33 protein-coding genes and 1 riboswitch are annotated in these 46266 nt (G+C 41.1%); of the genes, 12 read left to right on the forward strand and 21 right to left on the reverse strand.

From position 1 onward, the window contains the following. Window positions 1–342: 342 nt before the first annotated feature. The 4 genes from ACFFIP_RS15970 to ACFFIP_RS15985 all read right to left on the reverse strand — a co-directional run bounded on the left by ACFFIP_RS15970 (window position 343) and on the right by ACFFIP_RS15985 (window position 3202). Complete coding sequence (locus ACFFIP_RS15970; protein WP_382388707.1) at window positions 343–930, reverse strand: glutathione peroxidase; 588 nt, start codon at window positions 928–930, stop codon at window positions 343–345. A 72-nt stretch (window positions 931–1002) separates the two neighbouring features. Then, a complete protein-coding gene (locus tag ACFFIP_RS15975) occupies window positions 1003–1896 on the reverse strand; it encodes a dioxygenase family protein (RefSeq protein ID WP_382388708.1) in 894 nt (297 codons plus the stop codon). A 6-nt stretch (window positions 1897–1902) separates the two neighbouring features. Beyond that, a complete protein-coding gene (locus ACFFIP_RS15980; protein WP_382388709.1) occupies window positions 1903–2313 on the reverse strand; it encodes a DoxX family protein in 411 nt (136 codons plus the stop codon). A gap of 7 nt (window positions 2314–2320) precedes the next feature. Further along, window positions 2321–3202 (reverse strand): SDR family oxidoreductase, encoded by an 882-nt coding sequence (locus ACFFIP_RS15985; RefSeq protein ID WP_382388710.1) that lies wholly within the window; start codon window positions 3200–3202, stop codon window positions 2321–2323. Window positions 3203–3321: 119 nt separating this feature from the next. Here ACFFIP_RS15985 and ACFFIP_RS15990 point away from each other — a divergent pair, with 119 nt between their 5' ends. Beyond that, window positions 3322–3684 (forward strand): winged helix-turn-helix transcriptional regulator, encoded by a 363-nt coding sequence (locus tag ACFFIP_RS15990; protein WP_382388711.1) that lies wholly within the window; start codon window positions 3322–3324, stop codon window positions 3682–3684. Window positions 3685–3806: 122 nt separating this feature from the next. On the opposite strand, the gene ACFFIP_RS15995 is transcribed toward ACFFIP_RS15990, so the two are convergent. The 8 genes from ACFFIP_RS15995 to ACFFIP_RS16030 all read right to left on the reverse strand — a co-directional run bounded on the left by ACFFIP_RS15995 (window position 3807) and on the right by ACFFIP_RS16030 (window position 15970). After that, a complete protein-coding gene (locus ACFFIP_RS15995; RefSeq protein ID WP_382388712.1) occupies window positions 3807–5153 on the reverse strand; it encodes a TolC family protein in 1347 nt (448 codons plus the stop codon). A 10-nt stretch (window positions 5154–5163) separates the two neighbouring features. Beyond that, window positions 5164–8235, reverse strand: coding sequence for an efflux RND transporter permease subunit (locus ACFFIP_RS16000; protein WP_382388713.1), 3072 nt, complete (start codon window positions 8233–8235; stop codon window positions 5164–5166). A gap of 2 nt (window positions 8236–8237) precedes the next feature. Further along, on the reverse strand, window positions 8238–9266 hold the full coding sequence (locus ACFFIP_RS16005; RefSeq protein WP_382388714.1) for an efflux RND transporter periplasmic adaptor subunit: 1029 nt from the start codon (window positions 9264–9266) through the stop codon (window positions 8238–8240). 131 nt (window positions 9267–9397) lie between these two features. Then, entirely contained in the window at window positions 9398–10018 is a 621-nt protein-coding gene (locus tag ACFFIP_RS16010; protein WP_382388715.1) for a V-type ATP synthase subunit I domain-containing protein, read from the reverse strand. Window positions 10019–10111: 93 nt separating this feature from the next. Beyond that, window positions 10112–10705 (reverse strand): TetR/AcrR family transcriptional regulator, encoded by a 594-nt coding sequence (locus tag ACFFIP_RS16015; protein ID WP_382388716.1) that lies wholly within the window; start codon window positions 10703–10705, stop codon window positions 10112–10114. Window positions 10706–11043: 338 nt separating this feature from the next. Continuing rightward, window positions 11044–12639 (reverse strand): IS1182 family transposase, encoded by a 1596-nt coding sequence (locus ACFFIP_RS16020; protein WP_382388717.1) that lies wholly within the window; start codon window positions 12637–12639, stop codon window positions 11044–11046. A 221-nt stretch (window positions 12640–12860) separates the two neighbouring features. Next, window positions 12861–14303 carry a ligand-binding sensor domain-containing protein gene (locus tag ACFFIP_RS16025; protein ID WP_382388718.1) on the reverse strand — a complete coding sequence of 481 codons (1443 nt, stop codon included), beginning with the start codon at window positions 14301–14303 and terminating at the stop codon, window positions 12861–12863. A 368-nt stretch (window positions 14304–14671) separates the two neighbouring features. Next, a complete protein-coding gene (locus ACFFIP_RS16030) occupies window positions 14672–15970 on the reverse strand; it encodes a voltage-gated chloride channel family protein (protein WP_382388719.1) in 1299 nt (432 codons plus the stop codon). 43 nt (window positions 15971–16013) lie between these two features. Further along, window positions 16014–16080: riboswitch (Fluoride riboswitch) on the reverse strand. 107 nt (window positions 16081–16187) lie between these two features. On the opposite strand from ACFFIP_RS16030, the gene ACFFIP_RS16035 reads away from it, so the two are divergent. Continuing rightward, on the forward strand, window positions 16188–17090 hold the full coding sequence (locus tag ACFFIP_RS16035) for a TIGR01777 family oxidoreductase (protein WP_382388720.1): 903 nt from the start codon (window positions 16188–16190) through the stop codon (window positions 17088–17090). 568 nt (window positions 17091–17658) lie between these two features. Here the strand turns inward: ACFFIP_RS16035 and ACFFIP_RS16040 are convergent. The 6 genes from ACFFIP_RS16040 to ACFFIP_RS16065 form a co-directional block, all read right to left on the reverse strand. After that, on the reverse strand, window positions 17659–17832 hold the full coding sequence (locus ACFFIP_RS16040) for a PLDc N-terminal domain-containing protein (protein WP_382388721.1): 174 nt from the start codon (window positions 17830–17832) through the stop codon (window positions 17659–17661). Window positions 17833–17835: 3 nt separating this feature from the next. Beyond that, complete coding sequence (locus tag ACFFIP_RS16045) at window positions 17836–18084, reverse strand: PLD nuclease N-terminal domain-containing protein (RefSeq protein WP_382388722.1); 249 nt, start codon at window positions 18082–18084, stop codon at window positions 17836–17838. Window positions 18085–18482: 398 nt separating this feature from the next. After that, window positions 18483–19097, reverse strand: a complete 615-nt coding sequence (locus tag ACFFIP_RS16050; protein WP_382388723.1) for a hypothetical protein — start codon at window positions 19095–19097, stop codon at window positions 18483–18485. Window positions 19098–19267: 170 nt separating this feature from the next. Continuing rightward, window positions 19268–20320 carry a 2-oxoacid:ferredoxin oxidoreductase subunit beta gene (locus tag ACFFIP_RS16055; protein ID WP_382388724.1) on the reverse strand — a complete coding sequence of 351 codons (1053 nt, stop codon included), beginning with the start codon at window positions 20318–20320 and terminating at the stop codon, window positions 19268–19270. Next, window positions 20295–22133, reverse strand: coding sequence for a 2-oxoacid:acceptor oxidoreductase subunit alpha (locus ACFFIP_RS16060; RefSeq protein WP_382388725.1), 1839 nt, complete (start codon window positions 22131–22133; stop codon window positions 20295–20297). The genes ACFFIP_RS16055 and ACFFIP_RS16060 overlap by 26 nt, the downstream gene beginning before the upstream one ends. Further along, on the reverse strand, window positions 22130–23935 hold the full coding sequence (locus ACFFIP_RS16065) for an FAD-dependent oxidoreductase (RefSeq protein ID WP_382388726.1): 1806 nt from the start codon (window positions 23933–23935) through the stop codon (window positions 22130–22132). The genes ACFFIP_RS16060 and ACFFIP_RS16065 overlap by 4 nt, the downstream gene beginning before the upstream one ends. A gap of 151 nt (window positions 23936–24086) precedes the next feature. Here ACFFIP_RS16065 and ACFFIP_RS16070 point away from each other — a divergent pair, with 151 nt between their 5' ends. Both ACFFIP_RS16070 and ggt read left to right on the forward strand, forming a co-directional pair. After that, the gene (locus ACFFIP_RS16070) at window positions 24087–24854 is read left to right on the forward strand and encodes an SDR family NAD(P)-dependent oxidoreductase (protein WP_382388728.1); all 768 of its coding nucleotides are present in this window, start codon (window positions 24087–24089) and stop codon (window positions 24852–24854) included. 78 nt (window positions 24855–24932) lie between these two features. Then, window positions 24933–26636 carry a gamma-glutamyltransferase gene (ggt, locus tag ACFFIP_RS16075; RefSeq protein ID WP_382388729.1) on the forward strand — a complete coding sequence of 568 codons (1704 nt, stop codon included), beginning with the start codon at window positions 24933–24935 and terminating at the stop codon, window positions 26634–26636. Between the two features lie 873 nt (window positions 26637–27509). Here the strand turns inward: ggt and ACFFIP_RS16080 are convergent. Beyond that, complete coding sequence (locus ACFFIP_RS16080; RefSeq protein ID WP_382388730.1) at window positions 27510–28592, reverse strand: serine hydrolase domain-containing protein; 1083 nt, start codon at window positions 28590–28592, stop codon at window positions 27510–27512. A gap of 216 nt (window positions 28593–28808) precedes the next feature. On the opposite strand from ACFFIP_RS16080, the gene ACFFIP_RS16085 reads away from it, so the two are divergent. The 7 genes from ACFFIP_RS16085 to ACFFIP_RS16115 all read left to right on the forward strand — a co-directional run bounded on the left by ACFFIP_RS16085 (window position 28809) and on the right by ACFFIP_RS16115 (window position 42031). After that, window positions 28809–30335 carry an amidase gene (locus ACFFIP_RS16085; protein ID WP_382388731.1) on the forward strand — a complete coding sequence of 509 codons (1527 nt, stop codon included), beginning with the start codon at window positions 28809–28811 and terminating at the stop codon, window positions 30333–30335. A gap of 187 nt (window positions 30336–30522) precedes the next feature. Beyond that, a complete protein-coding gene (locus ACFFIP_RS16090; RefSeq protein WP_382388732.1) occupies window positions 30523–31893 on the forward strand; it encodes a sensor histidine kinase in 1371 nt (456 codons plus the stop codon). Window positions 31894–31909: 16 nt separating this feature from the next. Beyond that, window positions 31910–35125 carry an ATP-binding protein gene (locus ACFFIP_RS16095; RefSeq protein WP_382388733.1) on the forward strand — a complete coding sequence of 1072 codons (3216 nt, stop codon included), beginning with the start codon at window positions 31910–31912 and terminating at the stop codon, window positions 35123–35125. Between the two features lie 43 nt (window positions 35126–35168). Then, window positions 35169–37964: an ATP-binding protein gene (locus tag ACFFIP_RS16100; RefSeq protein WP_382388734.1), complete on the forward strand. Its 2796-nt coding sequence runs from the start codon at window positions 35169–35171 to the stop codon at window positions 37962–37964. 390 nt (window positions 37965–38354) lie between these two features. Further along, window positions 38355–38738, forward strand: a complete 384-nt coding sequence (locus ACFFIP_RS16105; protein ID WP_382388735.1) for a response regulator — start codon at window positions 38355–38357, stop codon at window positions 38736–38738. Between the two features lie 107 nt (window positions 38739–38845). Beyond that, the gene (locus ACFFIP_RS16110; RefSeq protein WP_382388736.1) at window positions 38846–41341 is read left to right on the forward strand and encodes an ATP-binding protein; all 2496 of its coding nucleotides are present in this window, start codon (window positions 38846–38848) and stop codon (window positions 41339–41341) included. A gap of 183 nt (window positions 41342–41524) precedes the next feature. Continuing rightward, on the forward strand, window positions 41525–42031 hold the full coding sequence (locus ACFFIP_RS16115; RefSeq protein WP_382388737.1) for a hypothetical protein: 507 nt from the start codon (window positions 41525–41527) through the stop codon (window positions 42029–42031). A gap of 79 nt (window positions 42032–42110) precedes the next feature. Here the strand turns inward: ACFFIP_RS16115 and ACFFIP_RS16120 are convergent, their stop codons facing one another. Together ACFFIP_RS16120 and ACFFIP_RS16125 are read right to left on the reverse strand one after the other, a co-directional pair. Beyond that, window positions 42111–42845 (reverse strand): LytR/AlgR family response regulator transcription factor, encoded by a 735-nt coding sequence (locus ACFFIP_RS16120; RefSeq protein WP_382388738.1) that lies wholly within the window; start codon window positions 42843–42845, stop codon window positions 42111–42113. Beyond that, window positions 42842–44785 (reverse strand): tetratricopeptide repeat-containing sensor histidine kinase, encoded by a 1944-nt coding sequence (locus ACFFIP_RS16125; protein ID WP_382388739.1) that lies wholly within the window; start codon window positions 44783–44785, stop codon window positions 42842–42844. Before ACFFIP_RS16125 ends, ACFFIP_RS16120 begins: the two co-directional genes overlap by 4 nt. A gap of 375 nt (window positions 44786–45160) precedes the next feature. On the opposite strand from ACFFIP_RS16125, the gene ACFFIP_RS16130 reads away from it, so the two are divergent. Continuing rightward, complete coding sequence (locus ACFFIP_RS16130) at window positions 45161–45955, forward strand: sterol desaturase family protein (RefSeq protein WP_382388740.1); 795 nt, start codon at window positions 45161–45163, stop codon at window positions 45953–45955. Window positions 45956–46266: the final 311 nt, after the last annotated feature.

The raw sequence follows: 46266 nt of genomic DNA on the forward strand, positions 1-46266 counted from the left end.
TAAAAACTAACGATTCAAATATAAAGTTGACTCAAATTCAAGTTCAAGACCCTGTGAAGTCCCTATACGCTCCAAAAATGCGGCTTTTTCCAAAAACTGAAAGTTTTTTCACAGCCTGACGGTTTGGCGCTTGGCGCAGTGGCGGTTTTCGGAGCACAAAACTGTCAATACACCACAAAAGTTGATGCGAAGTAGAATGTTCAATTAACCACTGCACCAGCCATTGAGCCAAACGCCTGTTAGCGGCTGTGGTTCATTGTTGTCTATCCTAACTTTGGACTGTCGGGTAGTTTTTGTAGGGTTTTAGATTTGCTTGACCAGCATAGTCGAAGTTTTTTGTATTTATTTTACCGAATGCAGCAACTGGTCGTCTAAAGGCGATATTGATGGGCCGAAATAGTGAGAAAGTTTACCTTTTTCGTCAATTAAATATTTGCTGAAGTTCCAATCAGGGGCGTGTTCGTTCCAGCCGTTTGCTTTACTGTCTGTAAGCCATTTGAAAACCGGATGCTGCGCCTCATTTTTTAACACAACACTTTTTTTTGCAAGTGGAAATGTCACACCGTAATTTACCTGACAGAATTGTGAAATATCTTTGTCATCGCCTTTTTCTTGTTCCGCAAAGTCATTTGCCGGAAATGCCAGTATCGCCAATTTATCGCCAAATTTTTCGTGTAACGATTGTAACTCGGCATACTGTCCCGTATAACCGCAGTTTGAAGCCGTATTCACCAATAAAACTTTTTTTCCTTTAAACACTGAGAAATCTGTCTCTTGACCGTTGTTCAGGGTGGCTTTTAGTTCATAGAATGATTTTTTCGGTTCTGAGTTTTTTTTATTTTCCAATATCGTTCCGTTCTTACTAATCTTCCCAAGTTTGCGTACAACTGGATAAAAAAATCGAAGAATTTTTTGTTGTAGTGTTTCCATTTTATTAATTTTTACTTTTTTGATTACTGTTTTATTTTCAAGCATTAAAACAACTCTGCCTTTGAAAAAGTTTTAGGTGATGATGAAACTTCTTTCACTAAAAGCAGGAAGGGTTGGCACTGCTTCATAGAAATATTTTATTACATCACCACTGTCCATAAGCCCCAAACTATAAAGCACCGGCACAAAATGGTCAGGTGTAGGTGCGGCTAACTTGCCCAATTTGTGGCTGTTGGAATAGTTAATGATATCGGCAAAGTTCCGGGCGTCAATTTGTTTTTTAATCCAAGTATCATATTCCATCTCCCATCCATAGGGGTTATCGTCATTGGTTTGCATTTTTCTCATTGCCAATGGCAAATTATGAATAAGTGCCCCACTACCAATTATTAATACACCCTTGTTGCGTAATGATTTTAGTTGTTTGCCCAATTCATAATGATATTCCGGCTTTGCGTAATAGTCAATGCTTAATTGAAAAACAGGAATGTTCGCTTCAGGAAATAAGTGCATCAGCATAGGCCATGCTCCGTGGTCTAAACCCCAATCGGTTGTTTCAGAAATTGCAGGAACTATTTTTTTTACTTCGTGGGCAACATCAGGCGAGCCTTTGGCTTTATAATATACATCGTAGTATTCTTTGGGAAAACCGTAATAATCGTAAATCTGTTTTTGTTCGGGCGATATGTTTACGAAAGTTCCTTTTGTGCACCAATGAGCCGATACAACTAATGCAGCTTTTACGTCATAATTTTTTTGCAAGTCTTTTCCTAACTCAAACAGTTTTTGCCAAAATGCTTTTTTGTCTCTTGAAACAGGAATGTCCATCGGATTGCCATGTGATGTAAACAGCACCGGCATTTTCTTGCTTTGTGAAGGAAGTGTATCTGTAAAAATTTTAAAACTACCTAAAGTTCCCATAGCAGTAAGTGTTAATAACGACTTAATAAATTCGTTGCGCTCCATTACATTTTATGCCTTAGGTTGAATGGGCACTTTCTTGTATCTGCCCCATGCAATAAATAGTGCAATTGTTCCTAAAACCAAATTAATGGGTAATAAACCATATTCGCCTTTTGATACATGATATGCAAAAGCAAATACCATAACCGTAAAAAGCCCCATTGCTGCCAAAGGCGTAAGTATGGGTTTGATGCGCAGTATAGCAGGCAGTAAAAGTCCTATTCCACCTAACAACTCCGATACGCCTATAAACTTCACCATTCCTGCCGAAAAATCATTTACCCACGACATTGATTTAGCAAGTTCTTCAACTGGTTGGGTAGATTTCATAGCGCCTGCCATTAAAAACATAAGTGCTAATACCACTTGTGCAACCCACAATGAGATGTGGAGCGCTTTATTCTTATTTGTTGCTGTCATAGTTTACTTATTTTTTGTTGAAAAAAGAGTTTATGAATTGTTCAACAGATGTTGGCTTTCTCCCAAGAAGTTTTGTCAAATCAGTAGTTGGCACGTTCATGGTGTTTTCGGCAAAAGCTACCGCAAAAGCCGAGAACATACGGGCATACATTTCAGGGGCGCCATACTTTATTAAGGTTTGGATATATACATCGGGTTCAGGAGAAACATAATTTATTTGAACTCCCGTTTTATTAGAAATATAGCCGGCAATTTCATCAAAAGAAACCGTCTGTTCAACGCCAATATTGTAGATTTTATTTTCATGTCCGGATGTAGTTAACACGTTTGCCAATGCCTCAGCAATTTCGTTTCGCAACACAAAATTTATTTTACCGTTACCTGCCGGAACAAAAATAGTTTTAGTTTCCAGAACATTATTCCCCACGAAGTCCAGCAACATGTCAAGGTAAAATCCGTTTTCAAAAAGCGTGTAATTAATGCCCGACTCTTTCAGGTATTTTTCAGTTTCCACATGGTCTTTGGCAATAAACCAAAGAGGAGAGGTGGGGTCATCATGGGTGCGAATAAATCCTGTATAAATAATGTGCTTTACACCGTTTTCATTGGCTGCATTAATTGCATTGATGTGATGGATTGCCCGGCTTTTGGACATCTCGCTGGAAGAAATGAGCAACATAGTTTCTACACCTTTTGTGGCTTGAATCAGGGAGTTATAATCGTCATAGTCGCCCAGCCTTACTTCCACGCCCTTTGATTTAAGGAGTGCTGCTTTTTCTTCGTTACGGGCTAATGCGATAATGTTGTCTTTCTTATTCTTAGCCAAAAGGAAATCAATTGTTGCTGCGCCTAAGTGGCCCGTAGCTCCGGTAATCAATACTTTTTTCATGATAATTTTTTTGATTTATTTTTAATTATACGAAGATACTTATATTTGCTATACTTTAATAAGTACTATACAAAAGAATAGCGATATACTTTTGTATAGTATCAGTAAATACAATGGACATGAACAGATTATCAAAATTGGAGCAGGTTAAGAATTGTTCAGGAGAGTTTGTATTAGCCGTAAACGACACGATGAATGTGTTGAATGGTAAATGGAAACTTCCGATAATCGGTTCGCTGCTCTATGGCAAAAAGCGTTTTAAGGAATTGGAAAGGGAAATCCCAAAGATTACACCCCGTATGCTTTCCAAAGAATTGAAAGACCTAGAAGTTAACGCCATTATAACCCGCAAGGTTTATGATACAATTCCTGTAACGGTAGAGTATGAGCTGACCAAATCCGGGAATTCACTGAAAACTGTTTTGGAAGTAATGGTTGAGTGGGGCTTGCAGCATCGCAAAAGGGTTATCGGGAAAAAATAAAAAAAATAAGGGAAGGAAAAATTTTTAACATGTCGGAAAGGGGCAAGCTCTTTTGTGAACTTTGGTCTGCGTGTCGGCTCTGTGCGGTTTGCAAATGTGCTTGTCCCAGTGTGTGGACATTTCTATTTCCTTCCTGTTACCTGCAAATAAGTAGTAACGGCTAATTTGTATTGAGTTTGGGCATCTACCAGTTTATCGGCTGTCTCTTGAACTAATGCTTGTGATTCTAGCAAATCTGATAATGTTACCACACCGCTGTTATAGCCTGTTTGACTTACTTTCAAATTTTCTTCGGCTTGCATGGCTGTTTCTTTCATAATCTCTATTTGTTTCCACGTTTCATTTACATCTATCCAAGCCTTTTCCATTTGTAGTTTCAATAAGCCATTGGTTTCTTCAAAACTGTTTTCTGCAATTTCTTGTTTTATCTTTTGTTCCTTAATAGCATAATTACCTCCCCACCAATCGGATATTGGAATTGAAAGCGAAACATAAGCCAATCCATTTGTGTTGTTTTTTACTCCGTTTTCCAACATGTTCATATGATATCCAGCCAACCCAATTGCAATTGTGGGCAAATATTCACCCGTTTTCATTTTTGTTTGAAGCTGTGTGGCTACGATAGATTTCTCCAACAGTTGATGTTCTGTTCTACTACTTAATGCCACTTGGTAATCGGTGTAGTATTGATTAGGATTTTGGCTTATGTTGATTTGCTCCTGCAAAACTAGCGTGCTATCATATGGTATTCCTATGGTTTGGCAGAATTGCATAGTAGCTAACTTTTTTCCATTCAGTAATTTGTTTTTATTTGCTTGTAATTCACTTTGTTTGATTTGCACTTTCAGCACATCGTTTTTAATAATCAACCCTGATTTGAAAGCATCGTCAACTTGTTTGCGAATATCTTGAAGTAAGGCTTCGTATTTATCAAGTGTTTTTTGTTTTTCCTGCAAGGAAATCAGTTGCCAATATTGCTGCTCTGTTTTAAGTAAGATTTCATTTTCGGTTAACTGATATTGCATTTCTTTCACATCAACATTAAGGGCTGCTAATTTATTACCATTATTTATTTTTCCGCCTGCATAAATAGGTTGTGCAATGTTCACAATGCCTATTGCAGAACGTTGAAACATACTTAATTCAATGCCAGGAAAATAAGCAAACTGGGTAGCGTTTGGTAAATTAGCTGGGTTGCCGTCATACACAGGAAGGTTTCCGCCTGGCATATTAAATTCAATCAAAGGGTCAATAGCATTAAACCCAACCACGTTGGCACTTACTTTTGGGAAGTAATTGGTATAAGCATTTTTCTTTACCTGCTTTGCCGCTTCTATTTCTAATGAACTATTTTGTAACGCCTTGTTGTTATTCAAGGCGAGCGTTTTACTTTGCTCCAACGACAGTGTTGTTTGGCTGTAGGCTGTTGCCGATGTAATTAAAGCAACTGCGATTATTATTCTTTTCATATTTTCTTGATTAAGCGTAATTTCTTTTTAGTAATTGATTATACATAATAGGAACTACATATAGTGTAAGTATCATAGATACCAATAGTCCAAAACAAATTACAGAACCTAGTGGCCCCCATAGGGAAGATCCACTCAATATCATAGGCACAACACCTACTGCTGCTGCCGCAGAAGTTAGGAAAATAGGACGCATTCTGCGTTTACCTGCTGCAATAGAAGCATTAAGCAGAGTCATTCCATTTTTAGTTCTCAGTTCTTCTGCATAGTCAATTAGGATAATACCATTACGGACGACTATACCCATAAGGCTCATGATGCCCAAGAAAGTTGTCAAACCAAATGGGTAACCCGTAATTAGTAAACCAATTGCTGCACCGATTATGCTTAAAGGCATTGTCATCATTACCAGCATTACAAGCCGTGTTTTTTTGAATTGAAAAAGAAGGATTAAAAAAATAAGCACCACGCCAGCAAATAACGCTTTGGCTAACGGTATGTAGTTTTCAACTTCGCTTTCTTCTTCTCCGCCATAGGTTAAAGCGACCTGCTCGGGTGTAGGTAATTTTTTGATTTCTGTCTTTAAGTCCGATAGCACTTTGTAGGGCAATGCATCCCGCTTTACATCAGCACGAACGGTAATGGTCTTAGTTCCATTTCTGCGAATGATTTGTCCTTCGCTCCAGTCGTTACTAATTTTCGATACTACCTGCCTTACCGGAACTGTTGCCGTTGTTAACAGGGAGGTAACATTTTGATTGGCAATATCATCAAAGCTGTTTTTTTGTTGCGGTTCGTTCATCAGCTTTATGGCAACCGGGTAATCGCTTTCCCATACTGTACCAATTGGTATTCCTGACATAGCCGCAGCAAATGACGTTGCCACTACGCCTTTTGTAAGTCCTAAGCGATTGGCCGTTTCGTCATTTACCTGAATGCTTATGCCCTGTCGGGGATTCAGATAATCGGTTCTTGCCCAGATAATATTTTCGTTTTTATTCATCAATGCCTTCACCTGTTCTGCCAGTACTTTGATAGTATCTATATCATCTCCGCCAATACGCACTTCAATGGGGGCTGTGGTGCCGAGCATATCTAGCTGCTTCATTCGCACATAGGCATTGGGGAAGTGGTCTCTATACTTGTCCTCATATTCTCCCAAAAGTGCAACAGCGTCATCTTGGGTTTGAGTATTGACAACTAACTGAGCATAATTTCTTGATGGGAAATTGGGTGCATAGGTGGTGTGAAAACGAGGAGAGCTTGTACCAATAAATGCTGCCACATTGGTCACTCGCTTGTCTTTCATGAGCATTTGTTCCAAACTGTCAGAGACAAAAGCAGTTTGTTCAAGTGTGCTGCCTTCAGGCAAATAAATTTCTACTGCAAACTGGTTTCTTTCCACTTTCGGAAACAGTTGCCGTGGCAAAAGTGCAAAAATTACCACACCTAGAACTATAGATAATGCGCCTATCAATATGGTAATTTTTGGGTAACGAAAGGCTTTTTCTAAAGATGAGTCATAGATTTTCTGCACCCAATCCAGCAAGGATTTCCGCTTTTGCTTTTTGTTATCTTTCTTAATTCCATGCTTGATAAAAACATAACTGAGGTAGGGGACAAGGAATATGGCAACCAATAATGAGGTAATCAATGCAACGGCAATAGTTACCGGTAAAGAGCCTACAAAATCAAAGACCATTCCTTCTAGAAAAAATACCAAAGGAATGTAAGTGGCGATAATAGCCATAGTTGCTGTAAATACCGGAACAAAAAGTTCCTGAGCACTTTTCCAAGCGGCATTCCATGGGTCCTCTTTGTGGTCTAATTTTTCGATGTGTCCGTCTAGCACAACAATAGCATTGTCAACCACCATTCCCAATACCACAATCAACGCTGCCAGCGATACAGTATGTAGTTCCACGCCCAATCCATACAATATACCTATTGTGATAAAAATCGAAATCGGAATAGTAGCCCCAGCCACTGCCGCCACCCGAAAGGGCAATAAGAGCATGGTAACGATGATTACCGCTATAATGGCAATAAAAAATTCTTTTAAGAAATGTGTAATGGAATATCCAACGGTTTGGGGCATATCTGCAATTTTTGCAATCTGCACATCCGGAGAGATTTTCCCTTTTAGTATTTCCAGAGTTTCATCCACCTCTTTGCCAAAGGCAACAATGTTGTTTCCGGGTTGCATTTCCAAAGAAATAAGCAAACTGTTTGCCCCATTGTTTTTGATATAGGAGTCGGGCTTTGGATATTCTCTCACCACCCTCGCTATATCTTTAACCCGAATAATGTTGCCAAGCGGATCGGTATAAACAATCTGGTTTTTAATGTCTTCTTCTGTGTTGTAAGTGGTGGGCACGTGTATAGGAGCTATGAGTTCCCCGTTGTCCAATTCACCAGCGTAATAAACGGCACCTTCCAATTGCGCTGCTGCCAGCACACTCAATGGCTTTACCCCATAGTAAGCCAGCTTGTCATTGTCGGGATAAATGGTAATCTGTTCCTGAACTAATCCATAACGATTTACTTTGGAAACCGTCTTTATTTTTCGCAATTCAGTCTCAATTATTTTTAGTTCACGGTCTAGCTCTTTGTAGGTTTTATTATCCGACCGAACAGTAAGAAGTATAGCTGAAGTATTTCCAAAATCATTGTTTGCAATTAGTGCTAAAACCTGAGGTGGTAATTGTAGTTTAAGTTCATTTAATCCGAATTTTATTTTATCCCAAAAAGCGTCAGGATCTTTTACATTATTGTTTACCTCCACAAAAACAATTAACATTCCTTCCTTAGAGATGGTATAGGTTTTTTCACGATTAACTTCCTGAAAGCCATATAAAAAACTTTCAACTTTGGTTGTCAATTGTTCCTCAACCTGTTCGGAGGTAGCTCCCGGATATACACCAATAATTAAGCCCTGACGAATGACAAACTCAGGAAATTCATTTCTTGGCATTACCCATAAAGCAATTGCACCGATTATTACAAAAATGATTGTTATAATGATGGCTATTTGCTTATGCAGCATAGCCAACTCTATTATATTAAAATTCTTCCCTTTCATAATTATTTTGTAATGGTAACAGGTGTTCCGTTGTTTAATTTTTGTTGCCCTGATACAATTATGTTTGAATTTTGAGGTAAATTGCCACGTATCAAAACTTTATTGTCTATCAAGGCAATAGTATGCACTGATATTTTTTCGGCTTGTCCGTTTTTTTCAATGTATATAAACTGTTCCCCATAAGCATCTTTTTGCAAAGCTTTATTGGAAACCAACAATCCTGAACGGTTATCTTTTAGCTTAGCTTCGACTGAGCAAATCATTCCTGGCTTTATATCTCCTGCTGTGTTTTGAACCTCTATTTTCACGGGATAGGTATGTGATAAGACATTAGCTGATACCCCAATTTCTTTCACAATTCCTGTCACGGTTTGATTAAGAGCTGTGATGCTTACGGTTGCTGTATCACCTTTTTTAAAAAGGCTTATTTCATTTTCCGGAACAGGTATTTTAATATAAACTGATTGAATGTTCAGTAATTCAATGGCTGTTATTGTTGGTACAACATTCTCTCCCGGCTGCACATACTTTTTGCCAATTACCCCGTTAGCAGGTGAATAGAGGTTTGCATCATTTTTTTGTTTTTGTGCAATGGCAACTGCTGCTTTTGCCTGTGTTACACCAGTCTCTACTTCTACCCATTTAATATCTGGCAGCGTGCCGTTTTCTTTCATCGGCTTTAGCCTGTTGTAGGCATCTTCCGCCTGTTGTTGTTTTGCCAAAGCTCCCTGATAAGCATTTTGAGCCGTGGAGGCATCTACCTTTGCCAACAATTGTCCTTTGCGTACTTCTTGACCCTCTTCTATAAAAATGTCAGTTACAGTTCCCATTGTAGCAAAGCTTAAAGCCGTTGTCTTTTGTGCTTCTACTACACCGGAATAGCTTGTAGTTAAAAGTCCAGAGTATGTTAATCCCTGCTCTATTTGAACATTTATTTTTCCGTTGTTTTCAGTAACCGATGTATTATTGTTGTGGGTACAACTTGCCAAAACAAACATTCCCGCTACAGCTAAATGATTTATTCTATTCATTTTCTCGTTTTTTTACAATTCGACTAAATGTGTATTGTGGTCGGTTTTTAGAGTTAAAAAAAATGCTTCAGTAAAAGCATCAAAATCTTTCTTCACGATACGTTTTTTGACTTATATAGAGGTATTATAATTTAATTAAGAGATCTAAAAGCTTTTTTCAGGTGGTCATATACCGCACCAATCTCATCTTTAAAACCTTCCAATTTCAAGTCCGTTTCTTCTTTCTTTTCGTTGAGCCGTTCAATTATAGAGTCAATTTTTTTTCGTACATCACCTAATCCTTCATTTAAATTTTCGTTAATTTCTGATTTTTTATTTTTTAGATTTATTTCAATTACCTCAAATTGCAATCTTACTTTTTCTGAATAAATAGAGAACAAAACTGACAACTTTTGAGCTGCGGGATTCTTGTTTATTTGGTTTTCTACTTTTTCTACTGCAATTAGAATTTCCTGCTTGCTGGTTTCAAAAAGCTCCTCAGTGTTTTCCTTCAACTTAATGTCAAGATCATTTAATTTAAGAATGGTAGTTTTTGCCCATTCGCTATTTTCATCATACTCAGTAGAAATCCATATTTTCAAATCATGTATTTTTTGTTTTAATTCCGCTTTAGCTTCATTGATCTTATCTTTTGCTTCTGCTTTGCCAAGTGACCATTGTACTGCTAATGAATCCAATTCTTGTTGATCTTTCAGGAGCTGTTCCGCAATCTTTACTAAGATAGGTTTTTGTTTTTTTGATGAATTTTCCATTGTTATTTTTTTATTATAAAGTTACTAATTGACTATATTCGTTTTTCGTTCGATTTTTAATCAAAAAAAATTTAAATTTGGCTAGCTTTTCTACTACTTGCCGATACCTTTAATAAGCATTTCGACTAGCATATCTGATTTATCCAGCAAGCTTCTATTTTTATTGTATGCAATTATATCCATTTCTACACCCCTAATACAACTAACCAAAAGTTCACTCAAAGTATCAAGCTCCTGAAGGACAAAACTCTTAAATAACGAGGCTTCTACGCCCTTTTCCAAAATAGAACTAATTAGTTTTTTTTCTTCGTTGTCATACCTGTTACGAAGATTAGCAAATTCTTTGTTAATTCTGCCCTGCATATCATTTTCGATGGCAAATCTATACAAATTAGCTTTATCTTTTAATGTCTTTATTTTTGTAACAATATACGTTTTCAGCATATCGATTTCGTTCGATTGTTTATAAACAGCAGTTTTTACAGTTTGAAAAAACTCATCCATTTCTAAGTTAATCACTCGGTCAAATATTTCTTCTTTATCCTTAAAGTAATAGTATAATGTGCTTTTACCTTTGCCTGCTGCTTTGGCAATATCTTCCATAGTGGTTTTTTTTAAACCGTATTGCTGCATTAGCTTTTTGGCTCCGTTTATTATTTCCTGCTCAATAATTTCTTCCTTACTCATTTGCAATACTATTGGACTAAAATCGTATTATGGTCAGCAAAAGTAGATAGAGTTTTTTGATTGCGCAAATTTTTTGTGCTTTTTTTTGTTGTCGCCTGTATTTGTGTGGTTGGAATTGGCTCTTTTGCAAACTTTGGTTGGTGGGTGGGCTTGTTGTGGTTTGCAAATGTGCCAATAACGTTGGCTAAAAATTTTTCCCGTCCGGTGGGCTTTTTTTTATTTTTTTTTTCGTGTCGGTCTGTGTCGTTTGATCGGGTGTCTGGCTGTCGGTTGGGGTCGTCCTACCATTGCCGCTAACGGCAGTTTGTCCAAAAACCTCCGTTATCTTTTTGTATAGTCTAAATATAAGCCCATTTCCTTAAATCTGGGTGGAGCTTTAGAAATTGGGAGTTATGGAATCTGTAAATTTCAGATCGCTGTATAAGCTTCTTTCGGACTCTTAAATCGTCCATTATGGCCAAAAAACAAAGCCAAAGCATCTTCAGATACTTTTTCAATGCTTCCTGATCGACAAGGTTGAATATTCTTCGAAGATTGTAAGCCACAAACATGAACCCTACATCAGAGGAAGCCCTGTCACTCCCTTTTTTGGTGATGATGTAGTGGAAGTTCCACTGTCTTTTGATGGTTCCGTAGTTGTGTTCGATAATGACCTGCCTCCGTTTGTAGAGGTGTTCCTTCTGCTCCACGTTCCGTCTGTTGGCATCAATGAAGTCCTGATGCTCCGTCCTCTCGATGACCCTGCCCCTTCCACGGGTGTTTTTGGTGCAGCTGGCTAGGGCGGGACAGTCCTTACAGGCCTTTGTCTTGAAGTGCTGCACCCTAACACTGCTTGCTGATTTCCGGGAAGGACCGCCTCTTTCCTTATTGTACCATGATCCGTTGGTCGAAAGGGTGTTTCCCTGTGGGCAGGTATAGGTGCAGTTTTTCGGATCATACCTGAATTCCGAAACATTGTATGCCGGATCCGGCGCCATGCTGGAACCGCTGACAGCGGGGATGGCAACTATGGCTTCGGTTCCAAGTTCCATAACTGTCCTGATTTCGCTGCCTGTATGGTATCCCTTGTCGAACAGGACTGTGAAACTGTTGGTCCCAAGTATGCTTTTGGCCCTTCTGACCATATTCCCCATGGCTTTGGAATCGTTGTTGTTGGTCACCTTGAAGTCGATCGGGATGTTGTGTTTTGCATCTGTAGTGGACTGTATATTGTATGCCACTTCGGTAATATTGTTGCGGATCACCATCTGTCTGCTGTCAGGATCAGACGTGGAAATCTGCTCCTGGCCGCTGCTGTCGAGCTGTTCCAGGAGTGATTCGTATTTTGACCTGCGCACGGACTGCTTTTCTACCTCCCCTGCGATGCTTTCCTTTTTTAAGCTGTCCCCGTCCTCTTGGGCAAGTTCAGACTGGTACCTGGCAAGCTTTTCTTCGATGTAGGCCAGGTGCCTTTCGATCTTTTTGGCGTTAAAGTTGTTTTTCTTGCTGTTCTGGGCCCGGAGCTTGGTACTGTCTCCGGCTATGAGAGTTCCACCGATCAGCTCAAAATGTCTGGCCATCTTTACGGTGGCCCTGAATACCTTCTTTATAGCAATAGGGTTGTCCCTGCGGAAATTGGAGATCGTGTTGTGGTCGGGAACAAGTCCCTTCATGAGCCAGATGAGCTCAAGGTTGCGTTTACATTCCCTTTCCAATGCCCTGGAACTTCTGATCCGGTTGAGATATCCGTAGATAAAAAGCCTTAGCAGGTCCCCGGGATGATAAGCAGGCTTGCCATTGTCGACAAACTCCATCTCAAACCCAAAAGACTTTAGGTCAATGGAGTTTACAAACAGATCGATCAAGCGGGTTTCATTGTCAAACTCAATTGTATCATCCAGACAGGTAGGGAAAAGAGCAAGCTGTGTGCGGTCGGTGCCTTGTATGAATTTCATGATAGAATTTACAAAAATTACCCTATATATCCCATAGAAAAAGTAAGAAATTCCATCTCAACACAATGCAGGGTTTTTAGACAGTCTGACGGTTAGCAGCTACACGCAGGCAGGGATTTTCAGCACTGAACTTCCTACGAAGAACTGAACTTCAAATTTAGCAATTTCCTGTCCTACGAAGCACGAAACCCCTGCTTGTGTGTAGGTGCTGTTATGGCACGTTATTTTTCGTTCAATTTAATTATTCCTGCAAAAGTTGCTGCCCAAATTATTCCGTCTTTGTCTTTTGTCAACTGCATCACGTGTATACTTGGAACACTTGAATTTTCAGGTGTATAAACTTCCCAAGCATCATTTTTTATGTCATACTTTACAAGTCCAACACTATTAAGGGCAACCCATAAAATCTGTTTTTCTTCGTCTAAAAGAAAGTCATTTATGTCGTTTTTTGAAAACAGTTCTGAGTCTTTAGGTCGTAATGAAGTCCATTTGTTGTCATTACTTAATAGAAACATTCCTGCCTTGGATTTATCTGAACTATAAAGTGAAAACCACAAATTTCCTTGATTGTCTTCTTGCATTTTAGTTATAAACCCACTTTTCAATGGGGTATCACTATTCTCAAATTTGGTGGTATTGGTCTTGTCAATTTTAATGTTACCGTCAAATGTTCCAATCCAAATTTGTTCTTTACTGTCAACAAAAACACCAAGGGCTTTATTTGAAGGAATTTCGGAGTTTGTTGTATCTATTACTGACCATTTTTCGCCATCAAACTTACTGATACCATCCCAAGAGGAGAACCATACATTATTGGAATTGTCCACAAATATTTTTCTTGCCCAATTTATTGGAGAATTTAGTGAGTCATAAACTGTCCAAGTTGCTCCATCATATTTATATACATCCCAACCTGCAATAAACCATTTATTATTTTTCCTATCACTGGCAGCATATCTTATTGAAGTAGTTCTGTCCTTATTGTATTTTTCTGATTTTAAAGGAGTGTTTTTACAAGTAAATACTTCCATTGTTTCGTTTTCATACTTCACAATACCGTTATCTGTCCCAAACCATAGAATATTATCATTGTCTGTAACTGCTGCTCTTGACATATCCCAAGGTAAGTCCGAGTTCTGTTGATTAAGCACTGTCCAACTATAGGTCAGTTTTGAAGATTTTGAACCTTTAACGTCAGGCGTTCCAACTGACTTCATATTTGTGTTTTTGTTAAAGTCAAACACAACACGTTCAATTGAAAGTCTATTATTTTCAAATATTAGTTTTAGTGAAACAGAAGCCTTCTCTATATTCTCTTTACTTATTGCTGGGTTCCATTTACTTGTTTTATCAATAGCTGATTTTAAGTTCAGCTTTTCAGTTTTAATATTCGATTCATTTTTAGCGCTTAGTAAACAGGGTGTTCCTAAAGTGTCCACAATTACTTGAATTAAAATACTTCCTGAAATTTTCTTAAGGGATTTAGAATCTAAATTTTTTAAAATTTCATCTGCAAAGGAATTGGGCGGTTGAGCTTTGGTTTCTCCACAGTCTAAGCAGAATCTGCTTAATTGACAGCCTTCAAACTTCTCGAGGTATAAATGTTGTCCAAAAGCTGTTGAAAGCGAAAAAGTAAAAATTAGAATTGTCAATGTTCTTTTCATTCGTGTCGTTTTTTATAATGTGCCATAACTTGTATATACCCCTGATATTTTCCAGGCTTAGCCAACCAAAAATGTTTGGCCAAGCCTGATTTTTCTTTACCCTTTATCAGGTTTTATTTTTTTTAATCTTCTCAAAACTAACCATTCCACTCCAACTATAAAATCCCCTATACAGGGTAACTTCATTATCCGATGGTAATAAAGAATTTTGCTATATCCTGAAGCAGAAATTTTGCTTCCGATTCAAAATCCTCAATCTTTATTTGGAAATCAATGGATTCAAAGATTTGGATGTGTCGGGATTTCCAAGTCTTCTAAGCTAAAACTAATTTTCTAAAAACCCAATTGCTTATCTGTACACCGCTGCCTTAAAGCTCCCCTAACCGTTTACCTTTCTTATGCTGCTGTCTGTGGCTTTTGGGACTGCCAATGACCTGGGCATTGTAGATGCCGGCATGACCGCTGAACATATAGGCCAGCACACAGGCCAATCCGATAAAAATCCCCGGCTCTGCCCCAAAAAGCTCTATCCCCATCAGTGTACAAGCCAAAGGGGTATTCGTCGCCCCAGCAAATACACCCACAAAACCTGCTCCTGCCAATAAGGCCATCGGCAATGGAATAAGCCCCGAAAGGGCATTGCCCAATGTCGCTCCGGTATAAAACAAAGGAGTAACCTCACCTCCCTTAAATCCCGCACCTAAGGTCAGAGAAGTCATAAAAATCTTGGCAAGCGAATCATACCAAGGTAACTGCTCTGAAAATGCCTCCACGATTGTCGGCACTCCCAAACCTATGTACTTGGTCGTCCCCATCATCCAAACCAATAAGGCAACTAGAATGCCTCCTACTACCGGACGTAAAGGCGGGTATTTGACCTGCGAACTGAATAATTTAACCCACAAATGAGTGGATTTGGCAAATAAACGCCCTACCAAACCAAAAGCAATACCCGCAGGCATCATCCAAAGCAGGTTTTGGATATTGATCTCCGGCACGAGGGAAATGGCATAATGGGTATGATGAACATTCCAGAATTCTGCACAGGCATAATCTGCTACATAAGCCCCCAAGAAAGCCGGTAAAATGGCCTCATAGCGTATCCTGCCGATCACCAACCACTCCAAAGCAAATACCGCCCCTGCCAATGGGGTACCAAAAACAGAAGCGAAACCCGCCGCTACGCCTACGGTAATCAGGATTTTCCTGTCTTCCTCATTCAGCTTCAGCCATTTGGTAAACTGATCTGCGAACGCCCCTCCCATCTGAACAGCAGTGCCCTCTCTACCTGCAGATCCCCCAAAAAGATGGGTAGCCAAGGTTCCAAAAAGCACCAAGGGTGCCATCCGTAAAGGAATGGTTTTTTGTGGGTTATAGAATTCTTCCAGCAACTGATTATTCCCCTTAACCACTGATTCACCAAGATAATGGTAAGTCAAACCGATGATCAGACCTCCCAAAGGAAGAAGAGCAATGATCCAAAGATGAGCTTCACGGTAATCTGTCACCCAGTTGAGTGAAATCAAGAAAAAAGCAGAGGCAGAACCGGCCAGAAATGCCACAATACCTGCAATCACCAACCATTTCAGGGTAAATGCCAGACTGGGCACAAACTCCTCCTGAACAAATATTTTGGCTTTGAACAAAGCTTTGATCCTCTCCAACATAGGGAAATTGTTAACATGATAGGGCCACAGCCCAAAATAAACTGTTGAAGTAGGAGTCATCAGCACCAAAAAAGGGCGGTTAAAGGTGGAACCCCATCACCTATCCGAACAAAAATAGCTTTTATCGGGAAATTCTGGAGAAGTTTCACTATATTTTTATACTTCAACAAAACAATCAGGTAATAAATATCCTTGTATAAGTAGAGCAAAAACTGTCATGAAAAATATTTTGATCACCGGAGGCTCCGGATTGGTAGGAAAAAAAATCACAGATTTACTGGAAAGAAAAGGTTATACCGTAGCCTGGCTAAGCCGAAGTCCCAGCAAATACAAGCAAAAATCCTTTGCATGGGATGTAGATGCCATGAGCATAGATCCTGAGGCCATCTCTTGGGCAGAGGGCATCATCCATCTTGCAGGCGAGGGGGTAGCCGACAAAAGGTGGACAGCATCCCGTAAAAAAGCCATTTTGGAAAGCCGGACCAATTCGACAGCTCTGCTGCTTCAGGCCATTGAGCAATCAGATAAAAAACCTGAAGTATTTGTCTCTGCTTCTGCGGTGGGCTACTATGGCTTCAATACCGGAGATGCATGGATGGATGAAAACTCCGCATCAGGAAATGATTTTTTGGCACAGGTGGTCAGGGCATGGGAAGACAAGGTAAAGCAGATCGAAAAAACGGGTGTGCGAACTGTAATGCTCCGAATCGGGATCGTTTTGGACAGCAAGGGCGGTGCTTTGGTAGAAATGCTCAAACCTCCTGTTGCAGCTCCTTTGGGCAGCGGCAAGCAGTGGATGAGTTGGATTGCTGTGCAGGACCTGGCCAGGATGTTCCTTTTCGCTCTGGAAAATAACCACATCAAGGGGATTTACAATGCCGTAGGACCTAAACCGGCCACTAATGAGGAACTCACCCAAAAAGCCGCCCAAAAGGTGGGCAAATTGTTTGTGGGTATGGGAGTCCCTGGTTTTGCATTAAAACTCGTACTGGGAGAAATGGCCCAAATGGTACTAGGAGGCAATAAAGTCTCTGCTAAAAAAATTCAGGAAGCCGGTTTTGAATTCAGGTACCCGAATCTGGAAGAAGCTTTGGAGAAGGTGTATAATGCAGGTGGGTGAGAGTGATGAGTGTAGAATGTTGTCATTGTTGTCTTGGATGTCAAGTTCCGCTACAGCGGACAGGTGTTGTTGTTGGAGGGTTGAGAATTTAAAATGAAAAATGATGAATGAAGGGAGTTGTCAAAGGTTGAGGATGACAGTTTGGGTCAGGAAAGAGAGTTTATGAGTCTTTTGAATAGGCCTGAAGGGCTGTTAAGAGCAAAAGTAAAAAGGGAAAAGATTGGTGTCCTTCCCTAAATAGCGTTGACCGGTTGGTTCAACACCCAACAACCCCACTTCCTACATCTTCCGTACCTACGGCACTTTGGAATTCTCGGTCAATCCCTTACCCTGCATTAAACTACCGGGCTACAATTTCGGTCATACCTACGGCATTACAAACTCAGTACTAAATTGTCTCACGTTGTGTGCGTTGCGTAAAAATCTTTGCGTAGGTTGCGAGTAATTTTATTTTTTCCCACGCAATGACCGCTACAGTATTCCCATAATGAATTTCTTAATACCCTTCACTTCCAAATGGTTAAAAATCCGACATCCCAACATCTCGACATCGGACACCCGACATCTCCTAGACCCTACTCTTCCTTCCAAACAAAAACCAAAGGATTGTACCCAAAAGTGGTAAAAACAGCACCACTAAGAGCCAAACGATTTTATCATTCTTAGCCCCAAAGTTACTGATAATCACATCATAAATGGTATAGGCATAAATGGCCAAACCAACAATTCCTAATCCGAACATAGCTTATCTGTTAAAGTATTGACGTTTAAAGTATTTTTGGGGATTTTCTTTTTGCTTTCTCGAAAGCAAAAAATAAACAAATGGTCCAATTGGGCTGGCAAAAAGAAGCACAACTGTCCATATCAACTTCATATTGGGGTCTTTAAATTTCGCATTCAGGAGATCCATAAATGCCCAAACCCATAGGACAATATACCCCATTCCCATAATCACAAAAACAAATCCGGGGGAGTTAATAACGAATAAATTCATAGCCTTAAAATGATCTATAATATCCAAGTTATGGATTTTATGGAAAAACTTTAACTAATTATTCCTAAAAATCTCAGAAGTTTTTCCTTTTCGACGATGAGTTTAAAATACGGATGCAAAAGTCCTGCGTTCGAAAACCCCAAAAATCCAACCTTAATAAATGCTTTTAACTTAATGGCTCCCAATTCTCCGGAACTCCCCATTCGCAAACCGCCCGCCGAAATCGCACTTTCGACCACTCCTTCAATTCGGTCCTTCAGACCTCTCCTTCATCTGGGCTGCACGCTTTTTCCCTGGGCTTCTCCCTGGGCTGTAACAGAGCGGCCCTTCAGGCCTTTTCCGATATCCCCCTTAATGAATCCCTTAATGGTGAAAATCCGACTTACGACATCTCCCTTTCACCCTCCCCTTACCGAAATCAAATTAAAAAACTCCTGAACTTCCCGCTGAATCACCCTTTGATCCAGGGTGTTGTCCTGGAGATGTGTGGATTCCATAATCACTTCTGCCAATTTTAGCACCTGATCAGTTCGATACAAAGTGTATCGTGTAATAACCCTATGGTCTGTCTCTGACCCCAAACCCCTTGTCCGCACAAATCCGGGATTATTCTGCTCCCTATACTCCAATTGGGAACTCAGACTCCCATACCGGAAAGGTTTCCTGCTGACGATGGCCACATCCAAAAAATAGTAAACACCCAAATGCTCATACAGCCTTTTGATGTTCCTTTCCAATGTAAAATCCGCTATATCCCCGGCCCTCAATTCCATTTCATATTCATCCGTATCCCATACCTCCCTAAATCCTCTTTGCTTTACAATTATTGGAATAGCGGCCAAAAATGTATTGTAATCCTTCTGATTCACATCCTGGGGTATATTGACCAGGATTTTCTCATCAAGTTCCAATTGAAAAAAAGGCTCAACCTGTACACTGTTGACCCTCAGAAAAGTACCTCTTGGTGAACAGGAAATCAATAAGACAAACAATAATCCACAACATTTTCTCATAAACACTTCAGATTGCTCATTGTTGAATTCAAAACTAAGATATTCATTTTTTTATAAATAGGATAAAGCTATGACTGTAATTCCAACAAAAAAACCTGCTCTTTATATAGAACAGGTTTTATGTCTTTTCAAAATATCAACTGTAACAAATAGAATCGGTTTATTTAAAATTACCTAAAGCCCTTATTAATTTCTTCGAGATTTTGTTCACCAGGGCATAGATCCTTTTCCGTCAATTTATTCAAAGGCTTGTGGTACGTATTTAATACCCCATGAAGGTCTTTCCAGGTGGAGTTGACATATAAAAGCCCGGTCAGGATCTCATCCTTGGCACGTGCCTGTTGCAGGGCATTCACCGCTGAAATCCTATCTTCCGGATCCCAGTCCAAAGCCAGTTTATTCAATTGCAACTGTGAACCGTCATGAAGAGCTATCTTGGTAGTTTTCCCTTTTTTATAGTTAGCTGTGATTTCAGGCATCTCAGGCACAAAATCCAGTACTGAGGTGGATTCGATATGCTGCCTGACATAGTCATAGGATTTGGTGGACCCCGGATTGTTGTTAAAGGTTACGCAGGGAGAAATGACATTCAGAAAGGCAAAACCTTTATGTTGCATAGCGGCCTTGATCAAGGGCACCAGCTGTTGTTTGTCCCCACTGAAGCTTTGGGCCACAAATGAGGCCCCCAATTCAATCGCCATACTGGCCAGGTCAATGGCCTGAAAAGGATTGATATGGCCAGCCTTGCTTTTTGAGCCCTGATCGGCGGTAGCGGAATCCTGTCCTTTGGTCAGACCATAGCAGCCATTGTTCATGACGATGTAGACCATATTGAGATTTCTACGGATCACATGTACAAACTGCCCCATGCCAATTGAGGCGGAATCACCATCCCCTGAAACCCCGAAGTACACCATATCCTTATTGGCCATGCTCGCTCCTGTGGCTACGGAAGGCATCCTGCCATGTACGGAGTTAAAGCCATGGGAATTACCCAGAAAATAGGTGGGAGTCTTGGAGGAGCATCCTATTCCAGATACCTTGGCTACTTTATGCGGCTCCACGGACATCTCATAGCAGGCCTGTACTATGGCTGCACTGATACTGTCATGCCCACAGCCTGCACATAGTGTGGACAAGGAACCCTCGTATTCTTTGAGGGTATATCCCAGTTTGTTTTTGGGTAATTTGGGATGTCTAAAGAGTGGTTTTAGATAACTCATGGGGCTGGGATTTTTCTAGGGTTAAATGGTGTGTAATTTGATTTTTGATGGCATCTGCAGTGATCGGCATCCCATCGTAATTCAATATAGGTAGTAGTTTGGCAGGGTTGACACCCATTTCCATGATGATCATACTGCGCATCTGGGCGTCTCGGTTTTGTTCTATGACAAAAACCAACCGATGGGATTCGATGAAATCTACTACCTCTTTCCCAAAAGGAAAGGCCTTAATTCTGATCGCATCCACAATCAATCCTTCTTCCTGCAATAAGTCCTTTGCCTCTTCGGCAGAAAATTGGGAGGTCCCAAAGAACAAAATTCCCAATTCGGATGTATTTTCTTGCTGGTAAAGTTGTGGAAGAGGAACCAGTTTTTTGGCGGTATCCCACTTTTTAAGCAGTCTGTCCATATTGCGTTTGTAAGCAGCTCCATCTTCCGTGTAAGCAGCATATTCGTCCTTGGAAGTTCCTCGGGTAAAAAAGGACCCTTTGGTAGGGTGAGTACCTGGATAGGTCCGGTATGGAATCCCGTCCCCATCCACATCCAGGTATCGTCCAAATTTCCCTACATTTTCCAATTCTTCAGCAGAGAGCACTTTACCCCTGTCATACTGCTTTTTGTCATCCCAGTGAAAAGGTTCAGAGACATGATCGTTCATGCCAAGATCCAGATCTGTCATCACCATAATCGGTGTCTGCAGCCTCTCTGCCAGGTCAAAACTCATTGCTGTCAACTCAAAACATTCCTTTGGACTGGAAGGGATCAGTAATACATGCTTCGTATCTCCATGGGAAGCATAAGCAGCCAAAAGCAAATCTGGTTGTTGGGTGCGGGTAGGCATGCCCGTACTGGGACCTGCCCGCTGCACATCAATCAGCACAGCCGGAACTTCGGCAAAGTAGGCCAAACCTAAGAATTCATTCATCAAGGAAACACCCGGTCCGCTGGTTGCTGTAAATGCCCTGGCACCATTCCAATTGGCACCTATGACCATGCCCATGGCGGCCAGTTCATCCTCGGCTTGTATGATGGCAAATTTATGTTCCCCAGTCTCGGGATCGACCCGGTACATTTCACAATAATGTTCGAATGCCTCTGCCACTGAAGTAGAGGGGGTAATCGGATACCAGGCCATGACGGTAGCACCGCCATAGACGGCTCCAAGCCCACAGGCTGTATTGCCATCCACAATTATCTTGTCTCTGATCAAATCCCTTCTCTCCAAATGGAAAGGCAGCGGATAGTCAAAATGTTTTTCCACATAGTCCATCCCTAGATGAAGTGCCTCCATATTTGCATCAATCAACTGGGCCTTTCCTTCAAATTGCTCGGTGATCAACTGCTTGATTTCATCCTCTTCCATTTGGAGCAATTTTGCCAAAGCACCAACATAAATGATGTTTTTGAGCAATTGCCGTTTTCTTGGGTCAGAAAATGCCTGATTCGACATTTCCATCATAGGAATCCCCAAATAGTGGATATCCTCTCTCAAATAGGCATCAGGGAGTTTTTTGGTACTGTCATACATGAAATACCCACCAGATTTTACATTTTTGACATCCTGTGCCATGCTTTGGGGATTGACGCTGACCATCAGGTCAATTCCCTCACGTCTCCCCAAATATCCTTTTTCACTGACCCTCACTTCGTACCAAGTGGGTAAACCCTGAATATTGGAGGGAAAAATATTTTTAGGCGTCACGGGAATACCCATTCTAAAGATGGTCTTGGCAAACAGGTAATTGGCGCTCGCAGATCCGGTCCCATTGACATTGGCAAATCGGACGATGAAATCATTTACGGCTTTCTTCATTTTTCTATAAGGGGAAGGGGTGCTGGCATTTGATAAGCTTTGGTCACGGAGTAAAGGTACTTTTGCATATCCCAGGCTGAAGTGGGACAGCGCTCTGCACACAGGCCGCAATGCAGACAGACATCCTCGTCTTTGACCATTACGCGGCCAGTTTTCAGTTCTTTGGAAACCAATAGGTCCTGATCTAAATTTTCCGCAGGAACAAGCAGATTTTGCCTCAATTCCGGCTCCTCTGCATTTACTGTAAAAGTGATGCAGGAAGTAGGACAGACATCCATACAGGCATCACACTCAATACAACGGTCTGCAGTGAAGACAGTCTGCACATCGCAGTTCAGACACCTTTGGGTTTCCTTGTAGGCAGTAGCCACATCAAAACCCAACTCCACCTCTTTTTTCCTGTCCTTCAGGGTCAGGACTTTTTCTGCCTGAGGCACCGCATAACGATGATCAATCGCTACCCCACTATCATAGCTCCACTCATGGATCCCCATTTTCTGACTGACCAAATTGGTATAGGGCGAAGGCCTTTTTCTCTGATCTTCACCCTGACAATACAGGTGGATTGATACGGCAGCCTGATGACCCTGTGCTACTGCTGTGATGACGTTTTTGGGCCCAAAGGCAGCATCTCCTCCAAAAAACACCTTGGGCAATGTAGATTGAAAAGTCAGTTCATCCACTACCGGCATGCCCCATTGGTCAAACTCCAGCCCCAGATCTCTTTCTATCCAAGGGAAGCTGTTTTCCTGACCAATGGCGATCAGCACTTCATCTGCTGGAATAAAGACATCCGCTTCATCTGTTGGCAATAGCTGTCTTTTGCCCTTTTCATCATATACGGCTTTCACTTTCTGAAATTTCATCCCGATAAGTTTGCCATTGGCCACTTCAAAACTCAAAGGCACATGGTTATCAATGATCTGAATATCCTCATGTAGGGCATCTTCTTTCTCCCAAGGAGAGGCCTTCATCTCATCAAATGGACTTCTGACGACTACCTTGACCTCTTTTCCACCCAACCTTCTGGATGTCCTGCAACAGTCCATCGCTGTATTTCCTCCTCCCAAAACAATCACTTTCTCAGATATGGACTTGGTGTGTTCAAAGGCTACATTGGCCAACCATTCAATACCGATATGGATGAATTTATCCCCTTCTTTTCTTCCCGGTAATTTGGGAAGATCTCTTCCTCTGGGAGCCCCGGTACCAACAAAAACAGCATCATAGCCCTTACTTAAGACTCCTTTCAAACTATCCACGTAAGTCAAAAACTGGGTGTGTATCCCCATGTCCAAAATGAAATTAACCTCCTCATTCAACACTTCTTCTGGCAATCTGAAAGAAGGAATCTGGCTGCGCATCATGCCTCCTCCAGCGATCTGTTCATCGAATAAATGAACTTCATATCCCAATGGTGCCAAATCTCTGGCCACTGTCAGGGAAGCCGGACCTCCTCCTATTAGTGCTACCTTTTTACCATTGGATTTGAATGGACCTTGCGGCATAAATTGTCTGACATCCCCTTTGTTGTCCGCCGCCACTCTTTTTAACCTACATATAGCTACCGGCTCCTCTTCCACCCTTACCCTGCGGCAGGCAGGTTCACAGGGACGGTCACAGGTACGGCCAAGCACGCCAGGGAATACGTTGGATTCCCAATTGACGATATAGGCTTCAGTGAATTTTTCTGCAGCGATCAGACGGATGTATTCTGGTACCGGAGTATGTGCAGGACAGGCATATTGACAATCCACTACCTTGTGGTAGTATTCCGGATCTTGGGTATTGGTAGGCTTCATGGTTATGCTGGGGTTAAAATCACCAATGGTGTCTTAGGTACTTAAATCTAATGATTTTCAGAATTTAATGTTGATTATTTCATGAGAAAAATCTAATTAATTTTGACGACATTTATTTTTTCGAAATGCAGCAAAGGAAAACAGCAAAAAGATGAGAAATAAACTATTCCATAAAACATATATCATTACAGGCGCAAGCAGTGGGATGGGAAGAGCAACTGCTTTGGCTTTTGCAGGTGAAGGTGCCAACCTGGTTTTGAGCGGCAGAGACTACCTAAGAGGACAGGAAATCGAAAATGAAATTCAGGTGGCTGAAGGAAATGCCGTTTTTCTTCCAGGTGATGTGGGGGACATGGACTACAACAGGAAACTGGTGGATTTAGCGGTCAAAACTTATGGCCAATTGGATGGTGTCATCACCAATGCAGGAATTCTTGGACTCGGCTCGATAACAGAGGTCGACCCCGAACTCTGGCATAAAACATTTAGCGTCAACGTGGATGCAGTGTACTACCTTTTGAAGTTCGCCATACCTGAAATGCTCAAAAGATCTTCTGCTTCTGTTGTCATCAACTCCTCCATCGCTGCTTTCAAAACATTTCCCAACCACCCAGCGTACTGTGCCTCCAAAGCTGCCTTAGTAGCCTTGGCCAAGCAGGCTGCGGTAGAATATGGTCCAACCATCCGGATCAATACCATTTGCCCAGGCCCAGTGGACACGCCCTTTATACATGATTCCGCTGTAGCCTTCCCCGATCCCGCCAAAGCTGTAGAGAATGCTGGTCAAAACACCCTGCTCAAAAGACTGGGGCAACCGGAAGATATCGCCAAACTCTCGCTTTTCCTCGCCTCCGATGATGCCTCCTGGATTACAGGAAGTGTCTTCACCATCGATGGGGGCATCATGGCAAAAGGCTGAAAAGCAAAAATGATCAATCTAAAAAACATACCTTTCTTGCAAGACAAGATTTAGAATTTCGACAAAAAAATCCCCAATATGAATATGCTTCTACGATCCTCCTTTTTGGCCTTCCTGATTTTAGGAATACTCCAATATTTCAATGCTCCAGCCAATGCCCAGGTCACTTATGGCAAAAACGGCATGGTAGTCTCCGACAATGTATTGGCTTCACAGGTAGGGATTGACATCATGAAAAAAGGCGGCAATGCGATTGATGCGAGTATTGCTACAGCCTTTGCCCTAGCAGTCACCCATCCTGAGGCCGGTAATATAGGAGGTGGGGGATTTATCGTACTCATGAAGGCAAATGGCGAAGTCACCACCTTTGACTTCAGGGAAAAAGCACCCCTCAATGCCAGTCCAGATATGTTTTTGGATACTGAAGGAAACTTGGTTGAAAATTCAAATCATCAAGGCCTGAAAGCAGTTGGAGTGCCGGGAACGGTGGCGGGTCTGTATTTGGCCCATCAGCGATATGGTAAACTTCCATGGAAGGATTTAGTGCAACCTTCAGTGAACCTGGCTATTGAGGGTTTCCCCATGCCATGGGGGCTGTATCAGGTAGCTTTAAACCTGGCCGAATGGGATGAGTCTTTTGATATCATGACCAATTATTTCAGAAATGAAAATGGTGACATCATCCAACCCGGAGAAATCTGGAGGCAACCTGCTTTAGGCAACACTTTAAGCTTGATTAGGGACCATGGCCATGATGGTTTTTATAAAGGTCCTGTGGCAGATGAAATTGAATCCTATATGAAAGCCAATGGAGGGCTGATTACGAAAAAGGACTTGGAGAAATATACTGCAGTAGAAAGGCAGCCGCTCAAAGGGAGTTACAAAGGTTTCGATATTTACTCCATGCCTCCGCCGAGTTCGGGTGGTGTGGCCCTAATCGAAATGATGAACCTGATGGAACTGGCAGATTTGTCCAGCATTGAGTTCAATTCTACCGCCTATGTTCACCTGGTAGCTGAAGCCATGCGCAGGGCTTTTGCTGACAGGGCTGAGCACTTGGGTGATCCTGATTTCAACCCGGAAATGCCTGTGGACAGGTTGATCTCCAAAGAATTTGCCCAAATGAGATTGGAAAACATGGATATGACCAAGGCCTCGGCTAGTGATTCCAGCAGGTTTGGGCAGCTATATGATGGCAGTAGTACCACCCATTTTTCAGTAGTGGATAAGGATGGCAATGCGGTATCACTTACTTACACACTGGAACATTCCTATGGCGTAGGCATGGGTTCCTCCAAATTAGGTTTTATTTTCAACAATGAAATGGGGGATTTTAATCCCCAACCCGGCATCACTACTTCCAAAGGACAGATCGGCAGTGATCCAAACCAAATCGTTCCGGAAAAAAGGATGCTGTCCAGCATGACCCCTACGATTGTGGGCAAGGATGGCAAACCCTATTTGGTCATCGGTAGCCCGGGGGGAAGAACCATCATCAATACCGTTTTCCAAACAGTCCTGAATGTATTGGAGTACAATATGCGCATAGACAAGGCTATAGAAGCTATGAAAATACATCACCAATGGCTGCCAGATGAAATCCGGTATGAGCGGCACCTGATGTCACCAGATACCAGGCAGGCATTGGAAAAAATGGGACACAAGCTTCGGCCAGTCAACAATCTTGGTGTATTGATGGGGATCACCTATGACCCAATACTCAAAGCCTATGTAGGCGCTTCAGAATCCTCCAGCAAAGAAGGCGCAGCTGTGGGATATTGATGTGGGATGTTGGATGTTTGATGTCGGAAGTAGGGATGTTGGATTTTGAAACATTAAGGAGTTTAGGGCATTAAGATGTTCATTAAGGGAATGTCTTGGAGGTCCTGGCGTAAAACCAAAAAGTTTTAATTCTCGCAAAGTACCCAACGAGAAGAAATTGAACAAAACGGTCGACTCCATTTAAGTAAGTCTAATTACCGGACTTCCTTAATCTCAATCAGCATAGGAATTCGTGTAAATTCTAAAGCTTCGCACATAATTCATTTCCCTAAGAAGCCATGATATACAAAAATCTTCAAACATTCATTTCAACCTAATTGCAGAAAAAACTAATTTGTGTAATTCCATCTAACTTAACCTTAATTGGCATCAAAACATAGAATATAATTTAACCCGACTTAGTAGATATTTAACATTATCTCTTTGTCACTTTTTGTCCCCAAAAGAATCGGGGCAGGCTTTGACACAAAAAGTAACCAAAAAAGTCAAGACGAAGGAATCCTATCAGCCCGCAAGGCCGGAGCCGGCCTGTCTGCCATAACCATCAAGGCAGGCCCGGTCCGTCGTCACTCCCGCCCTGCCTACTTAGTCGATTCAGGTTTCAATGTTATGAGATTCTTTTAATACTCACCACCGCTTATCTAAAGTTAGCTACTTAACGTTACTTTGAAAATGTCTTCGAATTCGCGGATCTAAAAATCCTCCTCCCACAGAACCCATCTCCCAAACTTTTCAAAACTCCAACCTTTTTACTTTTTCCTTTTGCCTTGGCTCTTACTCTTTCCCGAAATCCCACTTTCGACATCCGAATTTCACCCCCCTTATTAATGAATCTCTGAATGCCCTAAACTCCTAAATGGTTCAAAAAAAGAATCACCAATTCGCCATCGCTTCAATAATAGAACGCTCCAATGCCTCCCTTGAAGGGTGTTCATTGTTGTTCAACATGATAAAAGTAATGTCTTTATCCAGTGCCCTGACGATAAGATTCCTATAACCGGGATTACTGCCGGTATGGGAGACAGTTTTACCCAATTGTGGATATTTGTCAACATCCCAGCCAAAGCCATAATAGCTTAATGATCCATCGTTCAACAGTGTTGGAGAAAAAGCCTGATCTAGCGTCATGCCCGATACAATCCTATTGGCTTTTAATGCACTGTCCCAGTTCAGCAAATCATGCACATTGGAACTGATCCTTCCCGGTCCTTTCCTATTGCCTAACCAAACTGTATAGTCAGAGGAATGGAATTTATTGGCATTGATATAAATCCCTTTTTCATCCAGAGAATGTCCGGCAGCAAAGTTCTTGACCATGGCTTTTTCCTCCAAAGTCCTGATATCCGTGTTTGATAAACCCAAAGGTTCAAAAATCCACTCCCTGCTCAACTCAATAAAATCACGTCCTGTCACTTTCTCCACGATACTGGCCAGAAAAACATAGCCAGTATTGCTATATTCATACTTTTCGCCAGGCTGGGCCAACATAGGCGGGTGGAATTTTCTAAGGTATTCCAAGATGTCTTCGTTGCCGGCCACCTTGCTTTTATCCCAATGTTGATCCATCACAGCCTGATAGTCCGGTAAACCGTTGGTATGGCTGAGCAACTGCCGTATGCTTACTCCCTTGTAAGGAATATCCAGGTACTGATCGGCGAGGTCCCCATAATCCAGCAGGCCCTTTTCCTGACACATCATGACCATCATTGCTGTAAACTGCTTCGTAATGGAGGCCATCTCAAAAATATCAGAGATGAGCAAGGGTGTGCCTGACTCAAACTCTCTGTAACCTGCCGCTTTCTCAAAAACCACTTCCCCTCCTTCACTCAGCACCACCACCCCCGAGAAACCTTCTTCCGCGGCTTTGGTAAAAGCCTGTTCTACCTTATCCAATTGGGCGAAGGCAGGAACCTGAAATGTGAAAAGCAGGAGCAAAAAGGACAGTGATTTTTTCATAAGTTCAATAAGTCTAAGAGAGTAAGCCAAACAAGAATTCAAAAATTACTGAATATCAACGGAATTAGAAAACAGCAACACCAGCTTTTCATTTATCAACCTTTATTTGATGATCAATATAAATAGTGAATCCTCAACCTAATCGGGTGTCCAAAAATGTTTAGGGTTTTTTCTATATTTAATATTCCAATTCCCTTGACCTTTCAGATGAAGCCCATGCAAGCATTTAAAAAATTCAACCTCATGCTCTTGACTGCTCTATTTTTTGCCTGTCAAGGCGAAAAGCAGGCAGATATTGAGGTAAGTGAGCTGACTATTTCCAAAATCCATCAGGCCTATCAAAATGGGGACTATACCAGTGAACAACTTGTCAGCGCTTATCTGGAAAGGATTTCCCAGATGGATTCCTCCATCAATGCGATCACGTTCATCAATCCGGAAGCCTTAGAAATTGCCAAAAATTTGGATCAGGAATATCAGGAAACAAAGACTTTACGCCCGCTACATGGTATTCCTTTGATCGTCAAAGACAACATCAATACCAAAGACCTACCCACAACTGCCGGCTCGCTGGCCCTTAAAGATTTCTATCCTAAAGAAGACGCTTTCATCATCAAAAGGCTTATCCAAGCCGGTGCCATAGTCATTGCCAAATCCAATATGGCGGAATGGGCCTTTAGCCCTATGCACAGCCATAGTTCCACTGCAGGCATCACCAGAAACCCCTACAACTTAGACCATGTTCCCGCTGGTTCCAGCGGTGGTACGGGTGCAGCTATGGCTGCTAATTTTGGCACAATAGGATTGGGAACAGATACCGGAAATTCCATTAGAGGCCCTTCTTCCCACAATGCCCTTGTGGGATTCAGGACAACCTTGGGCCTGATCAGCAGAGAGGGTATAGTGCCGCTTTATTTGAGAAATGATGTGGTGGGGCCTATGTGCAGAACAGTAGAAGATGCAGTAAAAGTATTGGAAGTAATGGCTGCTTTTGATCCTCAGGACCCCATCACCGGCCATGCTCAGGGGAAAATCCCGGAAAACTACACCCAATTCCTCGACAAGGAGGGCTTGACAGGAGCAAGAATCGGAGTATTCAGGACACTCAGCGAAAACAATCCTGATCCAGAGATCAAGGCCCTTTTCGAACAGGCCATCTTGGATATGCAAAGTATGGGAGCGACGATCATTGATTCCGTGCTGGTACAGGATTTTGATAGCCTCCGACAGGACCAATGGTGTGCTACTTTCAAGGAAGACCTAGAAACATTTTTAGCTGAATACGGAAACCCTCAAACGCCCAAAACATTGGAAGAGGTGATTGCAATCGGGACAGCCTCGGATTTTGCCAAAATTAGATTGGAAACCTTCCTGACCAATTCAGGAAGGTGGGGAAGCCCTGAAATCGGTTGTGGCGATGCCTATACAGATGAAAAAAGAATTGCGTTTAGAGAAGCTATAGAAAAAGCCATGGATGAGCTGAATCTGGATGCCTTGATCTATCCTTCCTGGAACAATGCTCCTGCCACAATTGCCAATTTTCAGGAAGAGTATAAGGGGGACAACAGTCAGGTCATTGCTCCACACACCGGCCAGCCAGCCTTCACGGTTCCAATAGGCTTTACTTCCGGAAATCTTCCTGCCGGTATTCAATTTTTGGGAAGGATGTATGCAGAGCCCATTTTGATCCGATTGGCCTATGCCTATGAACAGCACACTAAGCACCGAAAACCGCCTTTTTAAGCCATCAGATGTTAAATCCAGGTATTTGAAAATTGAAATTACGTCTAAGTTTAATCAATTGGTGTTTTGACGGTTTTATCTTTTTTCGGTTATGCAATATTTTATATTGCCAATCAATAATATTTTGAAATAAATGCATTTTTTTATTGTATTTTAGACCAGCGTTTTTTAACCAAAGCCCTTTCCTATGTCATTGGAGAACCTCATCGCTTTTATTTTAATCCTCACCATACGCAATAGAGTGATCAAAGGTGAAATCCCTTTGCATTGGAAAAAATGGGTTCATATAGGTCTATTCGTTTCCATTGTCCTATTTTTCATTGATTCAAGCAGTATTTTTGGGAATACTTTCCCCAAAATACTCTCTATTGCACTGATCGGTATCATCGTATATGGCGTTTTCAAGTTGCCTGAACTCAGTGTCGTTAGGACTTGGGTTTATGCCGTTCTACCATTGATCGCCACCTCCATTATCGGTGATGTGGTGTCATTTATCAGTCCTGATTTTTTCAATAAGAGGGAAAGCTATTTTGAATTGGCCAATTTTCTGGCCATCGTGTGGGCAATCTCCATGTGGTACAATGCCCGTAAACAAAGAAAGGCCTTAGAAGCAGAACGGAAAAAAGCAGAAGAAAGAGAGAAAGAATTCAGGATCACAGAAGCTTTGAAAGCCCAACTTGAAATACAAGTTGCAGAAAGAACCGCTGAACTAAGGAAGCAAAAAGAAGAATTAGAGAAGGCACTCCAAGAACTTAAGGCAACCCAATCCCAATTGATCCATGCGGAAAAGATGGCCTCACTCGGCGAACTCACAGCAGGTATCGCCCATGAGATTCAGAATCCCTTGAATTTTGTAAATAATTTTTCAGAGGTGAGTGTGGAGCTGGTGGAGGAGATACGAGAATTAAGACTCAAGACCCAAGACTCAAGACCCAAGACCGAGGAGGATGAGATATTGGAGGATATAAGGCAGAACTTAGAAAAGATTCAGCATCACGGAAAGCGGGCAGATGGTATTGTCAAGGGCATGTTGGCACATAGCCGATCCGATGCCGGAATAAAGGAGCTGACTGATATCAATGCCCTGGCTGATGAGTACCTCAGAATGTCCTTTCATGGTCTTAGGGCAAAGGATAAAAGCTTCAATGCAGACTTTAAAACCGACTTTGATCTCACTCTCCCCAAAGTCAATGTGGTGCCACAGGAGATCAGTAGGGTACTGCTGAATCTGATCAACAATGCATTTCAGGCTTGTGCGGATAGGAACAAAGACCTGGCAGGTTTTGAAAACCTGCCAGGTCTAACGCCAACAGTCACTGTCTCCACCAAAAACCTTGGGGATAAAATCGAGATTTCCGTCAAAGACAACGGTCCAGGTATCCCAGATGCCATCAAGGATAAAATATTCCAGCCCTTTTTTACCACCAAACCTACAGGACAGGGAACTGGCTTGGGATTAAGTCTGAGCTATGATATCGTGAAGGCGCATGGGGGGGAGATTAGTGTGGAATCCCAAGAAGGACTAGGAACCACATTTAATATAAGTTTACCGATTTGACTTTTAAACAATGACTATGCGTACCACCAAAACCTTATTTTCCCTCTTTTTCATTTTCCTGTGGATCTTCTTGCCTAGATTCATCTTGGCCCAGTCCATCTACGAACAGGTTGGAAGGCTTCCTATCACTACTTATACCACTGAGGAGTATGGTGGATATCCATCTGTTTTGGCTTCCATACAGAGTGAGGATGGGCTCATGTATTTTGGAGCAATAGGTGGAATGTATGAATATGACGGGGTTTCTTGGCGTTCTATTTTTAATATCAGGGATTATGTAACCGTAAGAAGTCTGACAAAGGACAGCAAGGGAAGAATTTTTTATGGGGGCGATGATTTTGGCTATCTAGAAGTTGACGAAAACGGTGAAGCTAGAGCAGTTTCACTCTTTCACCTAATTCCTGAGGAACTGAAATCAGGACAAACCATCGTTGAAATTCTATTTTTGAATGAATTTATTCTACTTCGAAGTCCGAATTACCTCATCAGATTGGAATTGGGGGAAGATTTCAGCTTAAAATCCCTAAAATCATGGCAGTCAGAAACACGATTTGGAAAAAGTTTTTTGGTTGGCAATCAAATTTATGTCCGTTATGTTGATCGAGGTTTATTCCTCTTGGAAGGTGAGGAATTAAGATTGATCCCAGGTACAGAAATTTTTTTTGGAAAAGAGGCTGTAGGTATAATGCTTCCCTATCAGGAAAAGAATAGTAACACCATACTTCTTGGTGGTCAGAACATTGGGTTTTACTTTTTGGAAAAAGGTACTTTTTCGAAGTTTCCGACCGAAGTAGACCTATTGATCCAAGAAGGAAATAAACTTTACGATGCAATACCTCATCAGGGGAACTATATTCTCAGCTTCTTAGGAGGGGGAGTAGTGATCATGAATCCCAAAGGGGAAATACTCAAAAGGATAGGATCTGACCAAGGCCTACCCTCCGACGTAGTATATGGGCTTTATTTGGATAAAAACAATGGGCTTTGGGCAACCACTGAGGACGGTATGGCCAGGATAGCCATAGATTCTCCGATTCTTAGTTTTGCAAAAGACTTAGGGATCAATTCAGCAGTACGTTCCATCGAAAAAAAAGGGGAAGAACTCTATTTAGGGACCAATACTGGTTTGATCAAATTTGATGCGGTTGAAAAGGAATTCAAATCAGTCCCGCAAATAGAGAATATAGAAATTATAGGATTGTTGGGTGATGGGGATGATGTAATTGTTCCTGGGAGGAATTTGCATATAATTCGGGATGGGGAAGCCATTCGTTTGGATTTTCCACAAGACGGAAGCCGAGCAGTATCTGCAATTATACCAAAAGACAAGCCCAATATCCTTTTTGTGGGAACCACTTCAGGGCTTCTACTCTACGAAAAGGGCCTTTCCAAGCAATTCCCATGGGAATTACAGGGGAAAGTTCCGGGAATAGGCCCAATCAGCACCTACTTTTTTGAAGGAAAGGATGGAATCATTTATACAGGTGGTCAAGGAAAGCTATATGCACTGGAAATAGAAGTAAAGGGGATGGAATCCATAGGAAATCAGTCCATCAAACATACTGTTTTAGATTCAGAAGCTTCGGATTCTTTTTCCTTAATGGATGCGGAGTTTTATAAGACTTCCCCTCAGGGCATGCAGAAGTATTCACCTGAGGAGGGGAAATTTGTAGCTACGGAGGACTTTAGTTTAATTGAAAAGGATGTTTATGATTTTATGCAGGTCAAATCAGGGATTCTTTGGTATCAATCAATAGATAAAAAGAAGTATATCCTCAAACGGAATGCTGAAGGGAAATTTGTCAAGGACGAAAGACCCAATTCCATAGCTCCGTATTTATCTCAAGTAGATTTTATTGACGAGGACAGCATCCTGTGGTTTGGATCTCCCAAAGGTCTGATCCGCTACGATCCCACAAAAGACAATCAGACCGATAAGGAATTTTTCACCCTGATCCGACGAATCGAAACCAAGACCGATACGATTCCTTTGCCCTTTTACGGTAGAAAAAAGGATGTGCCTGCTGTAAAACGAAAAGAGAATTCCTACCGCTTTGAATTTGCAGCCCCTTATTTTGAGGAGGAGAAGAAAACTAAGTATCAAACCTATCTAGAAGGATTTGATTCTGATTGGGTGGATTGGAATGACAACAAATTCAAGGAGTATACAAACCTGTCACCAGGAGAATACACCTTCAGAGTAAGAGCCATGGCCCATACGGGAAGAATCAGTGAAGAGGCTTCCTATTCTTTTGTGGTCCTCCCACCTTGGTATGCCACCTGGTGGGCTTATCTGCTCTATGCATTATTGATAGGGGGCATCATTACTGCAATAATCAAATGGCGCTCCCATAAACTCCAAGCTGAAAACCGCATCCTGGAAGAGCGGGTGAACGAACGAACGGCTGAATTGGAAAAATCATTGACCGAACTCAAGGCCACCCAGGCCCAACTCATCCAATCCGAAAAGATGGCCTCTCTCGGCGAACTCACCGCCGGGATTGCCCATGAGATTCAAAATCCACTGAATTTTGTGAATAATTTTTCGGATTTAAGCAGCGAACTACTTGATGAAATGAATGAGGAATTGGAAAATGGGGCTATTGAAGAAGCTAAAGCCATCTCATCCGATATCAAACAAAATCTGGAAAAAATAAACTACCACGGCAAGCGTGCCGATGCCATCGTCAAGGGCATGCTGGCGCACAGCCGTAACAATGCCGGTGATAAAGAACCTACGGATATCAATGCCTTAGCAGACGAATTTCTCCGACTTTCATACCACGGGCTGAGAGCCAAAGACAAATCTTTCAATGCAGAGTTTAAAACCGACTTTGATCCCACTCTTCCAAAAGTCAACGTGGTGCCTCAGGATATAGGTCGTGTGCTGCTCAATCTGATTAACAATGCCTTTCAGGCCAGTGCGGATCGGAACAAAGACCTAGCAGGTTTTGAAAACCTGCCAGGTCTAACGCCAACAATCACTGTCTCCACCAAAAACCTTGGAGATAAAATAGAGATTTCTGTCAAAGACAACGGTCCAGGTATCCCAGAATCCATCAAAGACAAAATTTTCCAGCCCTTCTTTACCACCAAGCCCACGGGACAGGGGACAGGATTGGGATTGAGCCTGAGCTATGATATTGTAAAGGCGCATGGGGGAAATATTATTGTGAATTCCGAAGAAGGACTTGGGACTGAATTCACTATTGAACTACCGCATGACAGATAACCCATTCTTAATGAACATCATCCACCCTCTGCCGAAAACGCTTATGAAGAAACCGATCCTATTTATTGCGGCCCTTTTCTTCTCCATTTTAAGCCATGCACAGTCCTATGAAATCGAGGCACTCAAAAAGCAACTCGATACCTACACCAAGCAGGATACAGCCCGTGTCAACCGCCTAAACGAGATATGTATTTCTTTGCCCAGGCTATCGAACGAGGACTTGGAACGATACGGAAATGAAGCCTTGGAACTATCGCAAAAACTGGCTTATCCTCGAGGAGAAGGCTTAGCACTTCTTACACAAGCTAGGTTGTATTATCCTAAAAACAGGTTAGACCTAGTTGAAAGCTTTATCCTTCAGGCTGATACCATCGCCAAGAAAACCAACGATGAATATTTACAGGCATGGGTTTATATGAGGCTGTCTGGATTTTATGGAAACAAAGATACCAGAGAGGGAATTCCTTGGATTTTAAAAGCAGAGGAAATTGCTATAAAACGCAATGATAAGCGACTGCTAGTAATGATTCAAAATGACCTGGCCAGTACCTACTTTGGATTAGGAGATTATGCTACTGCCATGGATTATGCGGTAAATGAATTGGTACTCGCAGAGGAATTGAACGACACAAAGTTCAAGTACTTCGGCATGTCAAATCTAGGAGATGTATACATCATGATAGGGGAATATGATAAAGCCAATGAATACCAACGTCAATTGATTGACCTCCATCAGGAGTTGGGTTTTGGGAACCGGCATTTGGCTGGTCTTTATAATGGTTTGGGTGAGAATTACAGGCTTTCAGATAAACCCGTAGAAGCAATTGAGGCCTATGAAAAGGCTTTAATTTACGCTCCAAACGCTACAGACAGCGTGGTTCCAATCAGTAACATCGCAGACGTATATGTCCGCATGGACAGTCTGCCAAAAGCTTTCCAAAAAGCCTACGAGTCACTATCCATGACAAACAAAATACAAAGGAATTCAATGTATGGTTGGATTTACGGGATTCTGGCACGTGCCCATCTGAAGGAAGGTAACCTGGACAGCGCAGTATATTATGGTGAAGAGGGTTATCGCTGGGGACAGGACTTGGGTATCATGGAAGACCTTCGCGATAATTCTGGGTTACTTGCTGATGCTTATGCCCGCAGGAATGACTTCAAAAATGCCTTTTTATTTTTCCAAAACTACATCAGTTATAGGGACAGTATGGTCAATGACGAAGTCAAAAACAAATCCCTGCTGCTAGAACATAGTTTTGAGTTAGAAAAAAAAGAAGATGAAATCGCCCTGCTGAACGAGCAAAAAAAGCTACAACGGAATTTTCTTTACAGTTCCCTGATTGTGTTGGCGCTAATCCTGATTACAGCATTTCTGTTGCTGCGCAATATCCGCCAAAAACAAAAGGCTAACCGCATTCTGCATAGACAAAAGCAGGAAATTGATGAGAAAGCCAAGGAACTAGCCACCCAAAAAGACATCCTTCAAAAATCATACGACAATGTGGAGCTCTTGGGAGAAATCGGACGGAAGGTAACTTCTTCTCTTTCAGTAGAAAAAATCATCGAAACGGTGTATGATAATGTAAATGGCCTGATGGACGCTTCTATATTTGGGATAGGCATTTACCATGATACAACCAAATCCTTGGATTTCCCCGCTACATATGAAAATGGTCAGCCCTTGCCACCCTATTCTAATGCTATCAGTGACCCGAACCGATTGGCTGCAGTATGTTTTACAACCGGAAAAGAAATCCTTGTTAATGACCTGGAAAAGGATTATTCCCATTTTCTTCAAAAAATACCTAATCCGATCGCAGGTAAAAATCCTGCTTCTCTGATTTATCTGCCTTTGATGTCGAAAGGAAAACTGTTTGGTGTCATTACTGTACAAAGTTTCAACAAATACGCCTTTACAGAATACAATGTCAATATGCTCAGGTCAATTGCTCTTTATACAGCCATTGCTCTGGAAAATGCTGAATCCTTTAATCAGCTGAACGCTACTTTAGATACCCTTAAGGAAGCTCAGGCCCAACTGATCCAGTCCGAAAAAATGGCTTCTTTGGGTGAACTCACTGCAGGGATTGCCCATGAGATCCAAAACCCGTTGAATTTTGTGAATAATTTTTCAGAGGTGAGTGTGGAGTTGATTGAGGAGATCGAAGAGGAAAGAAAAAAGAATCAAGAATCAAGGGACGAGAATTTGATCAGTGAGATACTTAGCGACATCAAAGAAAACCTCTCAAAAATCACTCACCATGGGAGACGGGCAGACTCGATTGTTAAGGGCATGTTGGACCATAGCCGAAACAATACTGGAGAAAAAGTGGCAACTGATATAAATGCTTTGGCGGATGAATATCTCAAGCTAGCCTATCATGGTATGCGGGCAAAGGACAAATCTTTTAATGCAGAGTTTAAAACCGACTTTGATCCCACTCTTCCAAAAGTCAACGTGGTGCCACAGGATATGGGGAGGGTTCTATTGAATCTCATCAATAATGCCTTTCAAGCCTGTGCTATGAAAGACCTGCCAGGTTTCGTTAGCGACGACACAAAAAACCTGGCAGGTCTAAAACCACTGGTTACTGTCTCCACCAAAAACCTTGGGAATAAAATCGAGGTTTCCGTCAAAGACAACGGTACAGGTATCCCAGATGCCATCAAGGACAAAATCTTCCAGCCTTTCTTCACTACTAAACCAACAGGGAAGGGAACAGGATTGGGCTTGAGTCTGAGCTATGATATCGTGAAAGCACATGGGGGAGAGATAAATGTTCAAAGTGTTATTGAAAAGGGAACAACTTTTAATATCACATTGCCATTATAGTCTGTAATCTTATTCTGGGTCAATACAAATTGGAGAAATTTAAACCTTAACGCTTACATGATCTAGTGATGCAAATCTCATTCATCTGATCACGTAAATACGAATATCTACCAGGTCCAATTTCTTTGGGAAGAAATCCCATGGCTTGGGACAATTAATATCCTGAATGGTCACAAACCCTAAATAAGTAACCTGATTACTTTGTAATTTAATGTGTTCCCTGAGAATTTCATTGGATTTCTCAATGATTTCAAAGGAAGACAAAAGCAGGAAATGTTTGCTAAACGGGTTTATTAGCTTGTTTATCAAAGTACACCTCAATGAAAGCCAAACATGTGCACTAACAAGCTTGGTGTTGTTTTATTTATAATATCCGTCCAGGAAAAAAGTATGAAATTTTTAATCGTAGATGATGAAAGAGATGTTGAAATGCTGTTTAGACAACAGCTCAGGAAAGAAATCAAGAACGGCTTGATCGAAGTTGAATTTGCGTTTTCAGGGAATGAGGCACTGGAGTTTTTAAGAAGCCATCATCCTCCCGAAATCATGTATATTTTCTCCGATATCAACATGCCTGGCATGACTGGCCTAGAATTATTGGATACTGTAAAAAAAGAGTTTCCCGAGATTTCCGTAAGTATGATCTCAGCCTATGGAGACAGCGAAAATCATGATAGGGCCATCAATGGAGGCGCAAAGGGTTTTTTTATCAAACCGATTGATTTTGATGTACTTAAAGCTGAAATGCATCAAATACTGACCGGCTCTAAATAGAGAAATCCACATCGGTATTGGCTAACAAAGTCAATAATAGCTCGCAAATTCCCAGACTTGCGACAATTACTTTTATAATGGTCCACCGGTTTTCAGCAAAACACATCATGAAAACAATTAACAAATTAAGGGAAACTGATGCCGTAATAATTTATCGGAAATATTGGGAAAGTTATTCCAAAGGAGACCTTGAAAAATTCGCCTCCACACTGGATGAAAACTTCGAAATGATAGGTACTTCAGAATCTGAGCAATGCCATGGCAAAGTTGCTGGAATAGAATTTCTCAAAGGACAAATCGATGAAATAGTCGGCAAGGTTGACATGCGAAACAGACAAATCCAGACCATCTGTCTGGATCCATTGGTCCTGATCAATGAGGCCTGTGACCTCTATGTTCTGGCCGGATCTGACTTCTCTGGCAAAAGAAAGGATTGGAACTTCTATTCGAAAATCAGGATATCTACCCTTTTGAGAGAAACCATCTCAGGATGGAAGGTGGTGCATCAGCATGGCTCAGTTCCTGATCTGCGCGTGGGAGAAGGTGAAACCTTAGGTATCGAGAAAATAAGCAAGGAAAACCTAGAACTCAGGGATGCAGTCAAACGGCGGACTGCTGAATTGGAACATAAAAACCGGGAACTGGCTCTGGAAGCGACACTTGAAAAAGTCCGTACAGTAGCCATGGGCATGAAAAAACCGGAAGACATGCTGGATGTCTGCCGGAAAATAGCGGGTCAATTGCAGGATTTCGGAATCAGTAATATCCGAAATGTGCAGACGGTAATCATTGACGAAAAAACAGGAAAATACCTTTGCTATCAATACTTCCCTGCCTATGACCAATGCACGGTGGAAGATACGGATTACCATAAAAGCCCAGTAGAACACGAAATGGTCAAGCAGATGCTGGCCTCCCGAGATGGCCATTTTATCGGTAATCTCATCGGAGAGGAGCTGGAATCATTTTGCACACACCGAAAAGAAGTGAATCAGTTTTCAGACCCACTTTTAGATAAGGCTTTAGAAGTAGGGTTCTGCTTCCTTTCTATTGGAGAGGGTGGACTGGGACTATCACTTTACAAGAGATTGAAGCCGGAGGTATTGAGCTTTTTTAAGCGGTTTCACCAAGTGTTTTCCCTGGCATTCCAAAAATTTCAAGATATACAAAAAGCAGAATTACAAGCATTAGAGGCCAAAAAACAAGCGTCATTAGATCGTGTGCGAAGCGAAATTTCATCCATGCGGCATGCAGATGATCTTCACAGAATCACTCCCCTGATATTCAATGAGCTGAATTCCCTTGGAATTCCGTTTATCCGATGCGGCATTTTTATCGTGCAGGAAAAGGAACAAAAAGTGGAAATCTATCTTTCTACACCTGAAGGAAAATCCTTGGCCGTGATGAAACTTCCTTTTGATGCAAACCAGATGACTGCACAGTCCATTGAAGCTTGGAGAAAAGGAGAGATATTTATCCAATATTGGAATCAACGTGACTTTGTGAAATGGGGTAAATCCCTTCAAAAACAAGGTTATATCAAGGATCTGAAAACCTACCAAGGAACGAAGAAAGCACCTGAATCGCTGAACTTACACTTTGTCCCTTTTACCCAAGGATTGCTTTACGTGGGTTCAGCGGGAAACCTGACTGAGGAGCAGATCGGATTGATCAAAGCTTTAACCAAATCTTTTGATATTGCTTTTGCCAGATATGAGGATTTCGTCAAACTTGAGCAGGCAAAAATCGAGGTAGAGAAGGCCATGACTGAACTCAAATCGACTCAGTCCCAACTTATACAACGGGAGAAACTAGCCTCTTTAGGCCAACTGACAGCTGGCATTGCACATGAGATCAAAAATCCCCTGAATTTTGTAAATAACTTCTCTGAGGTCTCCATTGAGATGATAGATGAATCTCTAAAGGAAATTGAAAAACCTAAGGAAAGAGATGAAACTTTGATCAGGGAAGCCCTGAAAGAAATCAAATCCAACCTTGTAAAGGTGTTGGAGCATGGTACGCGGGCCAACAATATTGTATCCTCCATGTTACAGCATTCCCGAGGTGGATCAGGTAAAATGGAACTTACCGGCCTAAATGCTTTGGTCAGGGAATATGTAGACTTAAGTTATCATGGCATGAGGGCCGGAAAAAATCCTATTAAGGTGGAACTCTTATTTGATCTAGACGACAGAATCGGAGAAATAGAACTGATCGGGGAAGACTTTTCGAGGGCGGTGATCAATCTCTGTAATAACGCATTTGATGCGATGCGAGAGAAGGTTTTAAAGACACAAGATACAAAACACAAGAAGCAAGATGAAGACGCTGATATTGTTCAGTACAATCCAAAATTGCAGGTGTCCACAATTCTTGAAAAAGATCAGGTTCGGATATATTTTAAAGATAATGGCACTGGCATCCCAGAAGAGATCAAAGATAAAGTCCTGCAACCATTCTTTACTACCAAAAAAGGGACAGAGGGAACAGGGCTAGGCTTAAGCATCACCAATGATATTGTGAAGGCCCATGGGGGGGAACTTACCATCGACAACAAGGCTGATGAGGGAGCAACATTTATCATTAGCCTTCCTAAATCATAAAAAAGCAGTTTTGCTGAAATTAATTTTCTTCAAGTATCTCCTGTTATTCTTCACCACCAAGCTTTGCTACAGTGGAATAAAAATGAAATAAGCTTGTACCCATTTTTAATTTTCAATTATTTTGAATATAAAAAATAATAAACGGTAAAATCCTTAACTTTAAAAATAAATTTTTATCAAGCCATGAAAACACAAAAACCATTTAACCATTTCAAAGGTATTATTTATGGTATCAGCAGCGATGGAAGAATAACTAGGGGACAATTCGAAGAAATGAAACTTTGGTGCCAGGCCCATCAAGGGCTCTGTCAAGAGTCCCCATTTAAGGAGTTCTTTGAAGAAATAAAATCCATTCTTGGTGTGGGTATCATGACATCTGAGGAAATAGATGAAATGAAGGCTATTCTCGAAAAATATGAATCTCAGCTTAGTGATTCTCAAAGTGCGGAAGCCAGAATTCAGATACTACAGGGGATTTGTTATGGCATCCTGGCCGATGAGCAGGTCAATAAATATGAAATTTATGTCTTAAAAAAGTGGCTGGAAGAAAATAAGTCAATGCTCGATCAATACCCTTTTAAAGAAATGCATGCTTTACTTACTGATGTAATGGAGGATGGCCAGGTAGATATCAAAGAAGAAAAGGAGCTTAAAAATTACTTTTTGGAAATATTGAAAATGGAAGTATAGTAAAGTCTATCCAATGACTTTAGACAAATAAACCATCGCAATAAACCTTTGATTGTTTTCTATTTGTTAAAAAATGTTTTTAAACTCTCCGGATACTCCTCATCAGGTCTTCCTTGTACATTTTGCTGATCGGAATGACCTTCCGGTTGATTTCCAAATGGGAGTCTGCCACAGCATCAAGCTTTTTGATATTGACAACATAAGATCTGTGCACGCGTAGGAAGTCCTTACTTTCCATTTTTTGACAAAATGAATTTAAAGGACAGACAATCAAATACTTTTGATTTACAGTAACAATATTGCAATAGTTTCTCTCTGCTTCGATATAAAGGATATCATCGAGCATCAATTTGATCAATTTGCCATTATTTCGGATAAAAATCCTATCATCCAGACATTCTGTCAAGGCATCGGATTCATGGCCTCCTTTATTTTCATTGGGAATTTTCTCTACAACTAGTGCGATGGTTCTTTCGAGATTAAGTTTAGTAAATGGCTTGGAAATAAAGGCATAAGGATGTGTTTCCTTTGCCTTTTGAAAAGAAACATCATCTGAATTTGCTGTTAAATAAATCAGGGGTATATCTGCTTTATTTTGGATTTGCTTGGCAGCTTCAATTCCATTCAGTTTCCCTTTCAGCTGAATGTCCATCAAAATGATATCAGGATGATTATCGAGGGCATGTTTGATCGCATCCTCTCCTCTAGATTCAATTCCTGTGACCTCATATCCCAATTTTGAAAGCTGAAGCGATATGTTTGCCGCAATGATCATATCATCTTCCACAATCAATATTTTTATCTTTCCTTTCATGCTGCTTTTTCAATTTGAAATTCAAAAAAAACTTCTGTCCCAACTTGGGTGCTCAAGGTCATCTTGCCGTCAAGTTGTTGGGTCAACAAACCGACGAGTTGGGTGCCAAATCCTGTCCCTTTGACTTGGGAATCCTTATCTATCCCCACTCCATCATCGGCTACACTTAAATACAAATGGGAATTTTCCTCTTTCAGGTTTATCCTGATCTTTCCTTTTCGATTATGAGGGAAAGCATATTTCAGGGAATTTGTCATGATTTCATTCACAATCAACCCAATCGGAATAGCCCTGTCCACGTTCAATTGAAATGGTGCCATGTTGCATTCCAATGAAATACGGTCTGCTGCATCAAATGAATCAATAATATACCTACCAAGATTTTCAAAGTAATTTTTCATCTCAATTGCCGATAGGTTTTCACCCTGATATAAATTTTGATGGATGATCCCCATACTCTGAACCCGGTTTTGACTTTCCTGCATAATCTCCCGAAGCTCCTCATTATCCACCTGTGCCGTCTGCAAAGCAAGTAAGCTGGAAATGGTCTCCAGGTTGTTTTTGACTCGGTGATGGATTTCTTTCAACAAAAACTCCTTTTCCTTATTCTGTTTCTCCAACAACAAGCTATACTTCTTTCTACGCATAAAAACCCTAAACAGGAAAAAGAGAAAAAACACCATCAGACCAGTCAGCAACAGGGTGAAAATTTGTATGATTTCCTGTTGCTTGAGTTTCTCGTTCTGTAGAGAAATTGTACTCTCCTTTTGATGGACATCCATTTCAGTCTGCAGTTGCGCGATCCTTTGATCGGCTTCTGCATTGAAAACTTTCTGATTCAGCTCATTGTATGTCTTGAAGGCCCTCAAAGACTCCGATATCTTGCCTGTTCCTTCAAAAGCATGGCTGAGATCCTGATAAACTAGGCTCAAGTAATACATATCCCCAAAATCCTCAGCTGCGGTCCGGATACTCCTTTCTAAATATAAAATCGCATCATCATACTCTCCTTCTTGATTCTTCAATCTTCCTAGCGAATGCAAGGACCTGATCACCATAAAATCATTTTGCAAAAGTTCAGCATATTTTAGCGCTTCTTTTCCTGATTGCTCCCCATTTCTAAAGTCTCCTATCTTACTATACAATTCTGTCAGGGCGATATAGGTATCACTAAGGTTATTATAAAAGCCATATTTGTTCCCTATTTCAGATGATCTTTGAAAATATGGCAATGCCTCATCATATTGCCCAAGCGCCATCAAATTATTGCCTAGGACATGGAGCGTAAAGTCATAATCCAAATCCCTTATTCCCCTTTCTTCAAAAAGCGTTATTGACTTTTGTCCATATTCTACCCCCATTATATATTTACCCTGCTTCCAAAAAATATTACTGATGTCCGAGTAGGCCATCGCCATCGCTTTTTTATCTCCATACTTTTCTCCAAGTTGCAGTGTTTGAGTCGCAAACTCAAATGCTTTCCCTAATTCTCCTCTCCTCTCATACACATAGCCCAAATTGGTTAAAAGTAGCCAGGTTTCCACTTCCGGTAATTTTTGAAGGGCACTCCTCAGCTCCAATTCTGCATGGTCCAGATCTTCCAACCGTAGTAAAATCGCACCCTTGGAAACCTGCATCTTACCTTCCCAAAATTCATTTTTCGCTTCCCTTACCTCCTTCAGGCCTTTGTTAATGATTTCCAGAGATTTTTGCAGATTTCTTGTATGATAGTAGTAACCCAGGTCATTGATGACCCTAAAACGCAAAGTATCAATCTTGATTTCTTCTAAGAAACCTTCAAGAAGCGATAGGTATTCCTCTCCAAAATCATCTGTTTCTTCGAAAACCCCCAAATATTTCCACTCTCCATCTTTGTTTAAAATTTGAGCATGAAGATGAAATGGAATTAAAAATATCGAAAGGAACAAAAACTTCTTCATATACTAAAGATAAAACAAAAAGGCGTTGAAAATCAATTATTTATGATATTTGATCCAAAAGGGTAAGAAAAATGCCACCTAGGGACATAAGGAAGGATAGTTCGTCCAAAAACATTCGGGAAGTCAATCCAAAATTTTGAGATTGTTATATATTTCTCCACTAGTTACATTAAGATCATAGTAAGAATATATCAGTAACCCTATTTGAACACAATGCAGATTAGTTGATTAGAATTGGGCGGAGGCAATCAGGAAATCTCTTCTGCCAAAGCCCATTTTTTTCAACCTGTAAGTAAGGTAATGACTATAAATAAAAAATGTTATGAATCCATGTGCTCTCCTTTTCTAAATTTTAAATGATAACCACCAAATAATATGACAGAAACCATCGGATATCTTCTTTCTATTGATCTCAACTATATTATAATTGGTTTGATCCTGTTTTTCTTTAGCTTAGAGCAGCTACTTAAAACCCAGTTTACATTCAAAAACAGAGGTAAACACCTATGGCAGAGCTTCTTGTTTCAAGCTGTCTTTTTTATAATGAATATTTTTTGGGCAGTAGTGTTTGTCTTCAGCGTCGAATGGCTTAATTTCTATGAAATTGGGCTGTTTTTTATGATTGAATTTCCTTTTTGGTTAAGGTTGATAATTGGAATTGCTGTTCTTGACCTGACTGCTTATTGGTTTCATCGCTTGTCCCATCTTGTCCCGGCAATCTGGCGATTTCATAGCGTGCACCATAGTGATACGAGTATGGACTCATCCACCTATTTTAGAGCACATCCCATAGAGGTATTTCTTTGGTTCGGTAGTGCTACAATACTGACAGCAGCTATTTTTGGACTTGACCTGTTGGTAATTGGCCTATACTTTCTCATCCTTACCCTTTTCCAGATTTTCGGACATACCAACCTCAGGTTTCCTCCTTGGCTAGACAATACTTTGGGCTTGTTGTTCACGACACCCAACATTCACAAAATCCATCACGATCAGGACCAATATTATACCGATTCCAACTATGCAGATATTTTTATCATTTGGGACAGGATTTTCGGAACGTATAAATTCAAGCCTGTTGATAAAGTCAAATTCGGTTTGGAGGAATTTGATGAACCGAGAAAACAGACTTTCTGGTATTTGATCAGAAGTCCATTTTTAAAAGAATGAGATTATGAATCTTTTTTAAATCAATCACGGATAGGCTGTTTAACAAAAAATAGTCATATACGATTCTGGACTGACATTGCAGATAACATGACAAAACAAGTGTTTTTTGGGAAGTTTATCATGGCTTTTGGGTAGGAATCACTTTCATTCGTCCCAAATTGATTTTTTTCGAAGTGAATATTTGAGAAGGGGCTGTCCGAAAAGGGCAGCCTTTTTTATGCTGCAATTTTTTGATTTTGAAAATCTAAAGTCATGATTGGGGATTTTTGATTAGATTTTTTCCTTGACACGTATAATACTGGTCGACTAAT

The organism is Fontibacter flavus (genome assembly GCF_042432905.1).
In the GTDB taxonomy this organism is placed as follows: Bacteria; Bacteroidota; Bacteroidia; order Cytophagales; family Cyclobacteriaceae; genus Fontibacter; species Fontibacter flavus.

Excerpts from the sequence above, each read along its gene's own strand:
- ACFFIP_RS16105 (WP_382388735.1), top strand. The coding sequence starts at position 38,355 with ATGAAATTTTTAATCGTAGATGATGAAAGAGATGTTGAAATGCTGTTT.
- ACFFIP_RS16120 (WP_382388738.1), bottom strand. The coding sequence starts at position 42,845 with ATGAAAGGAAAGATAAAAATATTGATTGTGGAAGATGATATGATCATT.
- ACFFIP_RS16080 (WP_382388730.1), bottom strand. The coding sequence starts at position 28,592 with ATGAAAAAATCACTGTCCTTTTTGCTCCTGCTTTTCACATTTCAGGTT.
- ACFFIP_RS16040 (WP_382388721.1), bottom strand. The coding sequence starts at position 17,832 with ATGTTCGGATTAGGAATTGTTGGTTTGGCCATTTATGCCTATACCATT.
- ACFFIP_RS16000 (WP_382388713.1), bottom strand. The coding sequence starts at position 8,235 with ATGAAAGGGAAGAATTTTAATATAATAGAGTTGGCTATGCTGCATAAG.
- ACFFIP_RS16095 (WP_382388733.1), top strand. The coding sequence starts at position 31,910 with ATGCGTACCACCAAAACCTTATTTTCCCTCTTTTTCATTTTCCTGTGG.
- ACFFIP_RS16085 (WP_382388731.1), top strand. The coding sequence starts at position 28,809 with ATGCAAGCATTTAAAAAATTCAACCTCATGCTCTTGACTGCTCTATTT.
- ACFFIP_RS16035 (WP_382388720.1), top strand. The coding sequence starts at position 16,188 with ATGAAAAATATTTTGATCACCGGAGGCTCCGGATTGGTAGGAAAAAAA.
- ACFFIP_RS16070 (WP_382388728.1), top strand. The coding sequence starts at position 24,087 with ATGAGAAATAAACTATTCCATAAAACATATATCATTACAGGCGCAAGC.
- ACFFIP_RS16115 (WP_382388737.1), top strand. The coding sequence starts at position 41,525 with ATGAAAACACAAAAACCATTTAACCATTTCAAAGGTATTATTTATGGT.
- ACFFIP_RS16055 (WP_382388724.1), bottom strand. The coding sequence starts at position 20,320 with ATGAGTTATCTAAAACCACTCTTTAGACATCCCAAATTACCCAAAAAC.
- ACFFIP_RS16005 (WP_382388714.1), bottom strand. The coding sequence starts at position 9,266 with ATGAATAGAATAAATCATTTAGCTGTAGCGGGAATGTTTGTTTTGGCA.
- ACFFIP_RS15980 (WP_382388709.1), bottom strand. The coding sequence starts at position 2,313 with ATGACAGCAACAAATAAGAATAAAGCGCTCCACATCTCATTGTGGGTT.
- ggt (WP_382388729.1), top strand. The coding sequence starts at position 24,933 with ATGAATATGCTTCTACGATCCTCCTTTTTGGCCTTCCTGATTTTAGGA.
- ACFFIP_RS16015 (WP_382388716.1), bottom strand. The coding sequence starts at position 10,705 with ATGAGTAAGGAAGAAATTATTGAGCAGGAAATAATAAACGGAGCCAAA.
- ACFFIP_RS16025 (WP_382388718.1), bottom strand. The coding sequence starts at position 14,303 with ATGAAAAGAACATTGACAATTCTAATTTTTACTTTTTCGCTTTCAACA.
- ACFFIP_RS16010 (WP_382388715.1), bottom strand. The coding sequence starts at position 10,018 with ATGGAAAATTCATCAAAAAAACAAAAACCTATCTTAGTAAAGATTGCG.
- ACFFIP_RS16100 (WP_382388734.1), top strand. The coding sequence starts at position 35,169 with ATGAAGAAACCGATCCTATTTATTGCGGCCCTTTTCTTCTCCATTTTA.
- ACFFIP_RS15970 (WP_382388707.1), bottom strand. The coding sequence starts at position 930 with ATGGAAACACTACAACAAAAAATTCTTCGATTTTTTTATCCAGTTGTA.
- ACFFIP_RS16125 (WP_382388739.1), bottom strand. The coding sequence starts at position 44,785 with ATGAAGAAGTTTTTGTTCCTTTCGATATTTTTAATTCCATTTCATCTT.
- ACFFIP_RS16130 (WP_382388740.1), top strand. The coding sequence starts at position 45,161 with ATGACAGAAACCATCGGATATCTTCTTTCTATTGATCTCAACTATATT.
- ACFFIP_RS15985 (WP_382388710.1), bottom strand. The coding sequence starts at position 3,202 with ATGAAAAAAGTATTGATTACCGGAGCTACGGGCCACTTAGGCGCAGCA.
- ACFFIP_RS16045 (WP_382388722.1), bottom strand. The coding sequence starts at position 18,084 with ATGAATTTATTCGTTATTAACTCCCCCGGATTTGTTTTTGTGATTATG.
- ACFFIP_RS16060 (WP_382388725.1), bottom strand. The coding sequence starts at position 22,133 with ATGAAGAAAGCCGTAAATGATTTCATCGTCCGATTTGCCAATGTCAAT.
- ACFFIP_RS16110 (WP_382388736.1), top strand. The coding sequence starts at position 38,846 with ATGAAAACAATTAACAAATTAAGGGAAACTGATGCCGTAATAATTTAT.
- ACFFIP_RS15975 (WP_382388708.1), bottom strand. The coding sequence starts at position 1,896 with ATGGAGCGCAACGAATTTATTAAGTCGTTATTAACACTTACTGCTATG.
- ACFFIP_RS16050 (WP_382388723.1), bottom strand. The coding sequence starts at position 19,097 with ATGAGAAAATGTTGTGGATTATTGTTTGTCTTATTGATTTCCTGTTCA.
- ACFFIP_RS16030 (WP_382388719.1), bottom strand. The coding sequence starts at position 15,970 with ATGTTGGAGAGGATCAAAGCTTTGTTCAAAGCCAAAATATTTGTTCAG.
- ACFFIP_RS16090 (WP_382388732.1), top strand. The coding sequence starts at position 30,523 with ATGTCATTGGAGAACCTCATCGCTTTTATTTTAATCCTCACCATACGC.
- ACFFIP_RS15990 (WP_382388711.1), top strand. The coding sequence starts at position 3,322 with ATGAACAGATTATCAAAATTGGAGCAGGTTAAGAATTGTTCAGGAGAG.
- ACFFIP_RS16065 (WP_382388726.1), bottom strand. The coding sequence starts at position 23,935 with ATGAAGCCTACCAATACCCAAGATCCGGAATACTACCACAAGGTAGTG.
- ACFFIP_RS15995 (WP_382388712.1), bottom strand. The coding sequence starts at position 5,153 with ATGAAAAGAATAATAATCGCAGTTGCTTTAATTACATCGGCAACAGCC.
- ACFFIP_RS16020 (WP_382388717.1), bottom strand. The coding sequence starts at position 12,639 with ATGAAATTCATACAAGGCACCGACCGCACACAGCTTGCTCTTTTCCCT.